Consider the following 57,671-nt stretch of genomic DNA (forward strand, 5'->3'; position numbering starts at 1 on the left):
TTCAGCCGCAGCGTGCCGCCCGCCTCGCTCCGGACGTCCACGTACTGGACCGTGCCCGCCGCCTTGGAGCTGGAGACCACGAACGCGCCCTTCTGGCGCAGCTGGTAGAAGCTCGCGTCCTTGGCCGCGGGCCAGGCGGGGAAGAGCGAGATGACGGATGCGTCGCTCTGCACCAGCATGCTGTTGATCGCCTCGGTCGCGCCCGACTTCTCGATGCCGTGGTGCGGGTCGGTGATCCGCAGGTTCGGCGCCGTACGTGTCGAGATCACCGACCTGAACGCGTCGATGAGCTGATCCGCCGGATAGCCCACCCGCGCGGCCTGGTTGAAGATCTTCGGGAAGCTGTTCTCCTGGCCCCACGAGTTCATCGCGGTCACGGTGTCGCGCGCGACCTGGAGCCGGCCGGCGTCGGAGTTCACACCCAACTGGTCCGCGGGCTGGATGAATTCGAGGTTGATGGTGTTGTCACCCGGCCGGATCAGCCGGGTGTCCGTGCCCTGTATGCCGCTCGCCAGTGAGTAGACCGTCCTGCCGTTCAGCGTGGTCGTCGGCTGGGCGGGCAGGTTGCCGAGGATGTTCTGCCAGACCGCCCGGCGGTCGGCGTCGACGTTCAGCTTCTGGCTGCCGGAAACGGCGGCGGCGAGCACCTGCTTGAGCATGCCGAGGTCGGGCGAGGAGTTCTTGCCCCAGGTGCCCTCGTGCGGACCGCCCCAGAGCGAGTACGCGCCGGCCGCGTCCCGCTCCACCCAGTGCTCGAAGAACCGCGCGACCTGGGTCAGGAACGGATACCCCTTGGTGCGCAGGAAGTTCTCGTCCTGGGTGTACTCGTAGTACGCCACGAACTGCGTCGCCGAGAACAGGGAGTTGGAGACCTGCTGGTGGTACTGGTCGTCCGTGGTCGAGCCGCTCGCCGACCCGAACGGGCTGATGCCCACCGGGAACAGGACACCCGACGGCACGCCCCCGTTCGGGAAGCGCGAGGTGACGTACTCCGGATGCACCCGCCGCAGATCCTGCCCGGCCCGGCGCTGCGCCTCCGGCACATACGCGAGGATCGCCTCGTGGAACGGAAGCGCGAGATCGGGGCGGTTGCTGGAGTAGACCCCGTAGAAAGGCGCCTGCGCGTTGTAGTTGAGGTGGAGGTCACCGTCCCACATCGGGTCGTCCGTGGTGGTCCAGATCCCGAAGATGCCGGGAACGGTCCTGCCCGCGCGGCTGGAAGCGCCGATGAAGTACTGGGCGGGGTAGTAGTACCTCTCCAGCGCGGCGTCGTTCAGGCTGACGGCCGACCGCATCCAGAAGTTCTTCCACCAGGCGACCCGCTGGGTGTCGAGCGTTCCGATGGAACCGGTGTTCTCCGCCCGCACCCGCGCCACCGCGTCGCCGTGCGGAGCTGCCGGGTTCCGGCCGCCACCGGTGACCGCCGTCACCAGCGTCACGGTGCCGCCCGCGGGAACGGTGAAGACCGTCTTCGCCGTGGCGCCGGACGAGGTGGGCGGCTGGACGGCGGTGGCCCCGAGCACCGTGGAGGCCAGGGCCGCGCGGGACACCCAGTTCGGCCCCGACGGTGTGGCGCGCTCGGCCCACATCACCTGGCCGTCGACGCCGGACGAGTTGCTGTACTGGGAGTTGGGGCTGCCCATGGCACCGGCGAACACCGACGCCTGGAGCCGCACCGGCTGGGAGCCGGTCGAGGTGACCGACGTGACCAGGACGTTCTTCTCGGCCGCCAGCCATGTCCTCATCGACAGCGGGGTGTTGCCCATCGACACGGACGTGGTGATCGACCCGTCGACGATGTGCTGTTCCTCGCGGAACGGCTGTGCGGGCGGGGTCGTACCGCCCGCGCCCGCGTACAGCTCGATCTGTCCGATCCGGGCGCGCGGGTTGTTCGTCGAGTCGGGTGTGGTGTTCTGTGTCGGCTCGGTGATGTGCAGCCGGACGTAGCGCGTCTGTACGGCGGTGACGGTCCGGTCGATGACGTCGGCGGTGTTGTTCGTGACCGTGTCGACGGTGTTCCAGGTGGTGCCGTCCGCGCTGGTCTGGAACGTCAGGTTCTTCGTGTTGAACGCCTCGTTCCCGGGGCGTGCCGCGTTGTCGTTGCGCACCACGAAGCGCGCGATCGTCTTGACGGAGCCCAGGTCGAGAGCGATCCACTGCGGCTTGCCGATCGCCGAGACCCAGCCTTCGTAGCCGCTGCCCCACTGACCGTTGACCGCGCGGGAGGCGGTGAAGGAGCCGGCCGTGCTGCCGGCCGTCGCCGTGGCACCGAGCGCGAGGTCGGGATTGTCCTGCGCGGTGGTGCTCTGGAGGGTGACACCGCCGATGGGCGCGGTCCTCGCCGTCGGGTTCCCGGCCCAGAAGTCGCCCTTGGAGACGTAGAACGACTTCACGCCCGTGCTGCCGCCGGAGGTCACTCCGACATCGCCGTTCCCGAGGAGGGCGGTGTCCGGCATCGTGCGGGACACCGAGCCGGTGTAACTCTGGTTCGTCCAGGTGCCCTTGATGCCCTCCAGCTTCGGCCGCAGGATGTTCCACTGCTCGGCCGGGGACGGTGCGCCCGCCGCCGCCCGGCCTGGCGCGGCGCCCGCGGGTCCGGCGACCGCGCTGCCGGGGACGGCGAGGGGGATCGCCAGGGCGAGCGCCAGCAGCCCTGAGCGGCGGCCCGTGCGGCGCGGTATACGGCCCGTACCGCGGAAGTGTGACCGCGTCGTTCTCTCGTGCCCCATCGTTACTCTCCTCTGAGTAGGGGTGGTGCGAGAGCTGAGGTCGTACAGGTGTGGGTGGCGCCATTCCCCGGGTCGACGACCCTCACAGGTCGACGACGAACGTGGCCTTTTCCGAGCGGCGTCCGTTGACCTGGATCTCCAGGGCGTGTTCGCCGGGGTAGTGCCGACGTGTCGTGATCGGGCGGAAGGAGTGCCGGCGCTCCAGCACGAGCCGTTCGCCGGCGGCCAGGGTCCGCGTGGTCAGTTTGAACACGCGGGGCGCCGTGGTGCCGTTGGCCTTGACGTAGTGGATGACGTAGTCGACGGCCAGCCGCACCGGCCGCGGCCCCTCGTTGGTGAGGTCGACACCGAAGGCCAGCGCGTCGTCCTGGGTGACCTTCGCGCTCAGCAGTCTGGGCCCGGTGACGATCAAGTCCTCGGGGGGCGGGGCGAATCCGAGCAGATCGAGCGCTGCCGGATCGGCCTGTTTGACGAGGGTGCGCATCGCGTGCCGGACCACCGCGGGCGTGGTGTCGGCAGCGGCGCGCTCCGACCAGCCGCGCGCCGTGGAGACCGCGAGGGCCGGGTCGAGCCGGGAGATGTCGTTGAGGTGGTTGGCCACGGATCTGCGGACCACTTCGTCGGCGTCGGTGTGGAGCGCGTCGAGGATCGGCACGGTCACGGAGGGCCGGCGGCGCAGTTCCGGTACCTGCTTCGCCCAGGGCAGCCGCGGCCGGGTGCCCTCGCTCGCCAGTCGCCGTACCGAGGGGTCGGCGGAGGCGGTCCAGGTGCCGACGGTCCGCAACGCCCTCCCGAGGTCCGCGTTGAGGAAGGCCCGCAGAGCGAATTCGCTGGTCAGCCGGGGTGTCAGAGAGGCGAGAAGGGCGAGGCCGTCCTCGAAGTCGGCGGAGCGGTCCGAGTCCACGGCCATCACCGCCACAGCTTCGGAGACCGGCCAGACCATCCAGCCGGAGAACCCCGGATCGGCCAGAGCGGCACGGAAGACGTCCGCGGCGGCCTGGTATGTACCGGGCAGGTCCTGGACCAGCGCGTCACGTACGGCGCCGACCCGTTGGCTCAGGCCGAGCGGCCCGAGGGACCCGGCGCTCGCCCGTACGGCGGACCAGCGCGTGGACCCGTACGTGCCCGGCGCGGTGGTCGCGCCGAGCACGCGTGCCAGCTGTCTGACGGTGTCCGCGCTGATCAACTCATCGGCGGTGGGCATGTCGTTACGTCCTTCGTGTGTCGGTCCGGATCGGTCAGGACCGGTTCGTACCGATCCGGGCCCAGGGGCGTCCTCGCAGTTCAGACGTTACGACGGGACACGGACAGTTTCGGTCCTGGTCCTGGTCCTGTTCCTGGCCATGCTCCTGGGCCGCGGAAGCGGCACGCTCACGTCGCGCCGATCGCCGCCGTGAGCATCGGGAGCGCACGGGTGAGGGCGCGTTCCCAGTAGGGCCAGGTGTGGGTGCCGGGCCCGTAGCGGTCGGCCGTGACGTTCAGGCCGTGGGACCGCGCGCGGGCTATGTAGTCCCCGGCCATCACATCGAGGGTCGCCTCCAGACTGTCGGGCGTACGGTCCGGCGGGTCGAACGGGCCGGGGAGGCCGTTGCCGCTGCTGACGTATACGGGAAAGCCGCGGGGCAGCCGGGAGATGAGCTCGTAGGCGTTGTGAGCGCGCCAGAGGCCCGCCTGGGCCGTGGGATCGCCCCATAGATCGAGCGGGTTGAGGCCCTGTCCCTTGACGATGTTCTGGATGCCGGTCGTGTATCGCGCCGTGTTGACGAGACCGCTGAAGGACGCGGCCGCGCGGAACAGCGTCGGATGCTGTCCGGCGTAGTACAGCGCGCCGTGGCCGCCCATGGACAGCCCGGCCACGGCACGTCGGTCACCCGCCCGCACCTGCTGCTCCAGGATCCGGCGCACCTCGCTGAGATGGAAGGTCTCCCAGGCGGGCGCCCCGTAGCGGCCCTGGTTCCACCAGTCGGCGTAGAAGCCCGCGGGTCCGCCCTCCGGGATCACGACCAGGGCGGGGGTCCGAGCCGTGATGGCGTCGGCGTTGCCCCAGCCGGCCGAGCCGGGGCTTCCGCAGCAGCCGTGCAGCAGATACAGCACGGGCCACCGGCGGGTGGGCGCGCTGTCGAAGCCGGGCGGCAGCAGCACGGTGACATTGCCGGTGCGGCCGAGTGCGGGGGACTCGATCCGCAGGTTCAGCGTGCGCGCACTGATCCGCTCGGCCGCCAGGAGGCGCGGCCCGCGACGGGAGGAGGGCGCGGCGGAGGGCGGTGCGGCGGAGGACGCGGATGCCACGGAGCCCGATGCGACGGCGCCCACGCCGGCGACGGCCAGCGCGGCGACGGCACGCCGTCGGGTGAGGGGGAGCGAGGGGGGTAAGTCGCGTGCGGGGCGGGGTGGTTGGGACATGATGTCTTCTCCGTCTCTCATCTCATTCCGGGACGTTCGGAGCAGTGAGCATGTGGAGCGGTGGGCATGTTCCGGTGTGGTCAGGGGATCGCGCGCAGCACCACGGTGAAGTCCATGGGGGCCGCCGTCAACCGGTGGGCCGGCAGTGTGTCGGGTCCGCAGGAGGCGGATCCCAGGCCGTGCTGGGCGAGGTCGAGATGGACGTGGACGCGGTCGCGGGCGACGAGTTCGTGCGGGTGCCGGGCGGCGTCGAGGTCCTCGGTGGTCCAGCGGCGCGCCGTGAACCCGAGATGCGGCAGGCCCTCGAAGCGGATGCCGCCGGCCGACCCGTCCGATGGCGTCAGCTCGGCCCAACGCACCTCACTGCGATGGCCGTTCTCCTGCGGAAACGTGTACGGGAACTGGAGCGCGTCGACGGTGTGCTCCCAGCGCCCGACCCGTACCGCCGCACGGGAGTCGGGATACGACTCGCCGGGCCCCAGCCCGAACCAGCGGACCAGGCTCCAGGCGGCCGGTACCGCCAGACGCACGCCGAAGCGCGGCAGCGGCATGTCCACGGGCCACGGGCCGTCGGGCGCCGCTGTCAGGCGCAGCCGCAGACCACCGGGCACCGCGCTCCGGTGGTACGTGGCGGTCAGCCCGAACTGCTCCGAGGCGGGGGCGAGCCGGCCGTGGACGGTGAGAGCCGTATCGTCGGCGTGCACCCGGTCGGTGCGATGGCGCATACGGTCCAGGCCGCGCTGGCGCCAGGTACGGGCGGCCTCGGAGCCGCGCGGTTCCGCCCCGGGCTCACGGTCGTTGTCGGTCATGGCCCGCCAGATGCCGAGCACGGGCCCCTCCAGCTCCGTACCGCCCAGCGAGCGGAGCCGTCCGGTGTGGACGTCGAAGGTTCCCTCGCCGAAGGCGAGTCGGCCGGGCGAGTGCTGGTCCGTGGAGAGCCGCTCCGCCGCCGGTGGCCGCCGCGAGTGCCGGGCCGCGGCCTCCGGCTCCTGGGGCGGGGCGCCTTCGGCCACGCGTGCCTGGCCGAAGGCGACCTCGTACCCGGCCGGAGCCCAGCGGGTCGCCGCCGCGAGGACGGCCCGTACCGTGAGCCACGTCTCGCGGCCGGTGGCAGCGATGCCGGGCAGGGCACAGGTCGCCTCGCCCCCGGCCGGGATCACCGGGACGTCCAGCGGTCCGGAGTCCACCACGCCGTGGTCGGTGACCACGTCGTACAGGAAGCGCAGCGCGGAGGTGTCCGCGAAGCGCAGTGTGTTGCGTACGGTGACGCCGACCGTGCCGGATCGGGGGACGATCGTGAGGCGCAACGGCTGGATGACCGCCTTGAGCTCCAGCAGGCCGGGCGTCGGGGTGCGGTCGGGGAGCAGCAGCCCGTCGGCGATGTAGTTGCCGTCGTGGATCTCCTCGCCGAAATCGCCGCCGTAGCCGAAGAACTCCTGGCCGCTGAGGGGATCACGGGTCCGCAGGGACTGGTCGTTCCACTCCCACACCAGTCCGCCCATGAGCCGCTCGTGGGTCTCGAACAGCCGCTGGTAGTCGGCCAGTCCACCGGGTCCGTTGCCCATGGCGTGGGCGTATTCGCACATCAGGTAGGGCTTCTCGGGGTGCTCACCGCCGGTGCCGATGTGCTCCACACCGGCGTGTTCGCGATAGGTCTGGCTGTAGATGTCGCTGCACTCGACATCGCCGGAGTAGTGGACCGGGCGGGACGCGTCCCGCCCGGAGATCCAGGCGCGCATCGCGTGCAGGTTACGTCCCTTGCCCGCTTCGTTGCCCAGGGACCAGATCACCACGCTGGGACGGTTCTTGTCGCGCTCCACCATGCGCCGGGCACGGTCCAGACAGGCCGGCTCCCACGCCGGGTCGTCGCTGGGATTGCCGCGCCGGCCGGCCTCCAGGATGAAGCCGTGGGTCTCCAGGTCGCATTCGTCGATGATGTACAGGCCGTACTCGTCGCACAGGTCGAGGAAGTACGGATGCGGCGGATAGTGTCTGGTGCGTACGGCGTTGATGTGGTGACGCTTCATCAGGACGACGTCGTCGAGCATGTCCCGCGCGGTCAGCGCGCGGCCCCGGTCGGGGTGGAACTCATGGCGGTTGACGCCGTGGAGCTTCACCGGTCTGCCGTTCACGGTGAAGACATGGCCGTCGATACGGACCGTGCGAAAACCGATGCGCAACGGGACCACGGTCCCCGCCGCGGTGAGTGATCCCTCGTACAGGCGCGGCAGTTCGGCGCTCCATGGCTCGACCCGGGGGAGTGTGACGCGCTCTCCCGCCGGGACGTCCACACCGAGCTCGGGTACGCGTACGCGCGCGTCCACGGCGTCGGCATCGACGTCCACGCACAGGACGCCCTCGCCCGTCGCGGACGTGTAGCCGGCATGCACCCGGTAGTCGGTGACCGCGCCGGCGGGCCGCGTGTGCAGCGACACCTCTCGGAAGACGCCCGACAGCCACCAGGTGTCCTGGTCCTCCAGATAGGAGCCCGCCGACCACCGGTGGACCTGGACGGCGAGTACGTTCTCCGCGCCCGGCCGCAGCAGATGCCCCACGGCGAACTCCGACGGCAACCGGCTGCCGCCGGCCGAACCCACCTCGGTGCCGTTCAGCCACACCGTGAAGAACGAGTCGACACCTTCGAAGCGCAGCACCGACCGGTCCGGGTCGGGCCAGGGCTCGGGCGGGCGGAAGCCGTAGCGGTAGCAGCCGGTCGGATTCTCCTGCGGGACATTGGGGGGATCGACGGGGAACGGGTAGCGGATATTGGTGTAGACGGGAGCGCCGTAGCCGTGGAGCTGCCAGTGGGAGGGGACCGGGAGCAGGTCCCAGGCCGTGTCGTCGAACGTCTCGGACCAGAACGTGTCCGGAACGTGCGCCGGATCGGGGGCCAGGTGGAAGCGCCAGTCGCCGTTGAGGCTCAGGCGCGGGGCGGAGCTGGGGAAGGCGGCACGGGCCGGCAGCGGGCCCGGCGGCGGGGCCGGGTCGAGGTGCCGGGGCAGTGCGGGGGACATGACGGGCGCCTCCTCGGACGATCGGGGCGGGGTGTGATCTTGTCGGTACGGGCACGAGCGGGTGTGCGCGTACGGGTATGTACGCGGGGCGGGCGGGTGGCCGCCCGCCCCGCCCCCCCCGCGTCAGCTCTTCAGCCGTACCGTCAGGATCTGGAACGGACGCAGCGAAAGGCTGACGCCATGACCGTCCGCCGTGACCTTCAACTCGGACTCGGCCTGTTCCAGCAGGTCCGCGAGGTGGGCCGCCCGCAGCTCGCGAGCGCTGGTGAGCGTGGTGGTCGCGGCGCCGCCACGGGATTCGTAGAGCCGTACGACGACATCGCCGGAGCGGTCGTCGGCGAGCTTGACCGCCTCCACGACCACGGCCGGGTCGGAGACCGTGACCAGGGGCGCGGCCGTGGCCGCACCCGGACGTCGGCGCAGCGGCAGATGCAGCGCGTAGCCCCCGGCGATGGCGGCGCCGATATCGGCGCCCGCCTCCAGCGCGTAGGTGAAGGAGTGCCGGCCGCGGTCGGCCAGCGGGTCCGGGCTGTGCGGCGCGCGCAGCAGACTGAGCCGCAGCGTGGTGGTGGTGCCGCCGTCCTCACGGGTGTGACGGCGTACGTCATGCCCGTACGTGGAGTCGTTGAGGACGGCCGCGCCGAAACCGTACTCACCGACATGCACCCACCGGTGGTTCCACACCTCGAAGCGGGCCGCGTCCCAGCTGGTGTTCTCGTGCGTGGGCCGTCGCACATGCCCGAACTGGATCTCCGCGCTCTCGTGCTCGGCGTGCACATTCAGCGGCCAGGCCGCCTTCAGCACGGCGTCGCGCTCCTGCCAGTCGATATCCGTGTGCACCACCAACCGTCGGCTTCCGGCGGCCAGTTGGAGGTCCTGCGTGATCCGCGAGCCGCCGAAGGACCGTTCCACGCGGACACTCGCGAGCAGCGGACCCCGCTCGGTCAGCGTGACCGAGTCGGCCTCGTCGAGATCGCGCACCGTGTTGCGGTAGTGGTGGTCGATGTTCCACGCGCTCCAGACGTTGGGGTCGTCGTGGTGCAGCTGGAGCAGGTTGCCCGGCTGGTCCGGGGCGAGGGTCTCCCGCGCGGCGGCCAGGTCCCGTACGGACCGGATGAGCCCGGCGCCGTCGATCCGTACCCGCAGCAGGCCGTTGTCGAGGACGAATCCCGCGCCCCCGCTCGCGCCCGCACCCTCGCCGGCTCCTTCACCCGTGCCCGCGTCGTCGCTCCCGCCGGCCGCTTCGGCCGTTACGGGCGCGAGTGCCTCGTCGGCCAGGGTGCCCGCGCCCAGGGCGGGCGCGGTGACGGCGACGGCGTACCGCCCGTCGCTCAACGGCTGCGCGTCGCGCGGTGCGGGCACGCCGGCAGGCAGGACGAGCACCTCGTTCCGCGCGTGCGGGCCCGCGTTGAACACACTGTGCGGCCCGTCGGTGTTCGCGTCGTCCCCGGCCGTTGTCAGCGCGGACAACGCGCCGTCGATGATCCGCTCAAGTCCCTCGTGGATCAGGCCGTACGTCTCCTCCGCCTGCCGGTGCACCCACGCGATGGACGACCCCGGCAGGATGTCGTGGAACTGGTGCAGCAGCACCTGCTGCCACAACTCCTCCAACTCCTCGTAGGGATACGGCGCTCCCGTATGCACGGCGGCCGTCGCGGCCCACAGTTCGGCCTCGCGCAGCAGCTGTTCGGAGCGCCGGTTGCCCCGCTTGGTGCGGGCCTGGCTGGTGTACGTACCGCGGTGTGTCTCCAGGTACAGCTCCCCGCGCCAGACCGGCCGTCGCGGGTACTCCGCGCGGGCGGTCTCGAAGAACTCCGTCGGGCGGGTGATCTCCACCTTCGGCGAGCCCTCCAGATCCCGCAGCCGGCGGGCCTTCTCCAGCATGCCGCGGGTGGGACCGCCGCCGCCGTCGCCGAAACCGAACGGCGCGAGCGACCGGCTGGCCGCCCCCTTCTCGGCGAAATTCCGCTCGGCATGGGCGAGTTCACGCCCCGTCAGCTCCGCGTTGTACGTGTCGACGGGCGGGAAGTGGGTGAGGATACGAGTCCCGTCGATGCCCTCCCAGTCGAAGGTGTGATGGGGCAGCCGGTTGGTCGCGTTCCACGACAGCTTCTGCGTCAGGAACCAGCGCGCCCCGGCGAGGCGCGCCAGCTGCGGATACGCGGCGGTGTAGCCGAAGGAGTCCGGCAGCCACACCCCGTCCTGCTCGATTCCGAACTCCGCCGCGAAGAACCTGCGCCCGTGGACGAGTTGACGCGCCAGCGCCTCCCCGCCGGGGAGATTGCCGTCGGCCTCCACCCACATGCCGCCGACCGGTACGAAGGTGCCGTCGCCCACCGCCTTCCTGATCCGCTCGAAGATCTCGGGGCGCTGTTCCTTCATCCACGCGTACTGCTGCGCGGAGGAGCAGGCGAAAACCAGCTCGGGGTACTCCTCGGCCAGGGTGGTGATGTTGGTGAAGGTACGGGCGCACTTGCGGACGGTCTCGCGCAGCGGCCACAGCCAGGCGGAGTCGATATGGGCGTGGCCGACGGCGCTGATGGTGTGCGCGGAGGCGTGCGCGGGCCGGGCCAGCACCTCGGAGAGCGCGGCGCGTCCGGCGGCGGCCGTGGCGGCGACGTCCCAGGGGTCGACGGCGTCGACGGCGCGGTCCAGGGCGCGCAGGATCTCGTGACGGCGCGACGAGTCGGCCGGCAGCTCGCGCATCAGCTCGTCCAGCACCTCGATGTCGTGCAGGAGATGCCACACGTCCTCCTCGCGGACGGCGATCCCGGCGGCGAGCAGCCGGTAGAGCGTGTCGGTGCCCGCGGTCTCCTTCGAGCCGTAGTGGGTACCGATGCCTCGGCTGCCACTGATCGGCGGGTTGGCGGCCAGCTCGATCAGCAGATCCACCGGCTCCTCGCCGTTCGCCGAACCGGTGAGCAGCACTGACCTGTTGTAGGGGTGCAGGCCCTGGACGGGAGTGCCGGACGCGTCGTGCACGAAGCCCTCCGCCTGTCCGCCCGGTCCCTTCGTCAGATCGAAGTCCAGGTCGAAGACGGCCTCCACCCGGCGGCCCGCCCAGGCGGCGGGGATACGGGCACGGGCGCGCAGCCAGGTGGTCGCCCATGGGCCGCCCCACCCCTCGCCCACGCTGAAGGGTTCGTACTCGGCGGTCAGGGCCTCGGCGACGGGAACGGGCTCGCCCGGCACCCGCCAGGCGGACAGCTCCAGGGGATGCGACGGGCCGTAGAGGGCGGGCGCCAGACGCTCCGCCGTGAACTTGGCGATCCGGTCCTCGGTGGATACGCGGTCGTCATGCATGGGACGAGGGTTCCTTCTCGGTGGACGGCTGTGCGGGAACGGGTGCGGAGGCGGGAGCGGGGAGGGGAACGGTGTCGAGCTGACCATCGGGCCACAGGACGTCCACCACGATGGCGTCCGCGTCCGTCGCCTCCGTGGCGTCCGTCCTACGGGGGCGGAGGCGGACCCGCGGTATCCGCTCCTCGGACAGAGCCGAGCCCCCGAGGTGGACGGCAGCGGCGTACGGCCGTGCGAAGACCACACCGCCTGAGGTGGAGAGTGTGGGTGTCGCGGATGTGGTCGTGAGGGCGTTGGTATCGGTTCCGTGGTGCACGTCGGTCTCGTCGAAGCCGGACGGGGATTCGAGGACCGACCCGGTCCAGGACTTGGACCCGGACCCGGAGCCGGACTCGGCGTTCTCGTCGAGGACGGGCAGCGGAACCAGACCGCTGTGCGGGTTCACATCGCCCTCGGCGACGGCCCATCCCCCCAGCCGCAGCCGCCACGGCCCGGGGTCGCCACCGGGCGCCGGGTCCACCCGCACCAGCCGGACTTCCACCGTGCCGCGCAGGACGGACGCCACGGTGATCCACGGCCCCAGGCGGTACGCCGTGTCCGGGCCGCCGAAGCAGTCCCAGCGCTCGTCCTCCGGCCAGTGCGCGCGGCTCCGTGACACGGCGACGCGGTCCTCGACCGCGACGCGCTCCAGGGGCCGCCGGTGGCTGGCCCGTCCGTCCGCGCCGAGCAGCACGACCGACGAATCCACCGGCCCGCCGCGCGGATCCGACGGCGTCTCGGGCGCGGCATGCGTCGAGAAGGCGATCCGCGCGTACAGCGGATCGTCGGAGTGCGTCCGGGACGGATCGGCGTGGTCGCTGCCGTGGTTGACGACGCGCACGACACCGTCGGCGCGGGTTCCGGACACCAGCCAGCCGGGTGCGCGCAGGGAGAGGGCGAAGTCGCCGGACTCGACGGGCAGCGGACTCTCGTCGGCGCTCCACACCGGATGGCCGTCCGGCAGCAGCAGGCCCGCGAATCCCTTGCTGGCCCAGTACGGAGACGCGGGTCCCGAGTACACCTGAAGGACGGGACGGAACGGCCGGTGCCAGCCCAGTGTGAGCAGCCCCCGCTCGTCGACCGCCCCGTGTCCGGTGAAGTGGTCCAGCATCCGGTTCGCCAGCCGGCGTGTCTGGCCGGGCGGCAGCGGCGTCGCGTCGAAGAGCGCGCCGGTCCACACCGGCGCCAGCGCGGCGAAGCGGTACGTCAGCGAGCGGCCCTGGATCAGCGGCGAGCCGTTGCCGCCCACCAGGTGCCGGGCATCGTCCAGGAAACGGCGCAGCCGGGTCCGGTAGCGGTCGAGGAGTCCGTCGGGCGCTCCGTCACCGAGGATGCGGCAGAACCAGAGCGGATAGAAGTGCATGGCCCAGCCGTTGTAGTGGTCGTAGTTGCGGTGTGCGCCGCCGGAGAGCCCGTCGGAGTACCAGCCGTCGCCCGTGTACCAGTCCTCGGTGAGTTCGATGGTCCGCGTCAGATCGCCGGCCCGCCAGGCGCCGCCCGTGGTGCGGGCGAAGGCCTCGGTGATGGCCTGGAACCAGATCCAGTTGTTCCCCGGCATCGTGTTCCCGACCATGTCGCCCAGCCAGTCGTGCAGTTGATGCCGCGTACGGTCCGGCAGGCGGTCCCAGATCCATGGCCCGGTCTCGTGCAGGGCGATGGCGATCGAAGCCGCCTCCACCTTGGCCTGGTTGGACTCGGCGAACGTGGGCCAGCGTTCCGCGCCCGCCGGATCGACGCCCGCCACGATCCCGGCCGCGTACCACTCGGCGAGCCCGTGCGGATCGTGGCCGCGCGCGCCGGCCAGCCGGAACGCGGCCAGCAGGAAGGTACGGGCGAAGCCCTCCAGACCGTCGCTCCAGGGGCCGTTGACACTGGCCGTACCGGGCAGTCCGATCAGCGCGTGGCGTTCCGAGGCGTACGGGCGGACCGCCAGCAGGAGCCGGTCGGCCAGTCGCTCCCAGTCCGCCCTGGTGAGTGGGGTCGTAGGGGGTGTGGAGTGCGGCATCAGTGGAGACTCTCCCAGTACTTCTCGTATTCGGCCCGCATCCGGTCGCCGCCCTCGCGGCGCCAGGTCCGCAGTGTGTCGTCCCACGACGACAGCGGATCCCGGCCCTGCATGATGCCCTTGAGGGCGTCGTCGATCCGCTTCTGGAGGCCGCCGCTCGAGGTCACGTCCGTCTCGGAGTACAGACCCTCGGCCGCGTTCTTCACCAGGACGTCCACGGCACGTTTCTGGAACGCGTGCTGCTGCGGGACGACCTCCGGACGCTCGGGGAAGTACAGCGACTGCGGGGCGTCCGTGACGAAGATCGTCGGTACGGACGTCTCGACGGTCCCGGTCGGGGTCAGCAGCGGGTCGGAGCCTTTGAGCGTGTGGTTGACGCCCTCGACGCCGTACTTGCGCAGCTTGTACGCGTCGGTGCCGAAGGGTGCGGCCAACGCGTCGCAGAGGCGCAGCAGTTGGCGTATACGTGCGCGTGGCGCCTTCTTGAAGACGAGCGTGGCGAAGCTGGAGTCGCCGGCCCAGTGGGTGCCGGGCCCGCCGTCGAAGCCGGGCGCGAGCATCCCGTCGATCGCGAAGCCCTCCGTGTTCTGCGCGTACTGCCGGTAGAAGTCGTTCCATCCGGCGTTGCCGTCGTAGTGCAGCGCGATCTGGCCGCTGCCGAACCAGTCCTTGAACTTGCCGAGGACGGTGTAGGCGTCGGGGTGCAGCAGGTGGTCACGGGTCAGCCGCCGTACGGCGTCCAGGGCCTGCTTGATCTCCTCGGTCTCCAGCCAGGAGGTGAAGCGCCCTCGCTCCTCGCGCCATTTGTTGGGGCCGCCCAGCATCTCCATCATGAAGTAGAGCGTGGTCATCGGGTCGCCCAGCGCGTAGCGGCTGTGACGCGGCTCGGACAGATCCGCGCACAGCCGCCTGAACTCGTCGAAGCTGCCCGGGTTCGGATCGAGTGACTTCTCCTCGACCCGGTCGGCCCGGTAGTACATGACGGAGCCGGTGTTGGCACGCGGCATGGGCAGCCCGTAGATGCCGCCGTTGTAGACCGTCCAGCGCCACGACTGGGAGGGGATGTTGGCGAGGTACGGATACTCGCGGATCGCCGGGCCCGACAGATGCTCGGACAGATCCTGGAAGAGGGCGTTGAACATGGCGGGACGCTGGGTCGCGGAGGGCAGCACCGCCATGGCGTCGGGCAGGTCACCGCCCGCGATGACCACGGAGAACTTGTTGGGATAGTCCACGACCGGGACGATCTCCATCGAGAGCTCGGTGCCCAGACTGTCGTCGAGGGCCCGCCAGTAGGTGTTGCGGTCGGGCGGGGGAGGCACGGGATTGAAGATCAGCGTCATGACCGAGACATCGGGGCCCTTGGCCGGCGGGCCGTCCGGGAAGGCGCGGGCGGGACGCTCCGGGTAGTGCAGATAGCCGTTGAGTACGCCCTCGGAGGTACCGGCCAGGGGCGCGGCGACGCCCCGGTACGGGATGTACTCGGGCAGCCGGACCCGCGCGTTGTCGGCGAGCGGGAGCGGTGGCCCGCCGTCGCCGCATCCGGCGAGGGCCAGCCCGGCGGCGGCGCCGAGCGATCCGCGCAGCAGATGTCTGCGCGTGAGATACGAGCCCATGTCAGGCCTCTCCTCTGTTGACATCAAGGGCCGAGTACGACAGCGGCCCGCCGGGTCAGCCCTTGACGGCGCCGATCATCACGCCCTTCGTCAGATGGCGCTGAAGGAAGGGATAGACGATCACGATGGGGACGATGGACAGCACGAGGATCGCCGCCTGGAGCGCCTGCGAGGGCGGCAGCGCCGAGCCCGCGGCCGATGCCTGGCCGGCGCCGATCGCCGAGTTGTTGACGACATAGGTCCTGAGGACCAGCTGCATGGGCCATTTCGCCGACTCGTTCATATAGAGCATCGCGTTGAAGAACGCGTTCCAGTACGACACCGCGTAGAACAGCCCCACCACGGCGATCGCGGCACGCGAGAGGGGCACCACGACGCGGCGCAGGATCTGGGCCGCGTTGGCGCCGTCGATCCGGGCGGCATCGGTGAGTTCGCCGGGGATGCTCATGAAGAACGACCGCAGCACGATCACATTGAACGCGCTGACCATGGTGGGCAGGATCAGTGACCAGTAGCTGTTGATCAGATGCAACTGCTTGATCAGCAGATAGCTGGGGATCACACCCGGCGCGAACAGCATCGAGAACAGGAGGGTCATCAGCACCGGCTTGTGGCCGAAGGAGCCCGGCCGGCTCAGCCCGTAGGCGAGGGTGACGCTGGACAGCAGGCTCAGCGCCGTACCGACCGCCGTGACACCGACGCTCACCAGCAGGGCCCGTGACACCAGGCCGCCCTGGAGGATGGCGCGGTAGGCGTCGACGGTGGGATGGTCGGGCCACAGCACGAACCCGCCCGCCTCGTTGACCTGCTGGGTGCCGGCGAGCGAGGTCGCGATGATGGAGAAGAACGGGACGGCGACCAGCAGACAGCAGATCAGCAGCAGAAGCGATTTGACGGCACGCCAGGGGGGCGAGGCGGGGGTCCGGCCGGGGATCGCGCTGTCGACACGTCTGCGGCGCGGGGCCTTCGGAGCGGCGGTGGCGGCGGCCCGGTCGGTGGCGGTGGCCCGGTCGGTGGTGGCGGTCTGTGCGGCGTTCATTTGCGGTAGATCCCTTCCTCGCCGAAGAAGTGGGCGAGCCGGTTCGCGCCGAGTACGAGGACCACCCCGACCATGCCCTTGACCAGGCCCACAGCGGCCGACACGCCCCACTGGCCCGCCAGCAGACCGTTGTTGTAGACGTAGGTGTCGAGGACCTCACTGGATTCGAGCCCCACACCGGTCTGCTGGAGGATGATCTGCTCGAAGCCGACGCTGAGCGCGTCACCGAGCCGGAGGATGAGCAGCAGGACCACGAGCCCGCGCAGCGCGGGCAGGGTCACGTGCCAGGTCTGGCGCCGGCGGCCCGCGCCGTCGACCGCCGCCGCCTCGTAGAGGTTGTTGTCGACGCGGGAGAGCGCCGCGAGGAACAGGATCGTGCCCCAGCCGGTGTCCTTCCAGATCACCTGGGACGTGAGCAGCGTCTTGAACAGCTCGGGGTCGCCGATGATGTTCCAGGTGCCCAGTTCCTGGGCGCGCAGGAAGACATTGAGCAGACCGCCGTTGCCGAGCATCTGCTGGAACACGGCGACGACGACCACCCACGACAGGAAGTGCGGCAGATACAGGATGTTCTGCACGGCCTTCTTGACCCGCTCGCTCACCAGGCTGTTCAGCGCCAGCGCGAGCAGGATGGGCGCGGGGAAGACGAACACCACCTGGATCAGCAGCAGTTGAACGGCGTTGTTCAGTGCGTGGAGGAACGCGGCGTCGCCGTTGACGAGGACGCGGAAGTTGTCCAGCCCCGTCCAGGCGCTGTGCCAGATCCCGATGAACGGCTGGTAGTCCTGGAACGCGATCACGTTGCCGAGCAGCGGCACATAGTGGAACAGCAGGACCACGAAGATGCCGGGCACCGTGAACCAGAACAGCGACCGGTCGCGATGTGCGGACCGTGTGGACATGGACTGCCCTTCGCAGGGGTGGGTTGAGCGATGTGCCGACCATGACAATCCATTGATTTGTCTTACGTCAATGCTTCGTGCGCGTAAAAATCTCCCGCGCCGGGTCGCGGTGATCGTTCTTACGGTGCAGCTCAACCAGCAGGAAGCGGTTTCTTTTTGGCCCCCTGGCTGCGGCTTCTCAGCGCACGGGGTGCCCCGGGACGCTCTCCGCGGGCTCCAGAAATTGGCAACTTAGTACTTTTGCAGTTGTGGGGTCGGGTGTTTGGATGTCTGCCATGCGTGACATGGACGAGACCAGCAAGCCGGTGCTCAGTGACCGGGACCGTGAGGCCCTGCGAGTCTGGGCGCGCGGCGGTCCCGAGCGGTCCGTTCGCGCCCGTATCGTGCTGGACGCCGAGGCGGGTCTCAGCGTCTCCGGCAGCGCGCGGGCCCTCGGCATCTCCCGCCCCACGGTGACCACATGGCGCAAGCGGTACGCCGCCCAGGGGCTGGCGGGGCTGGAGCACCGCCCGCGCAGCGGCCGTCCGCCCCAGGTCGACGAGGCCGATGTCGTCGCCGCGACACTCGCGGGACCGCCCGCCCCGGCCCGTACCTGGTCGGCCCGCGCACTCGCGGACCGCCTCGGCGTCTCGCACACCACGCTGACCGGGGTGTGGCGCCGGTGGCAGGTGGGTCCCGGCGAAGGCAGCCTGCCGACCGTGCCCGCCGACCCCGCCCTGCCCTGCGCACGGGCCGAACTGCTCGGTGTGTGGGCGAGAGCCGGCAGGGCGGTCCTGGTCATCGGCGAGGCCCCCGCGCCCGAGGGACAGCGTGGCCGGGCCACCGACGCCGACGAGCGACGCGCGCGCCACGCCGCCCTCGCCGCGCAACTCGACCGGGTACGGGACACCGAACCGCCCCGGGCCGGGGCGCCGTCCACGACCGGTGCCCACACCCACGCGGTGTCCCAGGGCGGTGTCCCCGTGCCCCGTGACCAGGGCCCCGGCGCCCTGATCGCCACCGCCGCCGCCCGTCACCCCCGCCGCACGCTGCACATCATCGCCTGGGGCGACGAAGCGGCGTACCGCGCGACCCCGGACGGGCACCCGGACCACGACGCTCCGCACGAGGCCACCTGGCACCGGGCCGACTCCACCATGAGCTGGTCCGCCACCGCCTGTACGGTCGCCCTCGCCGAACTCGCCCAGTTCCCCGGCCGGTTCAGGCCGGTCCTGCACGCGCTGACCGAGGCCGCGCGGGCGTACGCGGACGCGCCGGGCGACGCCGCCTTCAGCTGGCAGCGGTCGGAGACCCGCGCGGGGCGGACCCCGCCCCGCCCCGTCCCCCGCGCCTTCAACCAGCTCGCGCTCGGCTCGTACAACGAGAAGCTGGTGATCGAGAGCATCCGCGAGGCCGGCGCGCTCAGCCGGGTCGAGATCGCCGAGCAGACCGGACTCACGCCCCAGGCGGTGTCCCGTATCACCCGCAATCTGCTGACCGCCGGGCTGCTCGCCGAGGACGGACGGCAGTCCGCGGGCGCCGGCAAACCGAGGGTGCCGCTCCGGCTGCGCCCCGACGCCGCGTCCGCCATCGGGGTCCATCTCGACCCCGAGATGATCAGTGTGGTGGCCGTCGACCTGTGCGGCGGCATCCTCGACCGTCGGCAGATGCACCTGTTCGAACGGCGCGACCCCGGCTGGTGCCTGGAGCACATGACGCGGCTGGCCCTGGAGTCCGCTGCGGTGGCCCGTCAGGCGTCGGAGGCCCTGCTCGGGGTGGGGGTCGCAGTGCCGGGCCCGGTCGACGCGCGCGCCGGGATCGTCCTCGACCCGCCGCTGTTCGACGGCTGGGAACAGGTGGAGCTCAAGGCGGAGCTGATCGAGCGGCTGGGCACGGCGGTGATCGTGGAGAAGGACGCCACCGCCGCGGCGATCGGCGAACGCTGGCTGGGCGCGGCCGACCGCGCCGGGGACTTCGTCTACCTCTACCTCGGCGCCGGCGCGGGCAGTGGTGCCTTCCTCAACGGCGATGTGTACCGCGGCACGACGGGCAACGCGGGCGAGATGGGCGAACTCTGCGCCATCAGAACCGGGTTGCTCACCGACGAGGGCGGCCCCCGCATGGTCGCGGAATGCGCCCCGATCTCGGCGGTCGTCGACCAGGCCAGGGAAGCGGGCCTGGTGGTGCCGCAGGGCGACGGCGCCTACGACTGGGTCTGCGAAGCGGCGGCGCGCGGTGACGACCGGGCTGTCACGGTGCTGGAGAACGTGGCGAGGACGGTCGCCCTGGGAGCGGTCGGCATCATCGACCTCCTCGATGTGGAACTGCTCGTCGTGGGCGGACCTGCCGTCCTGCCGTCCGTCGCCGACCTCTATCTCGGCCAGATCTCCGCCGCCGTCAACCGCTTCCCGGTCGCGCGGCGGGTCCGCGATGTGCATGTCGCCCAGTCACGCCCGAACCAGGCGGCGGAGGTCGGCGCCGCGTCCAGTGTGTTCCACTCGGCCTTCACCCCGCGCCTGAGCCCGCGCGGCCGTTCGGCGCGCGGAGCGTCACCTCACGCCTGAGCCGGGGGGCGTCACCTCACGCCTGAGCCGGGGGCGTCACCTCACGCCTGAGCCGGAGGGCGTCACCTCACGCCTGAGCCGGGGGAGCGTCAACTCACGCCTGGGTCAGAGTCATTGACGTATGGCAATCCAATGGATTTACATGGGCGACTCCCCCCAACCCAAGGGTGCCTCATGCACAGACGCCGAAATCTCGTCCTGAGACTGACCCTCGTCCTCTCCCTCGTGGCAGCGGGCCTGTGGTGGTCGGCGACCGCCCTGACCCCCACGGCACACGCCGCCGCGAACCCGACCGTGAAGAACCGGGTGTACGCCGGCTACCAGGGCTGGTTCAACGCGCCCGGTGACGGTTCACCGCTCAACGCGTGGCGGCACTGGGCCGGTTCACAGCCGTCGCCGGGCAACCAGTCCTTCGAGCTCTATCCCGACATGAGCGCGTACCCGGCCTCGGCCCGCCACACCACGGGGTACGCGCCGCTGGGCAATGGACAGAGCCCCACACTCTTCTCGTCCTATCCGACCGCCGTCGTCGACCAGCACTTCAGCTGGATGCGGCAGTACGGCATCGACGGCGCCGCTCTCCAGCGCTTCGGCAGCGACATCACCGCTCCCGCCGCGCCGGGAGCGGTGAACCGCAACTCCATCGCCGCCAAGGCCCGTGACGCCGCCGAGAAGTACGGCCGGGGCTTCTACGTCGAGTACGACGTCAGCGGCCTGACCGACGCCAACGTCGAGCAGGTCCTCACGCGCGACTGGACCGACGTCATCACCGGTTCGCTCCGCCTCACCGACTCCCCGGCCTACGCCAAAGAGGGCGGCAAGCCCGTCGTCGAGCTGTGGGGCTTCGGCTTCCTCAACCGGCCGGGCACCGCCGCACAGGCCGAGCGCATCGTGAACTGGTTCAAGGACCAGGGCCTGTACGTCATCGGCGGCGTGCCGCGCGGCTGGCGCACCGACGCGGACGCCAAGCCCGGATTCGGCCCGGTCTACCGGGCGTTCGACATGCTCTCGCCCTGGATGGTCGGCAGCACGGCCGACACCACTCCCCAGCTGGCGGCCGACCGCGACGCGCTCAACGCGACGGGCCAGGACTACCAGCCCGTCATCTATCCCGGCTTCGCCTGGTCCAACTGGAAGGACGGCCCGCGCAACCAGATCCCGCGCGAGAACGGCGACTACCTCTGGCAGCAGGCCGCCAACGTCCGCAAGGCCGGGGTCCCGCAGGCGTTCATCGCCATGTTCGACGAGTACGACGAGGGCACCGCGATCGCGCCCGCCGCCGAGGACTCCTCGATGATCCCGGCCAACCAGTACTTCCAGACGACCAGTTCCGACGGGAAGTACGTGTCGTCGGACTTCTACCTGCGGCTCGCCGGCAAGGCGACCCGCATGATCACGGGCCAGGACCCGCTGGTCACACAGGTACCGATCCCGCTGACGACCGGCCCCACCTTCTTCCGTACCAGTGTGGAGAAGGACACGGACGCCACACCGACCTGGACCAGCACCCCGGTACCCGGCGGTACGTCGAATGTGACCGGTCCCGGCGGCAGCGGCTCACCCGTCCTCGGCGTGGTGACCGGTGAGGACCACCGGCTCGGGCAGTCGGCGCTCCGGATCCAGGGCAGCACCGCCACGACCGCGCACGCCTACGCGTACTTCCAGGCGTTCGACGTCGACATCCCGGTGACCGCGGCGACGAAGCTGTCGTACGAGTTCCTGCCGAAGGACGCGGGCGGACGGAACGTCGCGGTGGACTTCCTGATGACCGACGGCTCCACACTGCGCGACAGCGCCGCGAACACGACGGGCGGCACCGATATGCATCCGGCGGCGCCGAAGGGCATCGTCGGCGCCTGGACGAAGATCCAGAGCAATGTCGGTTCCGCGCTGGCGGGCAGGACGATCGACAAGATCCTGGTGGGCTTCGACCGCCAGGGCACGTCCGGCGGTTTCCACGCGTACATCGACGACCTCACGGTCTTCAACGGCTGAGCGGCTGAACGCATACGGGTGCCCCGCGCGCGGATCGCACGCGGGGCACCCGGTCCGTTCGGATCAGCCGACGTCGGGCGACGTCAGGCGACGACGTTGCCGTCGTGCAGCTTGCGGATGTCGTTCGCGTCGTAACCGAGGTCCGCGAGAACCTCGTCCGTGTGCTCGCCGAGCAGCGGCGCACCCTTGATGTCGGGCTTGAAGCCGGAGAACTTGACCGGGCTGCCGACGGTCAGGTACGTGCCGCGCTCCTTCTGCTCGACCTCGACGATCGTGCCGCTCTTGCGCATGTCGGGGTCCTCGGCGAGCTCCTTCATGCTGAGCACGGGGGCGCAGGGCACCTCCCACTCGCGCAGGATGTCGACCGCCTCGTACTTGGTCTTGTCGGCCAGCCACTTCTCGATCTCGCCGAAGATCTCCATGATGCGCGGCTGGCGGGCGCGGGCGGTCGTGTAGTCCGGGTCCTCCACCCACTCGGGGTGGCCGATGGCCTCGGCGGTGCGCTTCCAGTTCTGCTCCTGGATCGTGAAGTAGATGTAGGCGTTGGGGTCGGTCTCCCAGCCCTTGCACTTCAGGATCCAGCCCGGCTGACCGCCGCCGCCGGCGTTGCCGCCACGCGGCACCGCGTCGCCGAACTCGCCGTGCGGGTACTGGGGGTACTCCTCCAGGTAGCCGACCTTCTCCAGGCGCTGCTGGTCACGGAGCTTGACCCGGGTCAGGTTGAGTACGGCGTCCTGCATGGACACCGAGACCTTCTGCCCCAGACCGGTCGCGTTGCGCTGGATGATCGCGGTCAGCAGGCCGATCATCAGGTGCATACCGGTGTTGCTGTCACCGAGGGCAGAACCGCTGATGGTCGGCGGGCCGTCCCAGAAACCCGTGGTGGACGCGGCGCCACCGGCCGCCTGCGCGACGTTCTCGTAGACCTTCAGGTCGTTCCACGACGAGTCGTCGTTGAAGCCCTTGACCGAGCCGAAGATCAGACGCGGGTTCAGCTCGTGGATGTGCTCCCAGCTGAGACCCATACGGTCCATGGCGCCCGGCGCGAAGTTCTCGACCAGGATGTCCGACTCGCGGATCAGCTTCTCCATGACCTCCTTGCCCTCGGGGGTCTTGGTGTTGATGGCCAGCGAGCGCTTGTTGCTGTTCAGCATGGTGAAGTACAGGGCGTCGAGGTCGGGGATGTCCCGCAGCTGATTGCGGGTCACGTCGCCGCCCTGAGGGCGCTCGACCTTGATGACATCGGCGCCGAACCAGGCGAGCATCTGGGTACACGCGGGACCGGCCTGGACCCCGGTGAAGTCGATCACCTTGATTCCGGCGAGCGGCTTGTCACTCATGGTGGCTTCCTTCTCGTGAATGATCTCGGTACGGAGGGTGTGGTGTGCGGGGGAGTGCGGTGAGCCGGTCGCTCACTTCTTCGCCGGCGTGATGTTGCCGACGGTGATGCCCTTCGGGTTGAGATGCGCGATATGACCGCTCTCGGTGCCGGCCGACGGGTCGATCGCGCAGTCGATGAGCGCCGGGCCGCCCGAGGCCAGCGCCTCGGTGAGGGCCGCGGTGACCTCGGCGGGCGTGGTCGCGCGGTAGCCCTTGCCGCCGAACGCCTCGATCATCTTGTCGTGGCGCGCCTGGAGCATCAGGGTCGTCGGCGACGGGTCGTTCTCCAGCGGGTTGACGTCGTCGCCGCGGTAGACGCCGCCGTTGTTCATGATGACGGTGACGACCGGCAGCTTGTAGCGGCAGATCGTCTCCAGCTCCATGCCGCTGAACCCGAAGGCGCTGTCGCCCTCCACGGCCACCACCGGCTGACCGCTCTCGACGGCGGCGGCGATCGCGTAGCCCATGCCGATGCCCATGACGCCCCACGTCCCGCTGTCGAGACGGTGACGCGGCACGTGCATGTCGATCACGTTGCGGGCGATGTCCAGCGCGTTGGCGCCCTCGTTGACGAGGTAGGCCTCCGGGTTCTGGTGCAGGACGTCACGCACGGCCTTCAGCGCGCCCATGAACTGCATCGGGTGCGGGTCGGCCTTGAGGCGCTCCGCCATCTTGGCGACGTTCGTCGCCGAACGCGCTCCCAGCTCCTCGCGCCAGGCGGCGGGGGCCGTGATCTGGCCGGGCTTCGTCCGCTCGGCGAGCGCGTCGAGCACCGATTCGATGTCGCCGACGAGCGGGGCGGCGATGGGCTGGTTGCTGTCCAGCTCCTTGGGCTCGATGTCCACCTGGATGAACTTCGCGTCGGGGTTCCACTGCGGAGCCTCGCCGTGGTTCAGCAGCCAGTTCAGCCGCGCGCCGAGGAGCACGACGACATCGGCCTTCTTCAGCGCCAGCGAACGGGCGGTGGCGGCGGACTGCGGGTGGTTGTCGGGCAGCAGGCCCTTCGCCATCGACATCGGTACGTACGGAATGCCGGTGGACTCGATGAAGTCCCGGATCTTCTCGTCCGCCTGCGCGTACGCGGCGCCCTTGCCCAGCACGACCAGCGGCCGCTGCGCACCCGCCAGGATCTCGACCGCGCGGTCCACCGCCTCGGGCGCGGGCAGCTGGCGCGGCGCCGGGTCGACGAGACGGCTCAGCGTCTTCGCGCCCTTCTCCTTGTCCATGATGGAGCCGAGCACCGCGGCCGGGATGTCGAGGTACACCCCGCCGGGGCGGCCGGAGATGGCGGTGCGCAGGGCGCGGGCGATACCGCGGCCGATGTCCTCCACCCGGCTCACGCGGTACGCGGCCTTGACGAACGGCTGCGCGGCGGCGAGCTGGTCCATCTCCTCGTAGTCGCCCTGCTTCAGGTCCACGAGGTGGCGCTCGCTCGAACCCGAGATCTGCACCATCGGGAAACAGTTCGTGGTGGCGTTCGCGAGCGCGACCAGCCCGTTGAGGAAGCCCGGCGCGGACACGGTCAGCGCCACGCCCGGCCGCTTCGTGAGGTATCCGGCCGCCGCCGCCGCGTGGCCGGCGTTGCTCTCGTGACGGAAGCCGATGTAGCGGATGCCCTGCGCCTGTGCGAGGCGGGCCAGATCGGTGATCGGGATGCCGACCAAGCCGTAGATGGTGTCCACGTCGTTCAGCTTGAGCGCGTCGACGACCAGGTGATACCCGTCGGTGAGCTCGGCCTGAGCGTCGGCGGTCGCCGCGTTCTCCTGTGCGGAAGGGGCGGTCATGGTCCGAGGTCCTCCTTGGGCAGTCATGCCTGATCGGCTTCTCGTCCCACCTTCGGCAGCACGCATCCACACGTCCAAGACCTATCGGCGACCAGCCGATAAACAGCATTTATCGATCATGGATCGTCGCAGGTCAGACCCATGCCGACCGCCCCCTCGAACGCCTTGATAGATCCTCGCTATCGGCTGTTCACCAGCGGGTATTGGACGCCTGCCGCGCGCCCGCGCAAGCTCGCAGACGACAGCTTCATCGGACCTGGTGCGAGGAGGTGTGCACATGGCCGTTCCGACCGAGGCATCGGTGCGCGACGCGGGCCCGTACCGGCCGCCGGCGCTCACCGGCCTCACCGATCTCCTCGACCGGCACGCGCGCGAGCGCCCGCGCTCCCGGGCGCTCGTCGTCAGCGGGGACCGCGTACCGCTGTCCTACGGCGGTCTCGCCGCCCTGGCCGGCGACATCGCCGTCCGGCTCGGCCGCGCGGGGCTGCGCCGCGGTGACGTGGTCGGCCTCGTCTCCGCCAACACCGCCGAGTTCGTCGTCGCGCTGCTCGGCGCCGCACGGGCCGGACTGGTGGTCGCCCCGGTCGACCCCGCACTGCCCTCGGCACAACTGACCGAACGGTTCGAAGCGCTGGGGGCGCGGGCGGTCCTCCTCGGACCGGCCGCGGCGGACACCGGTCCCGCCGCCCCGACCGGGGTCCCCGCCTGGCCCCTGCGCGTGGACATCTCCCACGCCGGGACGGCGACGGCCACACTCGACACCGGCGCGGGCGCGATACCGCCCGCCCGGGGCGCGGCGCACGAACTCTCCGACCGCGACGCCCTCGTACTGTTCACCGCGGGCACCACCGGGCGGCCCAAGATGGTCCCGCTGACCCACGCCAACGTGACCGCGTCCGTACGGGACATCTGTGCCACCTACGAGCTGGGCCCCGGCGACGCGACGGTCGCCGTGATGCCCTTCTTCCACGGCCACGGGCTCTTCGCCGCGCTCCTCGCCACCCTCGCCAGCGGCGGATGCGTCCTGCTGCCCGAACGGGGACGCTTCACGGCGCACACGTTCTGGGACGACGTACGGGCCGTGTCCGCCAGCTGGTTCACCGCGGTGCCGACCATCCACGAGATCCTCCTCGACCGGTCGGCGACCGAGTACCCGGGCCCGCGGGCCGCGCCGCTGAAGTTCGTACGCAGTTGCAGCGCGCCCCTGAACACGGCCACGCAGCGGGCGCTGGAGCGTACGTTCGGCGCGCCGCTGCTGTCCGCGTACGGAATGACCGAGTCCACCCACCAGGCGACCAGCGAGCCGCTGCCGGACCGGGGGTACCTGAAGCAGGGCTCCGTCGGCCCGTCGACCGGAGTGCGGCTCCGCGTCGTCGACCCGCAGGGACGTACGTGCCCGTCCGGCACCCAGGGCGAGGTGTGGGTGCACGGCCCCACCGTGGCCCGCGGCTATCTCGGCGACCCGTCCGAGACCGCGCGCGGCTTCACCGACGGGTGGTTCCGCACCGGTGACCTGGGCAGCCTGGACGAGGACGGCTATCTGTTCCTCACCGGGCACCTCAAGAACCTCATCAACCGCGGCGGCGAGAAGATCTCCTCCGAGCACGTCGAGGACGTTCTCGCCGGCTGCCCCGGTGTCGCCGAGGCGGCCGTCTTCCCGATCCCCGACGCGCACTACGGGCAGCGGGTCGGCGCCGCCGTGGTCGTACGCGAGGGCGAGAACCTCGGGTCCGAGCAGATCCTGAGGTACTGCCGCAACCGGCTGTCCGCCGTGGAGGTACCGGACCGGCTCGATGTCGTGGCCGCGCTCCCGCACACCGCCAAGGGCGGGCTCGACCGGCGTGCGGTGGCGGGCCGGTACGCGCACTGACGGCGCGGGCCCCCGGCCCCGGATCTGCCGGACACTGCCCGGCCCGCGTCCTGCCGGACGTGATGCCCGTCCTGCCGGACGCGGTGCTCGGGCTAACGGACGTGGTGCCCGGCCTGATCCAAACGAAAGACCCTAGGTCGGCAGCGGCTGGTCGAAGAACGCGTCCAGCGACAGGCCCGTCGCCGCGTTCACGAACGCCCGCGCGGCGATCGAACCGGGCGTCGCCGCGTGGATCGCGACCGAGACCTGCGCCCTGGCGTCCGGGGCGACCAGGCGGACGGCCCGTGTCCTGCCGATCACCGGCATCGCGCGCAGCCAGGTGTGCGGCACGATGCTCGCCCACTCGCCGACGCCCACATGCGCGTACAGCGAGGCGACCGAGTCCGTCTCCACCTGCGGGGTCACCACGACCCCGCTCTCCGCGAACACACTGTCGATGAGCTGACGGATCCTCATGTCGGGTGTCAGCAGCGCGAGCGGCAGCTGCGCCGCCTCCGCCCAGGTCATGGTGTGGGTCTGGGGCATCAGCTGATCGCCGGACGCGAGCAGTACGTACCGCTCCTGGTACAGCGGCACGACCTGGAGGCTTTCCCCGTCCTCCGGGGCGAAGTGCGAGATCGCGGCGTCCAGTTCGAATTCGCGCAGCTGACGGAGCAGTGTCTTCGCCGACAGCCGGGAGCGCACCTGCACCTTCGCCAGCGGGTGCGCCCCGCAGAAGGCGGCCACGGGCAGTGACAGGGTCGTCGACGCCGTGGGCTCCGTCCCCAGCCGCAGTGTGCCGGTGATGCCCGACTGTACGGCGGCCACCTCGGCCTTGAACGCGTCCTGCTCGGCGAGGATCCGCTTGGCCCACACGACGAGCCGTTCGCCTTCCGGGGTGAGGCCCTCGTAGTTGTGCCCCCGGTTGATCAGCGTGACGTTCAGTTCCCGCTCCAGCTTGGCGATCGCCGCCGAGAGCGCCGGCTGTGACACGTAGCAGGACTCCGCGGCCCGCGCGAAGTGCCTCTCCCTGGCCACGGCGACGAAATACTCCAGCTGCCGGAACAGCATCGGCGACTCCTCCCTGCCCGTGGATCCCTGCCCGCGGATCGCGACGGCACCGGGCCGCGACTTCTCCGGCTCCGGCGACGCCTTCACTCATCCTACTTATCAACCGTTCAATGACCGGCCCGGAATCCATCTCCGCATGCGGGGAGAACCGCCCGTGGCGGCGCAGGAGGATCGTCGGCGGGCGCCGGCCCCGGATCACATCCGTACATGACGCTCGATGTCCTCCCGGAACGAGGTGAGCGCCTGATCGGTGAGGGTGGGCCGGGTCTCGGCGATGGCCGCCAGGTAGTCGTCCGTACTGGCCGGCATGCCCCGGCGGTCGACGACCTCCCGTTCGAACGCGGCGTGGGCACCCTTGCGGGCGGCGAACTCGATGTCCGCGGGAGTGAACATCTCGCTGGCCGTGACCAGCCGGCCGAGGTCCACCTTCTCGGTGGCGGGGCCGAGATAGCGCCGCCAGATCGCCTCGCGGGCGACCGGATCGGGCGGACCGACGGGGATGACGTAGTCGAACCGGCCGGGGCGCAGAAACGCCGGATCGAGGGACCGGACGGAGTTGGTGGCGCAGATCAGCAACCGGTCGTCGTGGTCACGGAAGCCGGGGATCAGCTTCAGCAGCTCGTTGGTGACCCCGTGCCCGGGATCGACGGCCAGACCGGAGCGGGCGGCGGCGATCTCCTCGACCTCGTCGATGAACAGCAGTACGGTCTCCAGCTCGGCCAGGTCGGCGAAGGCGTCCCGCAGCGAGGTGGCCAGGCCCCCCACACCGGCCGCCGCGAGCCGGGAGGGGAACAGCTCCACGAACGGCCAGTCCAGCCGGGAGGCGACGGCCTTGGCGAAGGTGGTCTTGCCGGTGCCCGGCGGTCCGAAGAGGATGACCGCCTTCGGTGGCGTCACCCCGTACCGGTCGGCCAGCGCGGGCTCGGTCAGGGGCAGCACGATCCGCCGCTCGATGGTCTCCTTCTCCCGCTCCATTCCCGCGAGGGCGTCCCAGAGCCCCTGCGGCAGTACCCTCCCGCCGAGTTCGGTGAGCAGACCCGCGTCACCCGCGCCGAGATGCTCGACCTTCTCGTAGAAGACGAGTCCCTCGCGCGTCCGGTAGCCGGAGTTCCGCAGCGCGGTGTCCCCGGTGGCGCCAGGGGCGAGGAGCGCGCCGATCCGGCGTACCCCGTGGACGCGCAGGCGCCGCTCCAGCTCGGCGATGAGGGCGCTGCCGATCCCGCGCTGACGCCACGCCGCGGCGAGAGCCACCAGTGTGATCCAGGCCCGCTCGCCCTGGGTACGCGCCACCGCCATCCCCACCAGATCGTCGCCCACCACGGCGACCACGGCGGGTTCGCCGGTCCGGGCCGCGGCCATGACCTCGGAGACGGGGAAGACGGGCGGCGCGTCGTCATGCCGGTCCTGGTCCCAGATCTGGATCGCGTCGTCCAGGTCGTCGTCGTGGAAGTCCCGCAGTCGCCACGTCGGCATCGTCCGCCACCTCGCCGGCGGGTCGCCGCACACCTCGGCGGCGCCCCAGGTCACGTGCTGCCGGACGGCAGCCACGGTCCCGCCCCTCCACATTCTCCGCGCCGGGCGGACGCCCGTCTAACGGGAGGCCGCGGCCCGGAGCCCGTCCGCCGGCCCGTCACGGTACGGCTGACCCGCCGACTACTGCGGTACGGCTCACGCCGTCAAGGCCAACTTTCGTGCTATCAACCGCGACCCGCCGGGTTGCGCGTGCAACATCTGTGGGCCGCTATTGGCGCGCCGTGGCGGAGCCGTCGGCGGACGACGCGTCGGCCTGCGCCGCGGTGGGGGCATCGGGGCGGCCGGGCAGCAGCGGAGAGGCGGCAAGGATCACCAGGGTGACCGCGAACACGAACCAGTAGGCGCCCTGGAATCCACCGATTCCGGCGCCGTCGCCGGCCGCGGCGCCACTGCCGACGGCCGCCAGGATCAGGGCGACGCAGGCGACACCGAGAGCGCCGCCCAACTGGTTGAGGTTGTAGACGACGGAACTGCCCTGCGGCACCTTCTCCGGCGGCAGCGTCCGGTACAGCGACCCCATGGTCGGCGCGCCGACGCCGCCCAGCCCCAGGCCGACGGCGAACGCGGCCAGCACCGACCGCACTTCACCGCTTTCCGCGCCGATACGGGTGAGACCGACCGAGGCGAGCGCCGCCACGACCGCTCCGCCGCGTACCAGATTGCGCGCTCCCAGCCGGTCGCTGAGGCGTCCGGCGAGAGGCATGGCGAGCGCCGATCCCAGGCCCAGCGGCGCCACCAGCAGTCCGGCCGCGCGGGCGCCGTGTCCGTGCAGCACCTGGTAGTAGAGCGGCAGGGCGAACAGGACCGCGAACGTGGCCAGTCCGACGAGCCCCTGAACGGTCACGCTCGCGGCGAAGCTGCGGCTGCTGAACAGCCGGATGTCGATCAGCGGTTCGGTGCGGCGGGCACGCAGCGCGTGGATCACGTACCCGACGAGCAGCGCGACGCCCAGGACCAGCGGGATGAGCACGGAGGGCGCGACGAACCGGGTGCGCTCGCCGGCCTCCGTGAGAGCGAGCAGGATCGCCGCGAAACCGGGGGCCATCAGGAGAGCGCCGACGATGTCGAGCCGCGGCCCGGACCCGCGCGCGACGGGCGGCCCGGCCGGGATCACCCGCAGCGCGAGCAGGACCGCCACGATCCCGATGGGCAGGTTGATGTAGAACATCGAGCGCCAGCCCATGGATTCGAGCACGACCCCGCCGAGCACGGGCCCGAGGACCGGTCCGAGCGACAGGACCACGCCCATCATGCCCATCACACGCCCCGCCCGGCCGGGACCCGCGGCACGGGCCAGGATCACCAGGACCAGCGGGTCGACGACGCCGGCGCCGACACCCTGGACGACCCGGAAGACCACCAGGCTCTCCACGTTCCAGGCGAGCGCCGAGGCGAGCGAGCCGATCAGGAACAGGACCAGTCCGAACAGCCAGAGCTTCCTCACGCCGAACCGGCCGACCGCCCAGCTCGTAACGGGGATGGTGACCGTGAGCGCCAGCAGATAGCCGGTCGTCGCCCAGCTGATGGCGCTCAGTGAGGTGTTGAACTCGTCGGCGAGGGTATCGGCCGCGACGGTGACCATCGTGCTGTCGAGGATCCCCATGATCCCGCCCAGCAGGGTCACCCCGATGAGGCGTAACAGCCCGGGATCGAGCCGGTCATCTCTGACTTGAGACATCACTTTCCAACTCCGTCAAGAGCGACACATGCACACGTTTTGAACCAGGTGGTTCAACATAACGACCCGTCAAGGTCTCCTGCAACCGGCTCGCCCGGAAAGTTGTACCGATGGGTTCAGGTATTGGGTTGACGCGGTACGATGGCGGGGTGGACGGAGCCAAGACCTCGAACGCGAGCAGACGTGATGCGCCGCGCGGGCGCATCGACAAGCGGCAGGCGATCCTCGAAGCCGCGTTCAGGACGTTCGCCCGTGAGGGGTACGGACAGTCCTGCGTACGGGAGATCGCGGCCGAGGCGGGCGTGGCCAAGCCCACCATCTACAACCACCTCGGGGACAAGGAGACGCTGTTCCGCGAGGCGATGCTGGCGGCCGTCGGCCGTACGAGCGGCGCGGGGCCGGCGGCGCTCGAACAGCTCCGGGAGCCCGACGGCGATGTGCGCACCATGCTGGAAGAGGCCGGCCACCGCATCCTGAAGAACCACTGCGCCCCGGAGTCCCAGGCGCTGCGCTGGCTTCTCAACGCCGAAGCGGCCAGGTTTCCCGACCTGTTGGAGACCATCCAGCGCGAGGGCCCGCAGCGCCTCCACGACGCGCTCGCCGACCGGCTGGCACGCTTCGCGCTCTCCGGGCGCCTGCACACCAGCGATCCCGACCTGGCCGCCGAGCAGTTCCTCGCGCTGCTCACGGGCCCGATGGAGCTGCGCACCCGGCTGGGCACGCGCAAGGTGTCCGACGCCGAACTGCGCACCGTAGGACGGGCCGCGGTCGACACGTTCCTGCGCGCCTACGCTCCCCGGGCCGATGACGGCTTCAATCTGCTCACCCAGCAACTCGACGGCCCGGCGGCCCGGTTCGGCGGCTCCGAGGGCCAGGACTGACGGGTTCCCGGCCCGGGGCCCGTGTGGGCTCCACCGCCCGCATGGGCTCTACCGCGAGTGCGGACGGACGCGGGCCGCCCTCAGTGCCGACCGGGCGATGGCGTCCGCCTCGCGGAACATCCCCGCGTCGGCGCGCGCCCGAGCGCCGATCGCCGTGTTCCAGTGGACCCCCTCGACCGGGATGCCGAACGCGAACAGCCGAGGATGCGGCCGCCCCGCCGCGTCGCGCACGCGTAGATCGGACGGCGAGGCGACATCGAGGGCCCCCGTCGCGACGACCTCGTTGCCGGAGCCGGAGCCGGAGCCGGAGCCGGAGCCGGAGCCGGGGTCCGAGCCGGCCAGGTGCGGGCGGGCCAGCCCCGAGGCGACGAGTCCGCGCAGCAACGGGTCGGCGCTCAGGGCCAGATCGGCGCCCGGGAGCCAGGCGTCCAGCAGCGCCCGCGCCGTCGCCGGGGGGCCGTCCGTGGTCGGGGACGTGGCGACGAAGCCGCCCGCCGCCGCGTCCACGGCGACGGCCGGGCGCGACCGGCGATGTTCTGTGTCAGCTGGGAGCCGCTCGGCATCACCGGCGGCACCCCCGTCTCGCTCCCCGGGGCCGGCCCCATGGCGGGCAGCAGCGTGGTGGCCCGGATGTCGTACATCGGCCTGCGGATCACCCGCTCGACCGAGACCGTCACCGCGCGCACCGCCACCCGCGCGGAGGCGGACGTACTCGATCTGGCCCCCGGCGCGCCCGTCGTCGCCATCGAGCGCACGTACTACGCGGGGGAACGCCCCCTGGAGACCGCGGATCTCGTCGTGCCGGGCGAACGGTTCCGGCTCGCCTACGAGATCCCCGCCGAGCCCGCCGAAAGCTGAGGGAACCGGCTCGGGGCCCCGACCGCGGGCGCACCGGCCGCCGAGGCCACGACACCCCGGACAGGGCACCGGACATACCATCTGCCTCTCCGATTCCGAGAGAGGGAAGCGAGCCCGGCGTGAGCGATCTCCCCAGCGCACCGATACCCGCACCGACACCGGCGGCACCCGCACCGATACCCGCACCGATACCCGCACCGATATCCGCACCTGGGTCCGGCGCACCCGTATCCGCCGCGGCCCCGGACCTCCTCGATCTGTGCGCGGACCCGGCGGAACACCGGCTCCTCATCGGCGTCAGACGGTTCGACGCACCGTTCCTGCTGACCGCCGCCCTGTCGCACGGAGTGGGCTCAAGCTCCCTCGGTCTCGACCGCGGCAAGGCGGGAAAAGTGAAGGTCGCGGAGTTCCGGCGGATCGCCGGCCGCGTTCTGCTGGTCCTGCGCAACAAACACCATCTGGCCACAGGTGACGCCGCCGCCGTCCGCGCGGGCGAGGAGTCCTTCGCCACCTCGGTGGTGTGGAGCGCGCCGGTGCTGCGCGAGCGGGACGGCGCCGTGATCGTGGACGCGACGGCACTGGCGCTCACCGACTTCCACGGGGTGGCCGACCTGCTGCGCGACCAGGAGCAGGGCACGTACGCGATCGACCCGGACGCGAGCGTTCCGCTGACGGCCGAGGCCCGGAGCGGCCCCGGTGGCGCCCGGCTGCCCGCCCTGCTCACGCTGCGGAGCGCCGAACCGGGCCCGGCGCTCAGGGCCGTCGTCCCCGCACCCGGCTCCCTCACCGTGGTCCAGCAGCTGCATCTCGTCCCGCTGCCCGACCCGCCGCTGCCCGTGCGCCGCTACCACCCCGCCTCCGGCGGATACGGCATCGGCCACGACGACCACGGCGCCGCCACGGCGGCGGGCACCCAGGTGAAGCTCCAGCCCCGTCACCGGCTCGAACCCGTCGATCCCACCGCCCCGGCCGGACCGGTACGCCGCCCGATCGTCTTCTCCGTCGACCCCGCCATCCCCGAACCGGTACGCACCGCGGTCGTCGAGGGCGGCAACTGGTGGGCGGGTGCCTTCGAACGGTCCGGATTCCAGGACGCCTTCCGTGTCGACGTCGCACCCGAGGGGCTCGACGACAACGACCTCGGCGTCAACTCCGTACGGTGGGTGCACCGCGACGGGCGCGGCTGGTCACACGGCCAGGGGCTCACCGACCCGCGCACCGGCGAGATCATCTGCGGGCGGGTGCGGCTCGGCTCCCAGCGCGTCGCGCAGATCACCGCGCTCGCCGAGGCGCTGTACGCCCCGTACGGCAAGCCGGACGAGCGGGAGCGGCTGGCGGCCGTCGAGCGGCTGGTGCTCGCCAGGATGCGGCAGTTGGCGGCCCACGAGATCGGCCACGCCCTCGGCTTCATGCACAACTTCGCCAGTACGCACCACCCGCGTCCTTCGGTGATGGACTATCCGCATCCCCGGGTGACCGTCACCCCGGACGGCGGTCTCGACGCGTCCCGTGCCTATGCCGAAGGGCTCGGCCCGTGGGACGAATTCCTGGTCGCCCACGCGTACGGCCGCTTTCCGGGCGAGGACGAGGAGACCGCCCTCGCACGGCTGCGGCGCACCGCCGCCGACCAGGGACTGGTCTATCTCGCTGACGAGGACGCGCGCGGCACCGGCGCGGCGCACGCCGACGCGGTCGTCTGGGTCTCGCCGGTGCCCGACGCGTTCGCCGCGCTGGACGAGGCGCTGGCCGTACGGCGTGTCGCGCTGGCCGGGTTCTCACGCGCGGTGCTTCCGCCCGGCCGCCAGACCGGGGAACTGGAGGAACGCGCGGTCCTCCTCCAGCTCTACCACCGCTCCCAGCTCTCGGCCGTCGCCCGGCTGATCGGCGGCGTCCGGTACGTGTACGGACTGGCGGGGGAGGAGGGGCCGGGCACCGTACCCGTCGAGGCGGCGGCGCAGCGGCGGGCGCTGGCCCGGCTGGCGGAGCTGCTGCGCGCCGAGCACCTCGCGCTGCCCGCCCATCTGCCGGCCGTGCTCACGCCTCCCGCCATCCGCCACGGACGGACCACCGAGTACTTCGACACCCGAGCGGGGCACGTCTTCGACCCGTTCGGCGCGGTGGCGGCGACGGCGGCGCTCGTCACCGCGGAACTGCTGGATCCGGCCCGGCTCAACCGGCTCGGCTGGCAGCACGCCGCGGATCCCGCCGTCCCGGGCCCCGCCGACCTCGTGGACGCACTGCTGGACGCCACCTGGCACCGGTCCGATCCCGTCCCGGACGACCTGGTCGCCGGAGAGGCCGTCCAGGAGACCGCGGGCTGGCTGGTGCTCCGCGCCGTGCTGGACGTCCTCGGCGACGACACCCTGCACGACGCCGTACGGACCCGGATCCGAGGCCGGCTCCGGCGGCTCGCCGCGGAGCTGCGCGACGGCGGCGGGGCGGGAAGCGGGCCGGTGAACGAGGCCGGACACGAGGCGGCGCACGAGGCGGCCCTCACCGTCACCGCCTTCCTGGCCGGTGACGACGTGACGGTGCCCGGCCCCGTACCCCGTATCCCGCCAGGCGCCCCGCTCTGAGCCGGGCCCTCCGGGGACAGCGCTCGGTGTCCTGAGGGGCTACATGGGGTAAATATCAACCAAAGGGGCTTATCCGGGCGAAGTCGTAATCTTGTTTCACGGTCCGCGGAGGGCTCCGGCCGTCCGAGCACCTGACGGGCAGCGCCCGGCGGGGAGAGAGGACATATGGATGACACGCGTGGCGTGGTCTCCGGGGAGGCATGGGACGTGTCCCCCGGGGGCGGGGGATGGGCCACGGCTGCCGTCGACGCGGAGGGTGTGATCGCGCGGTGGAGCCCCGGCGCCGAGGCGCTGCTCGGTTTCCGGGCCGCCGAAACTGTGGGACACGCGGCCGGGGCGCTGCTCTCGGCCGATCCGCCCGACTCCGCGCGCCGGGCGCTGGCCGGCGGGGTGCCGTGGAGCGGCACGGTGACGGCGCGCCACCGGGACGGCGGCCGGCGCGACGTGCAGCTGCTCGCGTTCCCGCTGCGAACCGGCGGCGAGGACACCCGCTGGCTGCTGGCCGCGGCCGCGGCGTCACCGGGTCCCGGTCACGAAGAGGCCCTGATGCGGCAGGCGTTCACCGACTCCGGGGTGCCGATCGCGATCTACGGCACGGACCTGCGGCTGCTGCACGCCAACGGGGCACTGTGCCGGGTCATCGGCCGCACGGAGGACGACATGCGGGCCCGGGGGACCGGATTCCTGCCCGAGAGCCATACCAACGCCGAAGTCGTGCGGGCGCTGCGGACAGTACTGAGCACGGGCGAGGCGGTGGACGCGCGGACGTTCCACCGGGCGTCGATCGAGAAACGTGATCGCGCCTGGGCGCTCTCCCTCGCCCCGCTCAAGGACCGGGCCGGCCGGGTGACCGCCATCGTGCTCACCGGATTCGAGATCAGCGAGGAGTACTGGGCCCGCGAGGGCCTCGCCCTGCTGAACGAGGCCGGCATGCGGATCGGCACCACACTGGACGTGACGCGTACCGCCGAGGAGCTGGCCAGTACGCCCGTGCCCCGCTTCGCGGACTTCATCAGCGTCGATCTGCTCGACTCGGTGCTGCGCGGAGACGAGCCCACCGCCGGCCCCGTCTCCGGCGTGGTCCCGATGCGCAGGGTCGCGCACGAGTCCGCCCACGCACGGGAGGCCCCGGAGGCCGCCCTCCGTGTCGGGGAGGCGGCGAGCTATCCGGAGGCCTCGCCGCCCGCCCGCTGCCTGGCCACCGGCCGGGCGGTGCTCACCGGCCCGTGGGACCCCGACTACCGCGCCTGGATGGCCGACCGCGCGCGGGACGGCCTCCCCGACCTCGGTGTCCACTCGCTCGTCGCGGCCCCGCTGGTCGCCCGTGGGAGCACCCTGGGCGTGGCCCTCTTCTCCCGCCGGCTGCACGCGACGACCTTCGCCGAGGACGATCTGACCCTCGCCGAGCAGTTGGTGAGCCGCGCCGCCGTCTCCATCGACAACGCCCGTCGCTACACCCGCGAACGCGGCACCGCCGAGACCCTTCAGCGCAGCCTGCTGCCGCGCGGGCTGTCCCCGCAGTCGGCCGTCGAGGTCGCCACCCGCTATCTGCCCGCCGACTCCCAGTACGGCGTGGGCGGCGACTGGTTCGACGTCATCCCGCTCTCCGGCTCCCGGGTGGCACTGGTCGTCGGCGATGTCGTCGGACACGGCATCCACGCCTCCGCCACCATGGGACGGCTGCGTACGGCGGTCCGTACCCTCGCGGACATCGACCTGCCCCCGGACGAACTCCTCACCCATCTCGACGACGTGGTGGGACGGCTCGCCTCGGAGAGCACCGACCCGGTCAGTGACGCGGACATCGGCGCCAGCTGTCTGTACGCGGTGTACGACCCGGTCTCCCGCCGCCTCTGCGCCGCCAGGGCCGGCCATCCGCCGCCCGCCCTCGCCACCCCCGACGGCACGGTCAGCCTGCTCGAACTGCCCGGCGGGCCACCCCTGGGCCTGGGCGATCTGCCCTTCGAATCAGCCGAGTTCGAGGTCCCGGAGGGCAGCACGCTCGTCCTGTACACCGACGGTCTGCTGGAGGACCGCGCGCATGACATCACCGCCGGCGTCAACGGGCTGTGCGAGATCCTGACCCATCCGTCGCCCTCGCTGGAGACCACCTGCGACACTGTGCTCCGTACGCTGCTCTCGCCGAGCCCGGTGGACGATGTGGCCCTGCTCGTCGCCCGCACCCACGCCCTCGACGCCGGCCAGGTGGTCACCTGGAACCTGCCCGCCGAGCCCGCGCTGGTCGCCGACGCCCGCGACCACGCGATCGGCCAACTGGCCGCCTGGGGGCTGGAAGAGCTGACGTTCACCACCGAACTGGTGGTCAGCGAGCTGTTCACCAACGCCATCCTGCACGGTGCGGGCCCGGTCCAGCTGCGGCTGATCCGTGACCGCGCGCTCACCTGCGAGGTCTCCGACACCAGCACCACGGCGCCGCATCTGCGCCGGGCCCGGGTCTACGACGAGGGCGGGCGCGGCCTGCTGCTGGTCGCCCAGCTCACCGACCGCTGGGGCACCCGCCAGATCCCGAGCGGCAAGGCCATCTGGGCGGAACTGGCGCTGCCCGCGGGGTGACCGGGGGCGGAGCCGGAGCACGCCCGGCCGGGACCCGGCACGATCCGTCCCGTCCCGGACGTACCGGACGACCGGTACGCGTACGGCGCGTACCGGTCCGCCTGCCGGGGACGTACCGCACGTACCGGGTCCCGGCCCGCCGCCGTCAGCCTTCCAGGGCAGCGGAGACGACGCTCCTGGCCTCCTCCTGCACCCGGGCGAGGTGGCCGGGCCCCTGGAAGGACTCGGCGTAGATCTTGTAGACGTCCTCGGTGCCCGAGGGGCGCGCGGCGAACCAGGCGTTCTCCGTGGTCACCTTGATGCCGCCGATGGGCGCGCCGTTGCCGGGCGCCTCGGTGAGCACCGAGGTGACCCGCTCGCCGGCGAGGGTGTCGGCCGTGACCTGCTCGGGCGAGAGCCGGGCCAGGACCGCCTTCTCCGCCGGGGTGGCCGGTGCGTCGATACGGGCGTAGGCGGGCTCGCCGAAGCGGCCGGTCAGCGCCGCGTAGTGCTCGGAGGGCGTCTTGCCGGTGACCGCGAGGATCTCGGAGGCCAGGAGGGCCAGGATGATGCCGTCCTTGTCGGTGGTCCACACCGAGCCGTCGCGGCGCAGGAAGGACGCCCCGGCCGACTCCTCGCCGCCGAAGCCGAGCGAGCCGCCGATCAGCCCGTCCACGAACCACTTGAAGCCGACGGGCACTTCGACCAGCTGACGGCCGAGGTCGGCGGCGACCCGGTCGATCATCCCGGACGAGACCAGCGTCTTGCCGATGCCCGCCCCCGCGGGCCACCGCTCACGGTGCGCGTACAGATAGGCGATGGCGGCGGCGAGGTAGTGATTGGGGTTCATCAGCCCGGCGTCCGGGGTGACGATGCCGTGCCGGTCGGAGTCGGCGTCGTTGCCGGTGGCGATCTGGTACTCGTCGCGCCGCTCGATCAGCGAGGCCATGGCGTACGGCGACGAGCAGTCCATCCGGATCTTGCCGTCCCAGTCCAGCGTCATGAACCGCCAGGTGGGGTCGGTCAGCGGATTGACCACCGTCAGATCGAGCCGGTGCTCCTCGGCGATCCGGCCCCAGTACGCCACCGACGCGCCGCCCAGCGGGTCCGCGCCGATGCGCACGCCCGCGGCGCGCACCGCGTCCAGATCGAGCACGGCCGGCAGATCCGCCACGTACGTGCCGAGGAAGTCGTAGCGCCCGGTGGACGGCGCGGCCAGCGCGCGGACGTAGGGCACTCGCCGTACGTCCTTCATACCGCCCGCGATGATCTCGTTGGCCCGGTCCTGGATCCAGTTGGTCGCGTCGGAGCCGGCCGGGCCGCCGTTGGGCGGGTTGTACTTGAACCCGCCGTCGGCGGGCGGGTTGTGGGACGGCGTGACGACCACACCGTCCGCCAGGCCGGAGGAACGGCCGCGGTTGTGGGCGAGGATGGCGTGCGACACGGCAGGCGTGGGGGTGTAGCCGTCGGCGGCGTCGATCAGCACGGTCACGTCGTTCGCGGCGAACACCTCGACGGCGGTCACCCGGGCGGGCTCGGAGAGCGCGTGGGTGTCGGCGCCGAGGAAGAGCGGCCCGTCGGTGCCCTGCCGGGTCCGGTACTCACAGATCGCCTGGCTGGTCGCCGCGATGTGGTCCTCGTTGAACGCGGTGGCCAGCGACGACCCGCGGTGCCCGGAGGTCCCGAACGCCACGCGCTGGCCCGGCTCCCGGGGGTCGGGACGCAGCGCGTAGTACGCGGTGACCAGCCGGGCGACATCGATCAGATCCTCCGGCCGCGCCTGCTGTCCCGCTCGTTCGTGTGCCATCTGCGCACTCCTCCATCTGGGTGGTGACGGTCCGCTTGTAGGTTCATCTTCCCGGGTCGGCGCCACGCCGGACGGGCGCCCCGCCGCACGCCCGCCCGGTGCGGCCGGGACGACCCGTGTTCCCGGGCGCCACAGGGCTGTTCGATACGATGGCGAACGGCGGCCGCCGCACGTTCCCCGGATCCTCTCCGGCGTCGTACCCACACCGTCGAAGGGGTCGAGGATGGCTACCATCAGGGACGTCGCCCGGCGGGCCGGGGTCGCGCCGAGCACCGTCTCGTACGTCTTCAACGGCTCCCGCAGCATCTCCGAGGAGACGCGCAGACGGGTGCGGGAGGCCGTGGACGCCCTCGGCTACCACCCCCGGGCCAGCGCGCGGACGCTGCGCAGCAGCCGGACGCAGGTGCTGGCCCTGGCGCTGCCCCGCGCGGCCGGGCTCCAGGACTCCGTGGACGGCCGGTTCGCGATCGACGTCAGCGACGCCGCCAACGCACTCGGCTACGACCTCCTGTTGAGCACGTCCCAGGACAAGGCCGGAGGGCTGCGCAGGGTGGCGCTCAGCGGTCTCGCCGACGCCGCGGTGCTGATGGCCGTCGACATGGAGGACGCGCGTATCGACGTCGTACGGGAACTGGCCTTCCCCGCGGCGCTCATCGGGCGGCCCGCCGACGAGGACGCCCTCCCGTGGACCGATCTGGACTGGGAGGAGGCGGCGGCCCTCGCGGTGGGTGAGCTGGCCGCGGCGGGACACCGCGAGATGGTGTATCTGGCGCCGGGTGAATCAGAGGTCAGGGCCCGGCGCAGTTACGCGTTGCGCGGGATCGCGGGCGCCCGCCGGGGCGCGCGTACCACCGGCGCCGCCGTCACGGTCGTCCATTCGCTCGACGACCCGGGCAGACTGGCCCATCGGCTCGGCGCGCTGCTCGGGAACCGCACGGACGGGGGAGCGGGAAAGCGGCCGACCGCGCTGATCGTGCAGCATCCCACCGCGCACCACCACATCCTGACGTCCATGAACGCGGCTGGTCTCCGGGTGCCCGAGGACCTCACCGTCGTGATGATCGGCACCCTGCCCGGCGATCCGTCGAGCCACCGGCTGCCCCGGATCGAGCTGCCCGTCGAGACGCTCGCCACCGAGGTCACCCGGCTCGCCGTGGCCGCGGCTGCGGCGCTGCGCGAGGCCACCGGGCGGGGCGCGGAGGCCAGTACGCGGCTGCTCGCCGAGTCCGTGGGCCATCTGCTGATACGCCCGCTCCTGCTGCCGGGCTCGGATCCCCTCGGCTCGCCCACGACCTGATCGCGGGTGGGCGGCGCGACTACCAGTCGAACGTGACCGGCACGAAGGGAGCGTCCTCCGGTGCGGCCTTGCGGGCCTCCAGGGCGGTCCTGGCGGGCGCGCCCACCGGCACACGCAGCGGAGGATCGGGCTGTTCGATCGTGTCGGCGACCGCGGCTGCCACTTCCTCGGGGGTGATGGTCTCGAAGACGGACGTGCCGCGCAGAGGGCCGAACTGTTCGAGCAGCGGGGTATAGGGGTCGTTCTCCGCGAAGAAGGACTTGGCGCGCTCGGCTCCGCCGGAGGAGACGGAGCCCGGCTGGAGGATGCTCACCTTGACGCCGAAGTGGCCCGCCTCGACGGCCAGCGTCTCGGCGAGCGCCTCCAGCGCCCACTTGCTGGCGGCGTAGGGGCCGATGATCGGCACGACGAGCCGGCCCTGGACGCTGGAGACGAAAACCAGTCGGCCCGCGCCTCGTTCGCGCATGGCGGGCAGCACGCCCTGCACCACCCGCAGGGGGCCGAAGGTGTTGAGCTGGAAGAGGGCTTCCACCTCGGGGACGGGCACGTTCTCCAGGGGCGCGCGGATCGTCGCGCCGGCGTTGCTGACGAGCACGTCGATCTCTCCGGAGTCACGGAGGGCCTCATCGACACTCTTCTGATCGGTGACGTCGAGGCGCAGACGCCGGTCGACGGGGAGATCGTCGAGGTCTTCCGGACGGCGGGCGGTGGCGACGACCCTGTGGCCGCGGGCGGCGAGCTCGATCGCGATGGCCCGGCCGATACCCCTGGAGGCGCCGGTGATGAGAACGGACGTCATGTCGGTCTCCTGTTCTGGGTGGTGCGGCGGAAGCGGCGGCGCACATCGCCGGCCGATCGCGCGGCTTCCGTGGAGTACGGGGTGGTGAGAGCAGCTGTAGCGGACACTCTCGCCACGTTAGTTCGATTTTCGAATCTACCGACAGGCGTTACAGTACCAGAGTGAGTCAGAAATTCGAATCGACCAGGCCGGTGGCGCCGCGGGAGTGTCCCATCGCCGACGCGCTCGACGTCGTGGGGGAACGCTGGAGTCTCCTCGTCGTCCGGGAGCTGGCTTTCGGCGTCCACAGGTTCAAGGAGATCCAGGCCAATACCGGCGCCCCGAGGGAGACCCTCGCGCTGCGGCTGCGCAAACTCGAGGAGGTGGGGATCATCGAACGCCGCAGGTACTGCGACCGTCCGCCGCGGGACGAATACCTGCTCACCGGCATCGGCCGGGACCTCTTCCCCGTCCTCGCCGAGCTGCGCGTGTGGGGTGAGCGCCATGCCGCCCCCGCCCGTGCGTCCACCCGCGAGGGACTGGACGGCTGAACGGCGCCGGACCCCGGTGAATCACAGCAGGCAGGGCCACCAGCCGTGCTGTTGACGGAGTGTCACCTCTCCGGCCCCGCGCCCTGCGGCGCACTTGTCGCCTTTTCGGCGAGCGCCTAGCATCGCCGCATCGCACCATCGAATCGATTCGACCGTACGACGCGACTCACCGCCGCCGCGCACCTCGCCCTCGCCGCACCTCCCGCCGCCCGGACCCCAGAGCGCCCGGACCCAAGAGCAAGAGCAGGAGCAGGATCACTGATGAAGTTCACCGACGGTCACTGGCAGCTGCGCGCCGGTGTCACCGCCCACTACGCGGTCTCCGTGGCCGACGCCGTGGTCGCCGACGACCGGTTCACGCTCTACGCGCCCGTCACCCGGGTCACCCACCGCGGCGATACGCTCAACGGCCCCCTGCTGACCGTCGAGTGCTGGTCCCCCGCGGAGGGCGTGATCGGCGTCCGCTGCACCCACCACGGCGGAGGGGGCCGCGCACGGCCGGAGTTCGTGCTCGCGTCCGGGCAGGACGGCCCGCCGGCCAAGGTGGTCAGAGAAGGCCCGGCGATCGAACTCGTCTCCGGTGAACTCTCCCTGCGGACCGACACCGCCGCGCCCTGGCAGCTGGACTTCACCGCCGGCGGGGAGATCCTGACCTCCGTCGGCCGACGCGGTACCGGCTTCGCGACCGACGCCGAGGACCGGCACTTCATGCTCGCGCAGCTGTCGCTCGGCGTCGGCGAGGGCGTGTACGGGCTCGGCGAGCGGTTCACCCCGTTCACCAGGAACGGCCAGACCGTCGACATGTGGCAGGCGGACGGCGGCACCAGCAGCGAGCAGGCGTACAAGAACGTCCCGTTCCATCTCAGCGACCGCGGCTACGGAGTCTTCGTCAACCACCCCGGCCGGGTGTCGTACGAGCTGGGCTCGGAGGCCGTAGGACAGGTCCAGTTCAGCGTCGAGGACCAGACCCTGGAGTTCTTCGTCGTCCACGGCCAGGACCCCCGGGACGTCCTCGCCCGCTACACCGCGCTCACCGGCCGTCCCGCGCTGCCGCCGGCCTGGTCGTTCGGACTGTGGCTGTCCACCTCCTTCACCACCTCGTACGACGAGGCGACGGTGCACCGCTTCGTCCGGGGGATGGCCGACTCCGGGATCCCGCTCGGCGTCTTCCACTTCGACTGCTTCTGGATGCGCGCGTACCAGTGGAGCGACTTCGTCTGGGACCCGGAGGTCTTCCCCGATCCCGAGGGGATGCTCGCCCGCCTCAAGGAGCGCGGACTGCGCGTCTGCGTCTGGATCAATCCCTATATCGCCCAGAAGTCCCCGCTGTTCGCGGAGGGGATGGCCGGGGACCATCTGCTGAAGAGGCCCGACGGCTCCGTCTGGCAGTGGGACAACTGGCAGCCCGGCATGGCGCTGGTCGATTTCACGAGTACGGCCGCCCGCGACTGGTACGCGGGGAAGCTGCGGCTTCTGCTCGACCAGGGGGTGGACTGCTTCAAGACCGACTTCGGCGAACGCGTCCCCACCGATGTGGTGTGGCACGACGGCGCGGACCCGGAGCGGATGCACAACTACTACACGCAGCTGTACAACGAGACCGTCTTCGGGCTGCTGCGCGAAGAGCGCGGCGAGGGCGAGGCCGTCGTCTTCGCGCGCTCCGCGACCACGGGCGGTCAGCGGCTGCCGGTGCACTGGGGCGGTGACTGCGAGTCGACCTTCGAGGCGATGGCCGAGTCGCTGCGCGGGGGACTGTCGCTGGGCCTGTCCGGCTTCGGCTTCTGGAGCCATGACATCGGCGGGTTCGAGGGCACCCCGACGCCCGCGCTCTTCAAGCGCTGGGTGCAGTTCGGACTGCTCTCCTCGCACAGCCGGCTGCACGGCAGCAAGTCGTACCGGGTGCCGTGGGACTACGGCGAGGAGGCCGTCGCCGTCACCCGCGCCTTCACCCGGCTCAAGCACCGGCTGATGCCCTACCTGTACCGTGCCGCGGTCCAGGCCAGGGACACCGGTACGCCGGTGATGCGCGCCATGCTGCTGGAGTTCCCCGACGACCCCGCCTGCCGCGCGCTGGACCGGCAGTACATGCTCGGCGACGATCTGCTCGTGGCGCCGGTCTTCACCGAGGACGGCACAGTCGAGTACTACGTACCGGCGGGCACGTGGACCCACGTCCTCACCGGCGCCCGGGTGACGGGCCCCGGCTGGCGGCGCGAGAGGCATGGCTTCGACACCCTGCCGCTGCTGGCGAGGCCCGGCGCGGTGATCCCGTTCGGCGCGGTGGACGAGGGGCCGGAGTACGCGTGGGCGGACGGCGTGACGCTGTGCGTGTACGCCCCGGACGGTGCGGAGGGACCGGGTCCGGTGGGCGGTACGCCGGAGACCGTCACCGCCATCCCCACCCAGGACGGCTCCGGTGACGCGGCGGTCTTCACCGTCCGGCGGTCGGGCGCGGAGGTCGTCGTCGAGACGGGGAGCGAGCTGCCGTGGAACGTACTGCTCGTGGGAGCCGCCGCCACCGGCGACGCGGTCCCCGACCCGCTCGGCGCGCGCCATCACTGCCCGGCGGGCACCCACCGGCTGGCGGTCCGGTATCGGCACGGGTGAGAGCCACGGGTGAGCGTCGGGGCGGGCCGCTCCCCTGGAACCGGGCGCGGCCGACGCGACGCGGGGCGGTGCCACCGGCCATGAGCCGGCGACACCGCCCCCGACACGCCCCGCCCGGTACCTTCAGCGGAACCTGTCCGTGTCTGCGTCAGCAACCGAGATTGCCGCCTGTTTCCACTCCGAGGATCTGCGTGAAGCTCGTGTAATTGTTGATCCGGCTCTGCACCTGGCCGGGGTTTCCGCCATTGCATTCGATGCTGCCGTTGATGCTGCGAATGGTCTCGCCGAATCCGGCGCCATTCACCATCGCGTTGTGCGGCGTCATGGTTCCAGGACCGCTCTGGGTGTTCCAGTACCAGAGACCGGTCTTCCACGCCACGGCCGAGTCGTTCTGCACGAGATCCGGGTTGTTCAGCAGATCGATGCCGAGCGCGTCACCCGCGCTCTTGTAATTGAAGTTCCAGCTGAGCTGAATCGGTCCGCGCCCGTAGTACTTGTCGTTTCCGGCCGGACAGCCGTAGGGCTGCGACGCGTCACAATAGTGCGGATAATTCGCGGTGTTCTGCTCCACGATATGGACCAGGCCACCGGTTTCGTGGCTGACATTCGCCAGGAACGCCGCGGCTTCCTGCTTCCGTACGGTGTCGCTTCCCGTACCGGCGAAGCCCGGATAGGCGCTCAGTGCGGCGGTCAGACCGCTGTACGTGTAGAACGGATTCCGGTTCGGGAACATCTGGTTGAACTGGCCCTCGCTGACGACGAAATCGGCCGCCGCCCGCTGGTTCTGGGCCGGCTGCGCCACGGAGGAGGGTGCGAGGGAGAGCAGGGAGAACGCGGCGGCCGCGGCCGTCGCGGTGAGCAGCCCGATGAGGCGCTGACGCATGAGTGACTCACTCTCTGATCCGGCCGCCGAACGCGTGGCGGCCCCTGCGTACGTGGTGGGGGGTGGTGGGGGTCGGCGGTCACGGGCGAGCCCCGAGTGGGGTGTCAGGGGCTCGCCCGGGGCAGGGGGAGCTTCGCTCAGCCGCCGACGTTCACATCGATGCAGGCGTAGAAGGCGTTCGTCGTGTCGGCGATGTTCCACACCGCCAGTACCTTCTGCTTCCCGGACAGGCCGCCGAAGTTCACCTGATGGGTCACGGTCGCGCCGGGCTGCGCGCCGTTGTCGTTGAACTCGGCTATCTTCTGGCCGCTCGCGAAGTACTGCCAGGTGCTGGTGGAATGACGAGCGGTCAGCTTCCACTGGAACGACGTGCTGCTGCCGACGGGAGTGACGGTCCAGCCCTTGGAATCGTCGTCGAGATCGGAGAACCGCGAGTTTCCACCGCTGCAACTGGTGAGCCCCTTGGGCCCTTCCACGCTCTGCGGCTCATATGTGATGTCGCCGCAGCTTACGGTGCCCGCGGCGCACTGCGCCTGCCGGCTCGGCGGAGTGGAGATATATCCGTGGGCACTCGCGGAACTCGCGGGAAGGCTCACGGCGAGAACCGGCGCGACAACGGCTCCGAGTACGGCGGCCAGCTTCCTTTTCGTGTGCATGGGGTCTCCTTCACTTCAGGTCTTCCCGCGCGATCACCGGCTCCGTGGGGGGAATCCGGGAACAGCGGGTCGGCCTCTCGAGTGTGGGGCCAAGAGGCGCGAAGGGCGGCGGTGGATTCCGTCCGCGGACACGGTGCAATTGGCGTTGCATCCGGAAAGGTCTCGACCACTTGGACTAGACCATACAGGTCGACGTGCCCCCGTCAAGAGGGTTGCGAGAAAGCCCAGTTGAGACGGTCAGGAGGCAGGGCGCGCCGGGCAAAAGGCAAGAACAGCGATATTTCTGACGAAACGTATAAAATGCCTGCATTTGCCAGGTTTCGCCGATGTTCACGCCCTCTGGGGGGACGCATGACTTCGCAGAGCGGTACGGATGTGAAAGACCCCGGGAGTCGGATCAGGGCGGGTCGGCTACGGCGGCTGGGGGAGTGGTGCGCCCGGCATTTCATCACCGTCATCGTGCTCTGGCTCATCGCGCTCGGCGGACTGCAAGGACTCAACGGGGCCTTCGGCGGCACCTACTCGGACAACTTCGCGCTCCCCGGTACGCAGTCGGACGACGGCGCGCGGGTGCTCGGACGGCATGTCCCGGGAGCGGGCGGCATCGGCGCCCAGGTGGTGCTGTACGATGCGCGCCGCCCGCTGACCGGCGTACAGAGCCGGATCGACCGGGCGGTCGGCTCCCTCAGGACGCTCCCGCACGTGCTGTCGGTCACGAGCCCGCTGCCCTCGGCGCCCACCGCGCCGCCCACCGGGGCACTGGCTCCCGACGGCAGGACCGGCTACATCGGCATCCAGTTCGACGCCAACCCCACCTCGTTCGGGGGCTCCTATCTCCGTGGTGTCGACGCGGCGGTCGAGCCGCTCCGTGCCGCCGGTGTGCGGGTCGAGTACGGAGGGCTGCTCGGTGAACTGGCCCGGCCCGTCCCCGCCGATCTGACCAGCGAGGCCATCGGATTCGCCGTGGCGGTGATCGTCCTGCTGATCGGTTTCGGCAGTGTCATCGGCGCCGGGATTCCGCTGGTCACCGCGCTGGTCGGGGTCGTCGTCGGGGTGAGCTGCCTGGGCCTGATCGCCGCGGCCACCACCTTCGCGAGCGTCTCGCCGACCCTGGCCACCATGATCGGTCTGGGTGTCGGGATCGACTACGCGCTGTTCCTGATCACCCGTCACCGGCAGCGGCTCATGGACGGAGCCGACCCGGTGGCGGCGGCCGGCCGGGCGGTCTCCACCAGCGGCCGTGCCGTCATCGTCTCGGGCTGCACCGTCATCGTCGCCCTCGCGGGGCTGTATGTGTCGCAGGTCAGCTTCATCGGAAAGCTGGGCGTCGCCGCGGCCGTCACCGTCGTCACGGCCGTCGCCGGCGCCATCACGCTGGTGCCCGCCCTCCTCGGGCTCGCCGGGCGCCGGATCGACCGCTACTGGGTCCGCCGGCCGGTCGCGGAAGGCGAACCGGCGCCGGCCCCGAACGGTGTGAAGCACGGGGAGCGGGGGAAGCGCGAAGGACGGACGAAGCCTACGACGCGCACGGATCGCTCGGAGCCGGCCGACGGGGAGGCGCACGACGGCTGGCACCGGTACGCGCGGCGGGTGGAACGCCGCCCCTGGTGGTTCCTGCTCGCCGGACTCGTGGTGGTGGGCGTGCTCGCGATCCCGCTGTTCTCCATCCGCCTCGGACACATCGACGACGGCGCCGACCCCACCAGCTTCACCGACCGCCGCGCCTACGACCTGATCACGGCCGGCTTCGGACCGGGCGCCAACGGGCCGTTCATCCTCGTCGTCGACCAGAGCGCGGTGCCGGCGGCCGAGCGCCCCGCGCTGGCGTCCCGGCTCGGGAGGGCGCTCACCGATGTCCCGGACGCGGCCAGTATCTCCCCTCTCCAGCCCACCGCCGACGGTCAGTTGCTGACCGGTACGGTCATCCCCAGCGGCTCGCCGCAGTCGGCCGGGACCACCACGCTCTTCCATCACCTCAAGGGCGACGTCCTGCCGCGAGCCGTGTCGGGCACCGGCGCCACGACGTATGTGACGGGCACGACCGCTGCCATGGAGGACTTCCTCGGTCTCATCACCGCCCGGCTCCCGCTCATCATCGGCGTCGTCGTCGCGCTGGCGTTCCTCATCATCCTGATCGTGTTCCGCGGCCTGCTGGTGGCTCTCAAGGCCGCCGTGCTCAATCTCCTGTCGATCGCCGCGTCGTACGGAGTGGTCGTCGCCGTCTTCCAATGGGGCTGGGGCGGGCCCTCGTTGGGCGTCTCGGGGACGGTGCCGATCGAGAGCTATGTGCCGATGATGATGTTCGCCATCGTCTTCGGGCTGAGCATGGACTACGAGGTGTTCCTCCTCGCGCGGGTCCAGGAGTCATGGCTGCGTACCCACGAGAGCAGGGGAAGCGTGGCGCTCGGTCTGGAGATCACGGCGCGGGTGATCAGCTGCGCCGCGCTCATCATGGTCAGTGTCTTCGCCGCGTTCATCCTGAGCGACAACATCGTGGTGAAGATGCTGGGGCTCGGCCTGGCGGTGAGCGTCCTCATCGACGCCACGATCGTCCGTCTGCTGCTCGTGCCCGCGGTGATGACACTGCTCGGCAGGAGCGCTTGGTGGCTGCCCCGGTGGCTGGACCGGATCCTGCCCCGGCTGGACAGGGAGGGCGAGGAGGCCACGCCGTACCGTCCGAGCGTGTCCGGCGGACGTCCGGGGGCCGGAGTCCAGGGCCCGCCGCATTGACCCGGCCGCACTCATTGACGTGAGCGCGTCACGGTCGTACGTTCCGGGAACGCTCTCTCCCGTCCGTCCTCACCCGCGTCGCCCGACCACGGAGTGGCCCATGTGGACAACGTTGTCAACACCAATGCGCCAGCTGATGGCGCCGACCGTCGCCGCGCTGGTGATGAGCACGCTCGCGGAACGCGTACGACCGGCGTACGGCGGCGGCCACCGCGCAGATGCAGTTCTACAACAACGGAACCGGTCTGTTCGACACCACCGGCTGGTGGAACTCCGCCAACGCGCTCACCGCGGTCATCGACAGCATCCGGGTCACCGGCATGCCCAGCTACCGGTACGCCATCGCCAACACCTACGAACGTCAGCTGGGCGCGGCGGACGGTCAGTTCCGCAACGACTACATCGACGACACCGGATGGTGGGGACTGGCCTGGGTCGCCGCGTACGACCTGACCGGCGACAGCCGCTATCTGAACACCGCACGCGCGGACGCCGACCACATGGCCGCGTACTGGGACGGCACCTGCGGAGGCGGTGTGTGGTGGAGTACGGCCAGGACCTACAAGAACGCCATCGCCAACTCGCTCTACATCCAGCTCAACGCGGCTCTCCACAACCGGATCCCGGGCGACACGGCCTATCTGGGCCGGGCCCGCGCGGGCTGGTCCTGGTTCCAGGGGACCGGGATGATCAACGGTTCGCGGCTGGTGAACGACGGGATCGATCTGGGCACCTGCCGCAACAACAACGGCACCGCCTGGTCGTACAACCAGGGTGTGCTGCTGGGCGCGCTCACCGAATTGCACCGCGCCACCCAGGACGGCCAACTCCTCACCACCGCACGGCAGCTGGCCGACGCGGCGACGACCGCCCCGTCCCTGCACACCGCGGACGGCATCCTGCGCGATCCCTGCGAGGGCGGGGACTGCGGGGCGGACGGGCCGTCCTTCAAGGGCGCCCATGTACGCGGGCTCGGCAAACTCAACGCCGCGCTCGCCGACCATCCCTACACGGCGTATCTGAGAAAGCAGGCCGACACCGCGTACGCCCGGGACCGCACTCCGCTCGACCAGTACGGGCTGCGGTGGAGCGGTCCGCCCGACAAGGTGGACGGCGCCCGCCAGCACAGCGCGCTCGACCTGCTCAACGCCGCTCCCTGAAGCGCGGCGGACGCGGACCCGCGGCTGCCGGTGGCCGGCCGCTGCGGATGCGGGATCGCCCGGCAGCGGTGATGGTGGACGTGACCACCGTTCCGAGCGAGGAGCCGAACATGTCGATGCTCGACAAGCTGAAGAGCCTCTTGAAGGGCCATGAGGACCAGGCGCACCAAGGGGTGGAGAAGGCGGGCGACGCGTTCGACCGGAAGACGGGCGACAAGTACAGGGACCAGGTCGACATCGCCCAGAAGAAGATCGATGAGCAGATGGGCACGCAGCCCCCGAGGGACGACAGGCCGCCGCACGGCTGACGGGCAGGCCGCCGACGGGCCGTCGACGGGGGTCGACGGGCGCGGATCCCACTGACCGGCGGATCCCACTGACCTGCGGATCACCCCACTGACCGACGGTCCCGTGCGCCGTCGGTCAGTTCAGTGGTGTGCTCTCCCGGCTCAGTGGTCTTCCGCTCCAGCGCGGCCCGTACCATCGCCGCCGCGAAGAGGGCCGGATCGGTGTCACCGGTGAGCCGCGCCAGCGCCTTGGGCTCGTCCGGCAGTCCGCGCCTGTGCGCTCCCTGGAGCGCCTTCGCGTCCAGGTACGGGGCGACCTCGGGCCAGACCCCCTGGACCTCGCGCAGGAAGATGTCCACCCCGACGGGGCCGAGGCCGGGAACCCGCCGGAGCAGCGACCGCAGGGTGGTCATGTCGCCGCCCGCGGCCTCGCGAAGCCGGCGCAGATCCCCTCCGTATTCCTGGAGCAGCAGCTCGGCGCCCACGCCGAGCTGTGTCGCGGTGCGTTCGTCGTAGCGGCGGTAGCCCCCCTCGCCCAGCGCGTCCACCCGCTGCTGCCAGGTGGCGTCCGCCATCCGGCGCGCGTCGCGCAGCCCGGCGTGCGAGAGCGCGCGGGAGGCCGCGACGGCGGTTCCACTGCGGATCCGCGCGCTCAGCAGACAGGAGAGCACCAGCAATTGGTAGAGCGGCTGCGGCGTGTTCCGCAGATGGATACCCGCCTCATCGGCGTAGGTCCGGCCATGGGTGTCGAGCAGGTCCCGTACGGCCGCACGGGTGCTGGCTGTCGGCACGGCGCACCTCCTCCGTCCGGCGGACGCCTGGGCGGGGGCGATCCGTGCCCATGGCGTCATTCAGTGGCCGTTTCCATTGTGGCGCGGTCAGGTATCAGACGCATGCGTTCGCACATCGAACCGGAAGCGCTTTCTGTCCGTGCCATGAATGACATGGGCACGACTTCCGCTACGAGAGGGATCACCCCGCAATGAACAGACCGCAGTTACCCCGACGCGTCCGGCGCTCGGTCGCCGTTGCCGTCCTCGCTCTCTGTTCGGTCCTCGCGGTCCCGACCGCGTCCTCCGCCCTTCCCGCCCCCGCCGTCTCCGCTCCGGCCGCCTCCGCCGCCACCACCCCCGTCGTCACCTGGGCGGCGAGCGCGGACCGGCTCGACGCCGCCGTGCCCGCGCGCACCCACCGGGTCGTCGTCCACACCAGCGCGGGCGGCAGTGCGCTGCGGATCCGGCTGTCGAACGCCTTCGGCGAGCAGCCGGTGACCTTCGGGCGCGCCTATGTGGGCGTACGGGCCTCGGGCGCGGCCCTGGTGCCCGGCAGCAACCGCGCGCTGTCCTTCCGCGGCGCCGCCTCGGTCACGGTCCCGCCCGGCGGTTCCGTATACAGCGATCCGCTGCCCGGCACGGTGCGGCCGCAGTCCGATCTGGCCATCAGTGTGTACGTGCAGAACGCGGCCGGAACCGCCACCGGCCACCGGATGGGGCTCCAGACCTCCTACATCGCCCCCAGCGGTGACCACGCGGCCGAGGACACCGCCACGGCCTTCACCCAGCAGACCGGCTTCCGCTATTACCTCGACGCGGTCGTGGTCGACGCCCCGAGCGGTACCGGGGCCGTCGTCGCGCTCGGCGACTCGATCACGGACGGCGCCATCTCCACCTCCGACGCCAACCGCCGCTGGCCCGACTTCCTCGCGGGCCGGCTCCAGAGCGATCGCCGCACCACCCTCAAGGGCGTGGCCAACGAGGGGATCTCGGGCAACAAGGTCCTCTCCGACGGCGCGGGCGAGAGCGCGCTGAAGCGGCTCGACCGGGACGTACTGTCGCAGAGCGGTCTGCGCACGGTCATCCTGCTCGAAGGCGTCAATGACATCAAGGCGACCCCGGCGCCCACGGCCGCCCAAGTCATCGCCGGATACCGGGAGATCGTGGCCCGGACCCATGCGGCCGGTGCCTGTGTGGTGGGCGCGACCGTCATGCCGTACCAGGGCTGGGGCGAGTGGACCGCGGGCGGCGAAGCGGTCCGCCAGGAGGTCAACACCTTCATCCGGGAGAGCGGCGTGTTCGACGGGGTCGCGGACTTCGACGCCGCGGTCAAGGACCCGGCGGCCCCGTCGAAGATCCTGCCCGCGTACGACAGCGGGGACCATCTGCACCCGAACGACGCGGGGATGAAGGTCATGAGCGACACCGTCGACGTGCGCGCTCTGCGCTGCGGCCGGTAGGTCACGGCTGTCGCGGTACGAGGGGGCGGAGGCAGGTAACGGCCTCTGCCCCCGGACCGGTACGAGGCGTGGAGGTGTGACGGCATGGAAGTGTGACGGCATGGAAGTGTGACGGCATGCGGATGTGACGGTCCGTCAGGAAGGCTCAGCCGAGCAGCCGCAGCGCGGTGGACGATCTGCCGAGCCGGACCGTCTGACCCCACGTCAGCTCCAGGGAGTCACTCTCCATACCGTCGCCGAAGGCCACCAGCCGGTCGGACTCGACGGTGAGCCTGAGCCGTTCCGCGTGGTCGAGCACCCCTTCCACCAGCGCGGTGCCGGTGGTGGGAGAGGGCCACGCCTCCCTTACGTACCAGACCAGTCGGGGATCGGCGGGGCCCGGAACCGGCAGCGCGCTGCCGCGTTCCCGGCGTACGGACCGCAGCCAGCCGGTGGCGCCCGTGCCGGTGCCCACCAGCACCCCGGATGACGCCTGGGCCTCGGCCGGGGCGCTCTCGTCGTCCGGTCCCAGTCGGTAGCGTGCGGTCTGGTGGTCGGGCCGGCCGAGATAGATCTCGTTGAGCGCGAGCAGCCGTTGGGTGTCGTCGGCGACCGCCTCCACCATGGTCAGCTCATCGACGGTGCCTCCGCCGGCCTCCGCCGCCCGCAGCAGCCCCGGGGCGTCGGCCGCGCGGTGGCGCACCAGCACCCCGAGGCCCCGGCCGGGGTCGGGGTCGATCCCCACCACCGGCTGGCCCGACAGGTACTTGGCCGCGTTGGCGACCAGCCCGTCCTGGCCCACCACGACCACCACATCCTCGGGAGCGAAGAGGAACCGGTCCAGGTCCGCGCGCTCCACCCGCGTCTGCCGCCATCGGAGAGGCATCGTGCCCGCCACCTCGGCCAGTGCCCGCCGCGCCCGGTGGTGCCGGTCCGCCACCTCGTCGACGGACCGGCCGCGCGAGGAGAGGACGAAGGCGGCCTGGCCATGGGTGCCGTGCCGGGTGAGCAACTCCTCGTACTCGCTGGTGCGGTACACCAGCACGGCGCGCGGCGCCAGACTCATTCCCGCTCCTCGCCCGGCCGGCCCAGCCTGGCCAGCAGTCCGGTGAGCACGTCGGGGGAGAGGGTGACGCTCTCGATGTGCGGCAGATTCTCGGCGAGCCGGGTGGCGGCCAGCGCGTGCAGCGTGGCGGCGTCCGTCTCCGCGTGCACCCTGAGCCAGGCGGACTGGGCCCGTGCCCGCGCCTCACCGGTCTCCCGCGCCGCCTCCGCCTCGGCCTTCGCGAGCCGTACGGTACGCAGCGCCTCCGCCTCCGCGCGTACGGCGTCGGCCGCCGCGCTCTCCTCGGCCTCGCGGCGGGCGTTGGTGCCGTGCTGCTCGACCAACCGCTCCTCTCTGCTGGCCAGTTCGATCCGGCTGGCGAGTTCGTTCTCGGCGATGGTCCGCTCACGCTCCACGGCCACGGCCCGGCGCTCGTAGGTGGCCCGGTCCGCCTCCTGCTGGATCTGCTCGCGCGCCGGGGTGCGCAGCGCGCGTTCCACCTCGGGCTCGGGCCGGATCGCGACGACCCGTACCGCCACCACCTCGATACCGGTCGCGGGCAGCCGGGGTTCCGCCGCGAGCCCCTCGGAGATCCGCTCCCGTACGGCCGTGACGCCGTCCGCCAGCGCCGCCGACAGCGGTGTGCGGGCCAGCACATCGAGGGCGTGCTGCTGCGCGGTCTCGGTCAGCAGGGTGGCGAGCTGCTCCAGCGGAGCGCCGCGCCAGGCACCGGTGTCCGGGTCGATGGAGAAGTCCAGCCGGGCGGCGGCGGTGGCCGGTTCACTGATGCGGTACGTCACGGTGGACTGCACGGTGACGTCCTGGAAATCGGCGGTCCGCGCGTGAAAGGCCATGGCCAGCTCGCGGTCGTCCACCGGCACTTCGGAGAGCGCGGCGGTCAACGCCCGGAACCAGAAGCTCAGTCCGGGACCGTCGTGGACGAGCCGGCCGCGCCGGTGATGGCGTACATGGGCGGTCGGGGCGGAGCGCAGATGATGCCGGCCGAGGCGCCGGGTGATGTCGGCCATGGAAGGGACCCCCTTTTTCGTCAGCAAGACGATATCGAGACGGCTGATTATCGTCAAGCTGACGAAAGCGGGTGGACGAGGCCAGGTCCCCCCGTACGGCCCATCACCGCCGCCCCCTGGCCCGCCGCGCCGCAGAGAGTGGAGTCGTACCGTCGCGAACCGCCCGCACCCACCATCCACCCCCCCCATGGAGCCCGCCATGACCTGCCACAGCCGAAACGATCTCGGCCTGCTCGCCCTGCGACTGGGCACCGGCGCGGTGCTCGCCGCGCACGGCACCCAGAAACTGTTCGGCTGGTTCGGCGGAGGCGGGATCGACGGGACGGCCCAGGCGTTCGAGGCGATGGGTTTCCGGCCGGGCAGACCCTGCGCGATCGCCTCCGGGCTCGCCGAGGCCGGAGGCGGCGCGCTGCTGGCACTCGGCCTGGCCGCCCCGGCGGCCGGGGCCGCGGTGGCGGGCGGCATGGCGGGAGCCACGTCGGTACACGCCCCCAACGGATTCTTCGCCCAGTCGGGCGGCTTCGAATACCCGGCCGTCCTCGGCTGGACCGCGGCCTGCATCGGCCTCATGGGCGCGGGCCGTTACTCCCTCGACCGCGTCACCTGCCACGCTCTCGACCGGCCCTGGATGATCCCGGTCGCCTTCGCGACCAGCGCGGCGGCGGCGATCGTGGTCATCAAGAGGCGCGCCGAGGCCCTGGCGGCCGACCAGCGGGGCAACGCCGCGGACGCCGCCCCGGCAGAGGGCTGACGCGGCTGTCCCTCGCCTGTGCACGCCTGTTCACGTCTGTGCGCGAGGCACGCCTGTACACGCCTGTTCACGTCTGTGCGCGAGGCACGCCTGTACACGCCTGTCCGCGAGCCCTCCTCCGCCCGCTGGAGCGTCTTCTCGCGAGGCCCCGGGCTCCACGCTTCGCGGGCAGGACGGACGGCCCGCAGACGACGAACGGGGAAGAGCTGCTGGTGGCGACCACCTGAGCGTAGGCTGGTGGGGACTTCGTGAGGTGGGGCGGACGAGGGGCGCGCGGCGCCCCGACACTCAGTTGATGGAGCCCAGTTGGGGGACGTGGGCGCGCGCTCGCACCGAGGACCACGCATCGGTACGGACCACCGCGCCGGGGCCCGTCCCGTCGTCCTTCCCCTCGGTCCGACCAGGGAGGCTGAATCACGCCATGGCAGATCTCAACATCCGCGACAACCGGCCGCAGGGCCGCTTCGAGGCGTTCGAGGACGGCGAGGCGGTCGGTGTCATCGCCTACTTCCCGCTGGCCGCCACGCCCGCCGCGCTGGTCGCGGTGCATACCGTCGTGGAGGAGGGGCACGAGGGCAAGGGCATCGCGGGGACGCTGGTGCGGGAGTTCTACGCGATGGCGGCCCGCGAGGGCGTGCCCGTCGTACCCCTGTGCTCGTACGCGGCCAGATGGGCGCAGCGCCATCCCGACGAGGCGCCCGAAGCCCCGGCCGGGACGGTCAGCGCGGCGCGGCAGCAGCTGGCGGCCTCGCCGCCGCGCTGGTGAGCGCGCGCGGCACGGGGCCGGGCCGTCTAGCATCGCGATCATGCTGGCGCTGCTGCACACTTCACCGGTTCACATTCCGGTCTTCGACGCCCTGCGGGACGCCGACCACCCAGGACTCGTCCTGCGTCATCTCGTGGACGAGTCCCTGCTGAGCCGGGCCAGGGCCGAGGGTCCGGACGCCGTCGCCGCCGATGTCGAGTCGGCGCTCGCCGTCGCCGTCGCCGAGGGGGCGACCGCCGCGCTGTGCACCTGCTCGACCATCGGCGAGGTCGCCGAGCGGGCCGCCCCGGCCGTCGGCGTACCCGTCCTGCGGGTAGACCGGCCGATGGCCGTGGCCGCCGCGGCGGCCGACCGGGTCGTGGTGGTCGCCGCGCTCGACAGCACCCTGGGAGCGACGGCGGCGCTGATCCGGCAGGAGGCGGGGGAGCGGCGCATCGAGGTGCGTACGGTACTGGTCGAGGGCGCGTGGGAGCGCTTCGAGGCCGGTGACCGCGACGGCTATCTGAACGCGGTGGCCGCCGCCGTCGACGCCGTCACCGAAGCGGATGTGATCGTGCTCGCCCAGGCGTCGATGGCCGACGCGGCCGAGCGCGCCGCGAGTGACATCCCGGTGTTCTCCAGCCCGCGTCCGGGGCTCAACGCCGCCGCTGCCGCCGCCGTCGCCATCTGACCCCGGCGTCGCCGTCGCCATCTGACCCCGGCTCGGGCAACGCGGATCGGACGCGCCGGGTACGCGTGGATCCGGCGAGCGTGGGCACCCGCTCCGGGAGACATTGGGAACGCACGACTCCCGCACTTCTGGAGGTCCGGCATGACCAGCCCCTTCCCCGATCCCGTACCGCCGGCGCCCACCCCGCCGCCGGGCCCGCCGGGGCCGGTACCGGGGCCCGGCCCGGCACCGGAGCCCGTCCCCTCGCCGCCGAGCCCCACGCCCATCCCCGAACCCGATCCCGTCCCGCACCCGCCGGGCCCCGACCCCGTACCGGAGCCGGAGCCCTCACCCGGGCCACTGGGTTCGCGGGACCGTCACCCCTGGGACACGCCCTAAGCGGAGACCTCCGAGCGGTCACCGCCCCAGAGCGTGTGGAACGAGCCCTCGCGGTCCGTGCGCCGGTAGGTGTGCGCGCCGAAGAAGTCGCGCTGCCCCTGCGTGAGCGCGGCGGGCAGCCGCTCGGCGCGCAGCGCGTCGTAGTACGCGAGCGCCGCCGCGAACCCCGGCGTCGGCACACCCTGGTGCACGGCCGCGGCGACCACCGCGCGCCAGTCGTCCTGCGCCGCGCCGATCTCCGCCGCGAACTGCTTGTCCGACAGCAGGCTCGGCAGGTCCGGCTGCGTGTCGAACGCCGCGCGGATCCGGTCGAGGAA

Annotated in this window: 39 protein-coding genes and 1 pseudogene (2 of these 40 running past the window's edge); 17 read left to right on the forward strand and 23 right to left on the reverse strand. The window is 71.4% G+C overall.

All coding sequences use genetic code 11. The annotated features are described in order from the left end of the window. The 9 genes from CU044_RS11610 to CU044_RS11650 all read right to left on the reverse strand — a co-directional run. Positions 1–2,729, reverse strand: the 5' portion of a protein-coding gene (locus CU044_RS11610) for a discoidin domain-containing protein (RefSeq protein WP_129768432.1). Its footprint begins 127 nt before the window's first position; 2,729 of the gene's 2,856 nt are visible here — the first part of the coding sequence; its start codon is at positions 2,727–2,729; the stop codon falls past the left edge of the window. A gap of 82 nt (positions 2,730–2,811) precedes the next feature. Continuing rightward, positions 2,812–3,933, reverse strand: coding sequence for a DNA alkylation repair protein (locus CU044_RS11615; RefSeq protein ID WP_129768433.1), 1,122 nt, complete (start codon positions 3,931–3,933; stop codon positions 2,812–2,814). Between the two features lie 167 nt (positions 3,934–4,100). Beyond that, the gene (locus CU044_RS11620) at positions 4,101–5,018 is read right to left on the reverse strand and encodes an alpha/beta hydrolase family protein (protein ID WP_240045497.1); all 918 of its coding nucleotides are present in this window, start codon (positions 5,016–5,018) and stop codon (positions 4,101–4,103) included. Positions 5,019–5,212: 194 nt separating this feature from the next. Then, complete coding sequence (locus tag CU044_RS11625; protein WP_129768435.1) at positions 5,213–8,146, reverse strand: glycoside hydrolase family 2 TIM barrel-domain containing protein; 2,934 nt, start codon at positions 8,144–8,146, stop codon at positions 5,213–5,215. A gap of 123 nt (positions 8,147–8,269) precedes the next feature. Then, positions 8,270–11,449, reverse strand: a complete 3,180-nt coding sequence (locus tag CU044_RS11630) for a glycoside hydrolase family 38 C-terminal domain-containing protein (RefSeq protein ID WP_129768436.1) — start codon at positions 11,447–11,449, stop codon at positions 8,270–8,272. Further along, positions 11,442–13,490, reverse strand: coding sequence for a DUF2264 domain-containing protein (locus CU044_RS11635; RefSeq protein ID WP_129768437.1), 2,049 nt, complete (start codon positions 13,488–13,490; stop codon positions 11,442–11,444). The genes CU044_RS11630 and CU044_RS11635 overlap by 8 nt, the downstream gene beginning before the upstream one ends. Next, the gene (locus CU044_RS11640) at positions 13,490–15,106 is read right to left on the reverse strand and encodes an extracellular solute-binding protein (RefSeq protein ID WP_129768438.1); all 1,617 of its coding nucleotides are present in this window, start codon (positions 15,104–15,106) and stop codon (positions 13,490–13,492) included. The genes CU044_RS11635 and CU044_RS11640 overlap by 1 nt, the downstream gene beginning before the upstream one ends. 55 nt (positions 15,107–15,161) lie before the next feature. Continuing rightward, positions 15,162–16,145, reverse strand: coding sequence for a carbohydrate ABC transporter permease (locus CU044_RS11645; protein ID WP_129768439.1), 984 nt, complete (start codon positions 16,143–16,145; stop codon positions 15,162–15,164). After that, entirely contained in the window at positions 16,142–17,047 is a 906-nt protein-coding gene (locus CU044_RS11650) for an ABC transporter permease subunit (protein WP_129768440.1), read from the reverse strand. The genes CU044_RS11645 and CU044_RS11650 overlap by 4 nt, the downstream gene beginning before the upstream one ends. Before the next feature lie 266 nt (positions 17,048–17,313). Between CU044_RS11650 and CU044_RS11655 the strand changes: the two genes are divergently transcribed. Then, entirely contained in the window at positions 17,314–19,590 is a 2,277-nt protein-coding gene (locus CU044_RS11655; RefSeq protein WP_240045498.1) for an ROK family protein, read from the forward strand. A gap of 174 nt (positions 19,591–19,764) precedes the next feature. Further along, positions 19,765–21,585 (forward strand): glycoside hydrolase family 71/99-like protein, encoded by a 1,821-nt coding sequence (locus CU044_RS11660; RefSeq protein WP_129768441.1) that lies wholly within the window; start codon positions 19,765–19,767, stop codon positions 21,583–21,585. An 83-nt stretch (positions 21,586–21,668) separates the two neighbouring features. On the opposite strand, the gene frc is transcribed toward CU044_RS11660, so the two are convergent. Both frc and oxc read right to left on the reverse strand, forming a co-directional pair. Continuing rightward, positions 21,669–22,925: a formyl-CoA transferase gene (gene frc / locus CU044_RS11665; RefSeq protein ID WP_129768442.1), complete on the reverse strand. Its 1,257-nt coding sequence runs from the start codon at positions 22,923–22,925 to the stop codon at positions 21,669–21,671. 72 nt (positions 22,926–22,997) lie between these two features. Next, complete coding sequence (oxc, locus tag CU044_RS11670; RefSeq protein ID WP_129768443.1) at positions 22,998–24,749, reverse strand: oxalyl-CoA decarboxylase; 1,752 nt, start codon at positions 24,747–24,749, stop codon at positions 22,998–23,000. Between the two features lie 277 nt (positions 24,750–25,026). Here oxc and CU044_RS11675 point away from each other — a divergent pair, with 277 nt between their 5' ends. Continuing rightward, complete coding sequence (locus CU044_RS11675) at positions 25,027–26,619, forward strand: FadD7 family fatty acid--CoA ligase (RefSeq protein ID WP_129768444.1); 1,593 nt, start codon at positions 25,027–25,029, stop codon at positions 26,617–26,619. A 132-nt stretch (positions 26,620–26,751) separates the two neighbouring features. Here the strand turns inward: CU044_RS11675 and CU044_RS11680 are convergent, their stop codons facing one another. The 3 genes from CU044_RS11680 to CU044_RS11690 all read right to left on the reverse strand — a co-directional run bounded on the left by CU044_RS11680 (position 26,752) and on the right by CU044_RS11690 (position 30,880). After that, a complete protein-coding gene (locus CU044_RS11680; RefSeq protein WP_275670187.1) occupies positions 26,752–27,756 on the reverse strand; it encodes a LysR family transcriptional regulator in 1,005 nt (334 codons plus the stop codon). A 108-nt stretch (positions 27,757–27,864) separates the two neighbouring features. After that, positions 27,865–29,142 carry a bifunctional GNAT family N-acetyltransferase/ATP-binding protein gene (locus tag CU044_RS11685; protein WP_129768548.1) on the reverse strand — a complete coding sequence of 426 codons (1,278 nt, stop codon included), beginning with the start codon at positions 29,140–29,142 and terminating at the stop codon, positions 27,865–27,867. Between the two features lie 268 nt (positions 29,143–29,410). After that, positions 29,411–30,880 (reverse strand): DHA2 family efflux MFS transporter permease subunit, encoded by a 1,470-nt coding sequence (locus CU044_RS11690; RefSeq protein WP_129768445.1) that lies wholly within the window; start codon positions 30,878–30,880, stop codon positions 29,411–29,413. A gap of 149 nt (positions 30,881–31,029) precedes the next feature. Here CU044_RS11690 and CU044_RS11695 point away from each other — a divergent pair, with 149 nt between their 5' ends. Further along, a complete protein-coding gene (locus CU044_RS11695) occupies positions 31,030–31,761 on the forward strand; it encodes a TetR/AcrR family transcriptional regulator (RefSeq protein ID WP_240045499.1) in 732 nt (243 codons plus the stop codon). 48 nt (positions 31,762–31,809) lie between these two features. On the opposite strand, the gene CU044_RS11700 is transcribed toward CU044_RS11695, so the two are convergent. After that, on the reverse strand, positions 31,810–32,268 hold the full coding sequence (locus CU044_RS11700; protein WP_129768446.1) for a hypothetical protein: 459 nt from the start codon (positions 32,266–32,268) through the stop codon (positions 31,810–31,812). Positions 32,269–32,292: 24 nt separating this feature from the next. Here CU044_RS11700 and CU044_RS11705 point away from each other — a divergent pair, with 24 nt between their 5' ends. The 3 genes from CU044_RS11705 (at position 32,293) to CU044_RS11715 (ending at position 37,769) form a co-directional block, all read left to right on the forward strand. Next, positions 32,293–32,619 carry a UTRA domain-containing protein gene (locus CU044_RS11705; RefSeq protein WP_129768447.1) on the forward strand — a complete coding sequence of 109 codons (327 nt, stop codon included), beginning with the start codon at positions 32,293–32,295 and terminating at the stop codon, positions 32,617–32,619. 119 nt (positions 32,620–32,738) lie between these two features. Beyond that, on the forward strand, positions 32,739–35,195 hold the full coding sequence (locus CU044_RS11710; RefSeq protein WP_240045500.1) for a zinc-dependent metalloprotease: 2,457 nt from the start codon (positions 32,739–32,741) through the stop codon (positions 35,193–35,195). Positions 35,196–35,360: 165 nt separating this feature from the next. Beyond that, positions 35,361–37,769, forward strand: coding sequence for a SpoIIE family protein phosphatase (locus CU044_RS11715; RefSeq protein WP_129768448.1), 2,409 nt, complete (start codon positions 35,361–35,363; stop codon positions 37,767–37,769). Between the two features lie 145 nt (positions 37,770–37,914). Here CU044_RS11715 and pgm read toward each other — a convergent pair whose 3' ends face one another. Beyond that, positions 37,915–39,555, reverse strand: coding sequence for a phosphoglucomutase (alpha-D-glucose-1,6-bisphosphate-dependent) (gene pgm, locus CU044_RS11720; RefSeq protein WP_129768449.1), 1,641 nt, complete (start codon positions 39,553–39,555; stop codon positions 37,915–37,917). A gap of 223 nt (positions 39,556–39,778) precedes the next feature. Between pgm and CU044_RS11725 the strand changes: the two genes are divergently transcribed. After that, positions 39,779–40,852, forward strand: a complete 1,074-nt coding sequence (locus CU044_RS11725; RefSeq protein WP_129768450.1) for a LacI family DNA-binding transcriptional regulator — start codon at positions 39,779–39,781, stop codon at positions 40,850–40,852. 19 nt (positions 40,853–40,871) lie between these two features. Here the strand turns inward: CU044_RS11725 and CU044_RS11730 are convergent, their stop codons facing one another. Next, complete coding sequence (locus CU044_RS11730) at positions 40,872–41,651, reverse strand: SDR family oxidoreductase (protein ID WP_129768451.1); 780 nt, start codon at positions 41,649–41,651, stop codon at positions 40,872–40,874. Positions 41,652–41,812: 161 nt separating this feature from the next. Here CU044_RS11730 and CU044_RS11735 point away from each other — a divergent pair, with 161 nt between their 5' ends. Both CU044_RS11735 and yicI read left to right on the forward strand, forming a co-directional pair. Next, positions 41,813–42,181: a helix-turn-helix domain-containing protein gene (locus tag CU044_RS11735; protein ID WP_205124064.1), complete on the forward strand. Its 369-nt coding sequence runs from the start codon at positions 41,813–41,815 to the stop codon at positions 42,179–42,181. Between the two features lie 261 nt (positions 42,182–42,442). Then, positions 42,443–44,788, forward strand: a complete 2,346-nt coding sequence (yicI, locus tag CU044_RS11740) for an alpha-xylosidase (protein WP_129768452.1) — start codon at positions 42,443–42,445, stop codon at positions 44,786–44,788. A 148-nt stretch (positions 44,789–44,936) separates the two neighbouring features. Here yicI and CU044_RS11745 read toward each other — a convergent pair whose 3' ends face one another. Beyond that, positions 44,937–45,671, reverse strand: a complete 735-nt coding sequence (locus CU044_RS11745; protein WP_129768453.1) for a chitinase — start codon at positions 45,669–45,671, stop codon at positions 44,937–44,939. 137 nt (positions 45,672–45,808) lie between these two features. Then, positions 45,809–46,327: a lytic polysaccharide monooxygenase auxiliary activity family 9 protein gene (locus tag CU044_RS11750; RefSeq protein WP_129768454.1), complete on the reverse strand. Its 519-nt coding sequence runs from the start codon at positions 46,325–46,327 to the stop codon at positions 45,809–45,811. Between the two features lie 351 nt (positions 46,328–46,678). Here CU044_RS11750 and CU044_RS11755 point away from each other — a divergent pair, with 351 nt between their 5' ends. The 3 genes and pseudogenes from CU044_RS11755 to CU044_RS11765 all read left to right on the forward strand — a co-directional run bounded on the left by CU044_RS11755 (position 46,679) and on the right by CU044_RS11765 (position 50,525). Continuing rightward, a complete protein-coding gene (locus CU044_RS11755) occupies positions 46,679–49,057 on the forward strand; it encodes an MMPL family transporter (RefSeq protein ID WP_193563934.1) in 2,379 nt (792 codons plus the stop codon). Positions 49,058–49,236: 179 nt separating this feature from the next. Next, positions 49,237–50,217, forward strand: a pseudogene (locus tag CU044_RS11760) (glycoside hydrolase family 76 protein); the annotation flags it as partial. Between the two features lie 110 nt (positions 50,218–50,327). Next, complete coding sequence (locus CU044_RS11765) at positions 50,328–50,525, forward strand: antitoxin (RefSeq protein ID WP_129768552.1); 198 nt, start codon at positions 50,328–50,330, stop codon at positions 50,523–50,525. A gap of 80 nt (positions 50,526–50,605) precedes the next feature. Here the strand turns inward: CU044_RS11765 and CU044_RS11770 are convergent, their stop codons facing one another. Further along, positions 50,606–51,295 carry an endonuclease gene (locus tag CU044_RS11770; RefSeq protein ID WP_240045501.1) on the reverse strand — a complete coding sequence of 230 codons (690 nt, stop codon included), beginning with the start codon at positions 51,293–51,295 and terminating at the stop codon, positions 50,606–50,608. Between the two features lie 191 nt (positions 51,296–51,486). Here CU044_RS11770 and CU044_RS11775 point away from each other — a divergent pair, with 191 nt between their 5' ends. Continuing rightward, on the forward strand, positions 51,487–52,737 hold the full coding sequence (locus tag CU044_RS11775) for an SGNH/GDSL hydrolase family protein (RefSeq protein ID WP_129768455.1): 1,251 nt from the start codon (positions 51,487–51,489) through the stop codon (positions 52,735–52,737). Positions 52,738–52,882: 145 nt separating this feature from the next. On the opposite strand, the gene CU044_RS11780 is transcribed toward CU044_RS11775, so the two are convergent. Together CU044_RS11780 and CU044_RS11785 are read right to left on the reverse strand one after the other, a co-directional pair. Continuing rightward, on the reverse strand, positions 52,883–53,782 hold the full coding sequence (locus CU044_RS11780) for an NAD(+)/NADH kinase (protein WP_129768456.1): 900 nt from the start codon (positions 53,780–53,782) through the stop codon (positions 52,883–52,885). Continuing rightward, positions 53,779–54,789 (reverse strand): SPFH domain-containing protein, encoded by a 1,011-nt coding sequence (locus tag CU044_RS11785; RefSeq protein WP_129768457.1) that lies wholly within the window; start codon positions 54,787–54,789, stop codon positions 53,779–53,781. Before CU044_RS11785 ends, CU044_RS11780 begins: the two co-directional genes overlap by 4 nt. 199 nt (positions 54,790–54,988) lie before the next feature. Between CU044_RS11785 and CU044_RS11790 the strand changes: the two genes are divergently transcribed. The 3 genes from CU044_RS11790 to CU044_RS11800 all read left to right on the forward strand — a co-directional run bounded on the left by CU044_RS11790 (position 54,989) and on the right by CU044_RS11800 (position 56,976). Then, on the forward strand, positions 54,989–55,540 hold the full coding sequence (locus CU044_RS11790) for a DoxX family membrane protein (protein ID WP_129768458.1): 552 nt from the start codon (positions 54,989–54,991) through the stop codon (positions 55,538–55,540). Between the two features lie 421 nt (positions 55,541–55,961). Beyond that, positions 55,962–56,306, forward strand: a complete 345-nt coding sequence (locus CU044_RS11795) for a GNAT family N-acetyltransferase (RefSeq protein WP_129768459.1) — start codon at positions 55,962–55,964, stop codon at positions 56,304–56,306. A 40-nt stretch (positions 56,307–56,346) separates the two neighbouring features. Beyond that, positions 56,347–56,976 (forward strand): aspartate/glutamate racemase family protein, encoded by a 630-nt coding sequence (locus CU044_RS11800; RefSeq protein WP_129768460.1) that lies wholly within the window; start codon positions 56,347–56,349, stop codon positions 56,974–56,976. Positions 56,977–57,350: 374 nt separating this feature from the next. On the opposite strand, the gene gndA is transcribed toward CU044_RS11800, so the two are convergent. Further along, positions 57,351–57,671: the final stretch of an NADP-dependent phosphogluconate dehydrogenase gene (gndA, locus tag CU044_RS11810; RefSeq protein WP_129768462.1), read on the reverse strand. It continues 1,119 nt past the right edge of the window; the window shows 321 of its 1,440 coding nt (coding positions 1,120–1,440); its start codon lies off the right edge, out of view; its stop codon occupies positions 57,351–57,353.

This window comes from Streptomyces sp. L-9-10 (assembly GCF_004151105.1).
Lineage (GTDB): Bacteria > Actinomycetota > Actinomycetes > Streptomycetales > Streptomycetaceae > Streptomyces.

Coding starts and splice junctions, on each gene's coding strand:
- CU044_RS11635 (WP_129768437.1), bottom strand. CDS start 13,490: ATGCCGCACTCCACACCCCCTACGACCCCACTCACCAGGGCGGACTGG.
- CU044_RS11775 (WP_129768455.1), top strand. CDS start 51,487: ATGAACAGACCGCAGTTACCCCGACGCGTCCGGCGCTCGGTCGCCGTT.
- CU044_RS11645 (WP_129768439.1), bottom strand. CDS start 16,145: ATGAACGCCGCACAGACCGCCACCACCGACCGGGCCACCGCCACCGAC.
- CU044_RS11685 (WP_129768548.1), bottom strand. CDS start 29,142: ATGCCGACGTGGCGACTGCGGGACTTCCACGACGACGACCTGGACGAC.
- CU044_RS11650 (WP_129768440.1), bottom strand. CDS start 17,047: ATGTCCACACGGTCCGCACATCGCGACCGGTCGCTGTTCTGGTTCACG.
- CU044_RS11640 (WP_129768438.1), bottom strand. CDS start 15,106: ATGGGCTCGTATCTCACGCGCAGACATCTGCTGCGCGGATCGCTCGGC.
- CU044_RS11730 (WP_129768451.1), bottom strand. CDS start 41,651: ATGACGTCCGTTCTCATCACCGGCGCCTCCAGGGGTATCGGCCGGGCC.
- CU044_RS11675 (WP_129768444.1), top strand. CDS start 25,027: ATGGCCGTTCCGACCGAGGCATCGGTGCGCGACGCGGGCCCGTACCGG.
- CU044_RS11690 (WP_129768445.1), bottom strand. CDS start 30,880: ATGTCTCAAGTCAGAGATGACCGGCTCGATCCCGGGCTGTTACGCCTC.
- CU044_RS11785 (WP_129768457.1), bottom strand. CDS start 54,789: ATGGCCGACATCACCCGGCGCCTCGGCCGGCATCATCTGCGCTCCGCC.
- pgm (WP_129768449.1), bottom strand. CDS start 39,555: ATGGCACACGAACGAGCGGGACAGCAGGCGCGGCCGGAGGATCTGATC.
- CU044_RS11655 (WP_240045498.1), top strand. CDS start 17,314: ATGTCTGCCATGCGTGACATGGACGAGACCAGCAAGCCGGTGCTCAGT.
- CU044_RS11715 (WP_129768448.1), top strand. CDS start 35,361: ATGGATGACACGCGTGGCGTGGTCTCCGGGGAGGCATGGGACGTGTCC.
- CU044_RS11725 (WP_129768450.1), top strand. CDS start 39,779: ATGGCTACCATCAGGGACGTCGCCCGGCGGGCCGGGGTCGCGCCGAGC.
- yicI (WP_129768452.1), top strand. CDS start 42,443: ATGAAGTTCACCGACGGTCACTGGCAGCTGCGCGCCGGTGTCACCGCC.
- frc (WP_129768442.1), bottom strand. CDS start 22,925: ATGAGTGACAAGCCGCTCGCCGGAATCAAGGTGATCGACTTCACCGGG.
- CU044_RS11625 (WP_129768435.1), bottom strand. CDS start 8,146: ATGTCCCCCGCACTGCCCCGGCACCTCGACCCGGCCCCGCCGCCGGGC.
- CU044_RS11615 (WP_129768433.1), bottom strand. CDS start 3,933: ATGCCCACCGCCGATGAGTTGATCAGCGCGGACACCGTCAGACAGCTG.
- oxc (WP_129768443.1), bottom strand. CDS start 24,749: ATGACCGCCCCTTCCGCACAGGAGAACGCGGCGACCGCCGACGCTCAG.
- CU044_RS11795 (WP_129768459.1), top strand. CDS start 55,962: ATGGCAGATCTCAACATCCGCGACAACCGGCCGCAGGGCCGCTTCGAG.
- CU044_RS11745 (WP_129768453.1), bottom strand. CDS start 45,671: ATGCGTCAGCGCCTCATCGGGCTGCTCACCGCGACGGCCGCGGCCGCC.
- CU044_RS11790 (WP_129768458.1), top strand. CDS start 54,989: ATGACCTGCCACAGCCGAAACGATCTCGGCCTGCTCGCCCTGCGACTG.
- CU044_RS11765 (WP_129768552.1), top strand. CDS start 50,328: ATGTCGATGCTCGACAAGCTGAAGAGCCTCTTGAAGGGCCATGAGGAC.
- CU044_RS11630 (WP_129768436.1), bottom strand. CDS start 11,449: ATGCATGACGACCGCGTATCCACCGAGGACCGGATCGCCAAGTTCACG.
- CU044_RS11705 (WP_129768447.1), top strand. CDS start 32,293: ATGTTCTGTGTCAGCTGGGAGCCGCTCGGCATCACCGGCGGCACCCCC.
- CU044_RS11780 (WP_129768456.1), bottom strand. CDS start 53,782: ATGAGTCTGGCGCCGCGCGCCGTGCTGGTGTACCGCACCAGCGAGTAC.
- CU044_RS11755 (WP_193563934.1), top strand. CDS start 46,679: ATGACTTCGCAGAGCGGTACGGATGTGAAAGACCCCGGGAGTCGGATC.
- CU044_RS11800 (WP_129768460.1), top strand. CDS start 56,347: ATGCTGGCGCTGCTGCACACTTCACCGGTTCACATTCCGGTCTTCGAC.
- CU044_RS11750 (WP_129768454.1), bottom strand. CDS start 46,327: ATGCACACGAAAAGGAAGCTGGCCGCCGTACTCGGAGCCGTTGTCGCG.
- CU044_RS11660 (WP_129768441.1), top strand. CDS start 19,765: ATGCACAGACGCCGAAATCTCGTCCTGAGACTGACCCTCGTCCTCTCC.